The 55698-nt window shown below is 57.3% G+C and carries 54 protein-coding genes, 1 pseudogene and 1 riboswitch (2 of these 56 running past the window's edge); of the genes and pseudogenes, 33 read left to right on the top strand and 22 right to left on the bottom strand.

Translation table 11 applies throughout. The features are described 5' to 3' along the window. From nthB to I9187_RS05760, 4 genes are all read left to right on the top strand, one after another. Window positions 1-639, top strand: partial view of a nitrile hydratase subunit beta gene (gene nthB, locus I9187_RS05745; protein ID WP_171174796.1) — the 3' portion only. 39 nt of this gene lie to the left of the window's left edge; the window shows 639 of its 678 coding nt (coding positions 40-678); its start codon lies off the left edge, out of view; the stop codon is at window positions 637-639. Beyond that, window positions 636-965, top strand: coding sequence for a nitrile hydratase accessory protein (locus I9187_RS05750; protein WP_171174794.1), 330 nt, complete (start codon window positions 636-638; stop codon window positions 963-965). The genes nthB and I9187_RS05750 overlap by 4 nt, the downstream gene beginning before the upstream one ends. Window positions 966-1188: 223 nt before the next feature. After that, on the top strand, window positions 1189-2484 hold the full coding sequence (locus I9187_RS05755; RefSeq protein WP_171174792.1) for an adenylosuccinate synthase: 1296 nt from the start codon (window positions 1189-1191) through the stop codon (window positions 2482-2484). Further along, entirely contained in the window at window positions 2484-2720 is a 237-nt protein-coding gene (locus I9187_RS05760; RefSeq protein ID WP_171174790.1) for a DUF2842 domain-containing protein, read from the top strand. Before I9187_RS05755 ends, I9187_RS05760 begins: the two co-directional genes overlap by 1 nt. Here the strand turns inward: I9187_RS05760 and I9187_RS05765 are convergent. After that, on the bottom strand, window positions 2711-3283 hold the full coding sequence (locus tag I9187_RS05765; RefSeq protein WP_171174788.1) for a GNAT family N-acetyltransferase: 573 nt from the start codon (window positions 3281-3283) through the stop codon (window positions 2711-2713). The two genes, I9187_RS05760 and I9187_RS05765, sit on opposite strands and share 10 nt — an antisense overlap. Window positions 3284-3472: 189 nt before the next feature. Then, on the bottom strand, window positions 3473-5179 hold the full coding sequence (locus I9187_RS05770; RefSeq protein WP_171174786.1) for a hypothetical protein: 1707 nt from the start codon (window positions 5177-5179) through the stop codon (window positions 3473-3475). 123 nt (window positions 5180-5302) lie between these two features. Here I9187_RS05770 and I9187_RS05775 point away from each other — a divergent pair, with 123 nt between their 5' ends. After that, complete coding sequence (locus tag I9187_RS05775) at window positions 5303-6010, top strand: thiamine diphosphokinase (RefSeq protein ID WP_171174784.1); 708 nt, start codon at window positions 5303-5305, stop codon at window positions 6008-6010. On the opposite strand, the gene I9187_RS05780 is transcribed toward I9187_RS05775, so the two are convergent. From I9187_RS05780 to I9187_RS05795, 4 genes are read right to left on the bottom strand one after another with little or no spacing between them, the layout of a single operon-like run. After that, window positions 5955-6869 carry a DMT family transporter gene (locus I9187_RS05780; RefSeq protein WP_171174782.1) on the bottom strand — a complete coding sequence of 305 codons (915 nt, stop codon included), beginning with the start codon at window positions 6867-6869 and terminating at the stop codon, window positions 5955-5957. The two genes, I9187_RS05775 and I9187_RS05780, sit on opposite strands and share 56 nt — an antisense overlap. 45 nt (window positions 6870-6914) lie before the next feature. Next, complete coding sequence (locus tag I9187_RS05785; protein ID WP_171174780.1) at window positions 6915-7331, bottom strand: GFA family protein; 417 nt, start codon at window positions 7329-7331, stop codon at window positions 6915-6917. Between the two features lie 24 nt (window positions 7332-7355). Further along, window positions 7356-8729 (bottom strand): L-serine ammonia-lyase, encoded by a 1374-nt coding sequence (locus tag I9187_RS05790; RefSeq protein WP_171174778.1) that lies wholly within the window; start codon window positions 8727-8729, stop codon window positions 7356-7358. Window position 8730: 1 nt separating this feature from the next. Further along, window positions 8731-9432 (bottom strand): glutathione S-transferase family protein, encoded by a 702-nt coding sequence (locus tag I9187_RS05795; RefSeq protein ID WP_171174776.1) that lies wholly within the window; start codon window positions 9430-9432, stop codon window positions 8731-8733. Between the two features lie 167 nt (window positions 9433-9599). On the opposite strand from I9187_RS05795, the gene rpiA reads away from it, so the two are divergent. The 6 genes from rpiA to I9187_RS05825 all read left to right on the top strand — a co-directional run bounded on the left by rpiA (window position 9600) and on the right by I9187_RS05825 (window position 15784). After that, window positions 9600-10388, top strand: coding sequence for a ribose-5-phosphate isomerase RpiA (gene rpiA / locus I9187_RS05800; protein ID WP_171174774.1), 789 nt, complete (start codon window positions 9600-9602; stop codon window positions 10386-10388). Between the two features lie 125 nt (window positions 10389-10513). After that, window positions 10514-11872, top strand: coding sequence for a glutathione-disulfide reductase (gene gor / locus I9187_RS05805; RefSeq protein ID WP_171174772.1), 1359 nt, complete (start codon window positions 10514-10516; stop codon window positions 11870-11872). A 72-nt stretch (window positions 11873-11944) separates the two neighbouring features. Then, window positions 11945-13087 (top strand): FtsH protease activity modulator HflK, encoded by a 1143-nt coding sequence (hflK, locus tag I9187_RS05810; protein WP_171174770.1) that lies wholly within the window; start codon window positions 11945-11947, stop codon window positions 13085-13087. Next, window positions 13087-13965, top strand: coding sequence for a protease modulator HflC (hflC, locus tag I9187_RS05815; RefSeq protein ID WP_171174768.1), 879 nt, complete (start codon window positions 13087-13089; stop codon window positions 13963-13965). Before hflK ends, hflC begins: the two co-directional genes overlap by 1 nt. Next, the gene (locus tag I9187_RS05820) at window positions 13965-14159 is read left to right on the top strand and encodes a DUF2065 domain-containing protein (RefSeq protein ID WP_171174766.1); all 195 of its coding nucleotides are present in this window, start codon (window positions 13965-13967) and stop codon (window positions 14157-14159) included. The genes hflC and I9187_RS05820 overlap by 1 nt, the downstream gene beginning before the upstream one ends. 110 nt (window positions 14160-14269) lie before the next feature. Continuing rightward, window positions 14270-15784 (top strand): Do family serine endopeptidase, encoded by a 1515-nt coding sequence (locus tag I9187_RS05825; RefSeq protein WP_209940108.1) that lies wholly within the window; start codon window positions 14270-14272, stop codon window positions 15782-15784. Between the two features lie 225 nt (window positions 15785-16009). On the opposite strand, the gene I9187_RS05830 is transcribed toward I9187_RS05825, so the two are convergent. The 5 genes from I9187_RS05830 to I9187_RS05850 form a co-directional block, all read right to left on the bottom strand. Continuing rightward, on the bottom strand, window positions 16010-16678 hold the full coding sequence (locus tag I9187_RS05830) for a Crp/Fnr family transcriptional regulator (RefSeq protein ID WP_171176201.1): 669 nt from the start codon (window positions 16676-16678) through the stop codon (window positions 16010-16012). A gap of 115 nt (window positions 16679-16793) precedes the next feature. Beyond that, window positions 16794-17399 (bottom strand): inner membrane-spanning protein YciB, encoded by a 606-nt coding sequence (locus tag I9187_RS05835; RefSeq protein WP_171174762.1) that lies wholly within the window; start codon window positions 17397-17399, stop codon window positions 16794-16796. 16 nt (window positions 17400-17415) lie between these two features. Beyond that, window positions 17416-18318: a DMT family transporter gene (locus tag I9187_RS05840; protein ID WP_209940109.1), complete on the bottom strand. Its 903-nt coding sequence runs from the start codon at window positions 18316-18318 to the stop codon at window positions 17416-17418. An 87-nt stretch (window positions 18319-18405) separates the two neighbouring features. Continuing rightward, window positions 18406-19548, bottom strand: a complete 1143-nt coding sequence (gene ftsY, locus I9187_RS05845; protein WP_171174758.1) for a signal recognition particle-docking protein FtsY — start codon at window positions 19546-19548, stop codon at window positions 18406-18408. A 58-nt stretch (window positions 19549-19606) separates the two neighbouring features. Next, window positions 19607-20245, bottom strand: coding sequence for a lysoplasmalogenase (locus I9187_RS05850; RefSeq protein ID WP_171174756.1), 639 nt, complete (start codon window positions 20243-20245; stop codon window positions 19607-19609). A 155-nt stretch (window positions 20246-20400) separates the two neighbouring features. On the opposite strand from I9187_RS05850, the gene I9187_RS05855 reads away from it, so the two are divergent. Continuing rightward, entirely contained in the window at window positions 20401-20781 is a 381-nt protein-coding gene (locus I9187_RS05855) for a hypothetical protein (RefSeq protein WP_171176199.1), read from the top strand. Here I9187_RS05855 and I9187_RS05860 read toward each other — a convergent pair whose 3' ends face one another. Next, a complete protein-coding gene (locus I9187_RS05860) occupies window positions 20782-21423 on the bottom strand; it encodes a glutathione S-transferase family protein (RefSeq protein ID WP_171234023.1) in 642 nt (213 codons plus the stop codon). Between the two features lie 3 nt (window positions 21424-21426). Beyond that, window positions 21427-22911, bottom strand: a complete 1485-nt coding sequence (gene xseA / locus I9187_RS05865; protein WP_171174752.1) for an exodeoxyribonuclease VII large subunit — start codon at window positions 22909-22911, stop codon at window positions 21427-21429. 75 nt (window positions 22912-22986) lie between these two features. Here xseA and purD point away from each other — a divergent pair, with 75 nt between their 5' ends. Next, window positions 22987-24255 carry a phosphoribosylamine--glycine ligase gene (gene purD, locus I9187_RS05870; RefSeq protein WP_171174750.1) on the top strand — a complete coding sequence of 423 codons (1269 nt, stop codon included), beginning with the start codon at window positions 22987-22989 and terminating at the stop codon, window positions 24253-24255. A gap of 73 nt (window positions 24256-24328) precedes the next feature. Here purD and I9187_RS05875 read toward each other — a convergent pair whose 3' ends face one another. Next, window positions 24329-25090 carry a VCBS repeat-containing protein gene (locus I9187_RS05875; RefSeq protein WP_245223144.1) on the bottom strand — a complete coding sequence of 254 codons (762 nt, stop codon included), beginning with the start codon at window positions 25088-25090 and terminating at the stop codon, window positions 24329-24331. Then, entirely contained in the window at window positions 25090-25413 is a 324-nt protein-coding gene (locus tag I9187_RS05880; protein ID WP_171174748.1) for a 2Fe-2S iron-sulfur cluster-binding protein, read from the bottom strand. Before I9187_RS05880 ends, I9187_RS05875 begins: the two co-directional genes overlap by 1 nt. Before the next feature lie 127 nt (window positions 25414-25540). Here I9187_RS05880 and I9187_RS05885 point away from each other — a divergent pair, with 127 nt between their 5' ends. The 3 genes from I9187_RS05885 (at window position 25541) to I9187_RS05895 (ending at window position 27770) form a co-directional block, all read left to right on the top strand. Further along, entirely contained in the window at window positions 25541-25915 is a 375-nt protein-coding gene (locus I9187_RS05885; RefSeq protein WP_171174746.1) for an OB-fold nucleic acid binding domain-containing protein, read from the top strand. Between the two features lie 84 nt (window positions 25916-25999). Then, the gene (locus tag I9187_RS05890) at window positions 26000-27028 is read left to right on the top strand and encodes a VOC family protein (protein WP_171174744.1); all 1029 of its coding nucleotides are present in this window, start codon (window positions 26000-26002) and stop codon (window positions 27026-27028) included. Window positions 27029-27416: 388 nt separating this feature from the next. Next, the gene (locus I9187_RS05895; RefSeq protein WP_171174742.1) at window positions 27417-27770 is read left to right on the top strand and encodes a hypothetical protein; all 354 of its coding nucleotides are present in this window, start codon (window positions 27417-27419) and stop codon (window positions 27768-27770) included. Window positions 27771-27869: 99 nt separating this feature from the next. Here the strand turns inward: I9187_RS05895 and I9187_RS05900 are convergent, their stop codons facing one another. Beyond that, a complete protein-coding gene (locus tag I9187_RS05900) occupies window positions 27870-29327 on the bottom strand; it encodes a pyridoxal-dependent decarboxylase (protein ID WP_171174740.1) in 1458 nt (485 codons plus the stop codon). A gap of 223 nt (window positions 29328-29550) precedes the next feature. After that, the gene (locus I9187_RS05905; protein ID WP_171174738.1) at window positions 29551-30240 is read right to left on the bottom strand and encodes a glutathione S-transferase N-terminal domain-containing protein; all 690 of its coding nucleotides are present in this window, start codon (window positions 30238-30240) and stop codon (window positions 29551-29553) included. A 195-nt stretch (window positions 30241-30435) separates the two neighbouring features. Further along, window positions 30436-30513, top strand: a riboswitch (SAM riboswitch). Window positions 30514-30574: 61 nt separating this feature from the next. Between I9187_RS05905 and metZ the strand changes: the two genes are divergently transcribed. From metZ to I9187_RS05930, 5 genes are all read left to right on the top strand, one after another. Beyond that, window positions 30575-31765, top strand: a complete 1191-nt coding sequence (gene metZ, locus I9187_RS05910; protein ID WP_171174736.1) for an O-succinylhomoserine sulfhydrylase — start codon at window positions 30575-30577, stop codon at window positions 31763-31765. Between the two features lie 240 nt (window positions 31766-32005). Continuing rightward, a complete protein-coding gene (gene folE2 / locus I9187_RS05915; RefSeq protein WP_171174734.1) occupies window positions 32006-33109 on the top strand; it encodes a GTP cyclohydrolase FolE2 in 1104 nt (367 codons plus the stop codon). A 285-nt stretch (window positions 33110-33394) separates the two neighbouring features. Continuing rightward, window positions 33395-34171: a hypothetical protein gene (locus I9187_RS05920; RefSeq protein ID WP_171174732.1), complete on the top strand. Its 777-nt coding sequence runs from the start codon at window positions 33395-33397 to the stop codon at window positions 34169-34171. Between the two features lie 51 nt (window positions 34172-34222). After that, window positions 34223-35671: a TrkH family potassium uptake protein gene (locus I9187_RS05925; protein ID WP_171234033.1), complete on the top strand. Its 1449-nt coding sequence runs from the start codon at window positions 34223-34225 to the stop codon at window positions 35669-35671. After that, the gene (locus I9187_RS05930) at window positions 35671-37245 is read left to right on the top strand and encodes a 5-guanidino-2-oxopentanoate decarboxylase (RefSeq protein ID WP_171174727.1); all 1575 of its coding nucleotides are present in this window, start codon (window positions 35671-35673) and stop codon (window positions 37243-37245) included. Before I9187_RS05925 ends, I9187_RS05930 begins: the two co-directional genes overlap by 1 nt. A 51-nt stretch (window positions 37246-37296) precedes the next feature. On the opposite strand, the gene I9187_RS05935 is transcribed toward I9187_RS05930, so the two are convergent. After that, window positions 37297-39036: a serine protease gene (locus tag I9187_RS05935; protein ID WP_171174725.1), complete on the bottom strand. Its 1740-nt coding sequence runs from the start codon at window positions 39034-39036 to the stop codon at window positions 37297-37299. Between the two features lie 206 nt (window positions 39037-39242). Between I9187_RS05935 and I9187_RS05940 the strand changes: the two genes are divergently transcribed. Beyond that, on the top strand, window positions 39243-40172 hold the full coding sequence (locus I9187_RS05940) for a glycine--tRNA ligase subunit alpha (RefSeq protein ID WP_171727529.1): 930 nt from the start codon (window positions 39243-39245) through the stop codon (window positions 40170-40172). 8 nt (window positions 40173-40180) lie between these two features. Here the strand turns inward: I9187_RS05940 and I9187_RS05945 are convergent, their stop codons facing one another. Continuing rightward, window positions 40181-40813, bottom strand: a complete 633-nt coding sequence (locus tag I9187_RS05945; RefSeq protein ID WP_171174720.1) for a MarC family protein — start codon at window positions 40811-40813, stop codon at window positions 40181-40183. A gap of 91 nt (window positions 40814-40904) precedes the next feature. Here I9187_RS05945 and I9187_RS05950 point away from each other — a divergent pair, with 91 nt between their 5' ends. From I9187_RS05950 to glmM, 9 genes and pseudogenes are all read left to right on the top strand, one after another. Next, window positions 40905-41429, top strand: a complete 525-nt coding sequence (locus tag I9187_RS05950; protein WP_171174719.1) for a DUF6446 family protein — start codon at window positions 40905-40907, stop codon at window positions 41427-41429. Window positions 41430-41455: 26 nt separating this feature from the next. After that, window positions 41456-41596 (top strand): annotated as a pseudogene (locus I9187_RS21885) (sodium/glutamate symporter); the annotation flags it as partial. Window positions 41597-41605: 9 nt separating this feature from the next. Next, the gene (gene glyS / locus I9187_RS05955) at window positions 41606-43825 is read left to right on the top strand and encodes a glycine--tRNA ligase subunit beta (RefSeq protein WP_171174717.1); all 2220 of its coding nucleotides are present in this window, start codon (window positions 41606-41608) and stop codon (window positions 43823-43825) included. Between the two features lie 138 nt (window positions 43826-43963). Beyond that, a complete protein-coding gene (locus tag I9187_RS05960) occupies window positions 43964-46456 on the top strand; it encodes a putative PEP-binding protein (protein WP_171174715.1) in 2493 nt (830 codons plus the stop codon). Between the two features lie 187 nt (window positions 46457-46643). Then, the gene (locus I9187_RS05965) at window positions 46644-47285 is read left to right on the top strand and encodes a cell wall hydrolase (RefSeq protein ID WP_171174713.1); all 642 of its coding nucleotides are present in this window, start codon (window positions 46644-46646) and stop codon (window positions 47283-47285) included. Window positions 47286-47358: 73 nt separating this feature from the next. Beyond that, window positions 47359-48732 (top strand): multicopper oxidase family protein, encoded by a 1374-nt coding sequence (locus I9187_RS05970; RefSeq protein WP_171711978.1) that lies wholly within the window; start codon window positions 47359-47361, stop codon window positions 48730-48732. A gap of 101 nt (window positions 48733-48833) precedes the next feature. Next, window positions 48834-49754, top strand: coding sequence for a dihydroneopterin aldolase (locus I9187_RS05975; RefSeq protein ID WP_171174709.1), 921 nt, complete (start codon window positions 48834-48836; stop codon window positions 49752-49754). Then, a complete protein-coding gene (folP, locus tag I9187_RS05980) occupies window positions 49751-50749 on the top strand; it encodes a dihydropteroate synthase (RefSeq protein WP_171174707.1) in 999 nt (332 codons plus the stop codon). The genes I9187_RS05975 and folP overlap by 4 nt, the downstream gene beginning before the upstream one ends. A gap of 33 nt (window positions 50750-50782) precedes the next feature. Continuing rightward, complete coding sequence (gene glmM, locus I9187_RS05985; protein ID WP_171174706.1) at window positions 50783-52126, top strand: phosphoglucosamine mutase; 1344 nt, start codon at window positions 50783-50785, stop codon at window positions 52124-52126. Here glmM and I9187_RS05990 read toward each other — a convergent pair. Both I9187_RS05990 and ilvC read right to left on the bottom strand, forming a co-directional pair. After that, window positions 52123-53025: a DMT family transporter gene (locus I9187_RS05990; protein ID WP_171174703.1), complete on the bottom strand. Its 903-nt coding sequence runs from the start codon at window positions 53023-53025 to the stop codon at window positions 52123-52125. The two genes, glmM and I9187_RS05990, sit on opposite strands and share 4 nt — an antisense overlap. Window positions 53026-53158: 133 nt before the next feature. Beyond that, window positions 53159-54181 carry a ketol-acid reductoisomerase gene (ilvC, locus tag I9187_RS05995; RefSeq protein WP_171174700.1) on the bottom strand — a complete coding sequence of 341 codons (1023 nt, stop codon included), beginning with the start codon at window positions 54179-54181 and terminating at the stop codon, window positions 53159-53161. Window positions 54182-54312: 131 nt separating this feature from the next. On the opposite strand from ilvC, the gene I9187_RS06000 reads away from it, so the two are divergent. Together I9187_RS06000 and I9187_RS06005 are read left to right on the top strand one after the other, a co-directional pair. Continuing rightward, on the top strand, window positions 54313-54768 hold the full coding sequence (locus I9187_RS06000) for an Lrp/AsnC family transcriptional regulator (RefSeq protein ID WP_171619308.1): 456 nt from the start codon (window positions 54313-54315) through the stop codon (window positions 54766-54768). Beyond that, window positions 54765-55223 carry an Lrp/AsnC family transcriptional regulator gene (locus I9187_RS06005; protein WP_171174696.1) on the top strand — a complete coding sequence of 153 codons (459 nt, stop codon included), beginning with the start codon at window positions 54765-54767 and terminating at the stop codon, window positions 55221-55223. The genes I9187_RS06000 and I9187_RS06005 overlap by 4 nt, the downstream gene beginning before the upstream one ends. Before the next feature lie 6 nt (window positions 55224-55229). Here the strand turns inward: I9187_RS06005 and I9187_RS06010 are convergent, their stop codons facing one another. Then, a protein-coding gene (locus I9187_RS06010) for a GntR family transcriptional regulator (protein WP_171619306.1) crosses the window boundary here: on the bottom strand, window positions 55230-55698 show its 3' portion. Its footprint extends 233 nt past the window's final position; only the last 469 of its 702 coding nucleotides appear in the window; the start codon falls outside the window, past its right edge; it ends in the stop codon at window positions 55230-55232.

The raw sequence follows: 55698 nt of genomic DNA on the forward strand, positions 1-55698 counted from the left end.
GGGCCGATAAATCCCAAAGCAGAGGATGCACCTGTCTTTGCCGAGGACTGGCACGCGCGAGCCTTGGCGGTGACGCTTGCCTCTGGGTTTCTGGGGCAATGGAACATCGATGTGTCCCGCCATGCGCGCGAACGCCTCTCACCCAAGGATTACACGCGGTTTTCGTATTATGAGAAGTGGATATCGGGCCTGGCCGACCTATTGATCGAGAGCGGAGTATTGACCCTTGAAGATCTGCGGGGTGGCGGGAACGACGAACCGCACCCGCTGGCAGAAAAGATGCTGAAAGCAGAGGCAGTGTCCGCAGCATTGGCCAAAGGTGGTCCCGCAGACAGACCCTCCAATGTCTCTGTGCGCTATTCAATTGGACAAGAGGTTGTCACGACCCGGCCCGCAGCAAATCGCTTTGTGGACGGTGGCCACACACGGTTGCCGATCTATGCGTCCGGCGCCAAGGGGCGCATCCTTCGCCTGCACGGCACACATGTTCTGCCCGATTCCAATGCGCATGGATTAGGCGAAGCGCCTGAACCGATCTATGCGGTGGCGTTCCCGGCATCCGAGCTTTGGGCCAGTCCGGAGCATCCCGACGACGAAGTGGTGCTGGATCTCTGGCAAAGCTATTTGGAGCCCACATGAACAACTGTGTCACCCATACGGCCCCAGAGCCCGTTTTTGACCAACCCTGGCACGCGCAAGTCTTTGCCGTCACAGTCGCGCTGAACGAGGCGGGCCGTTTCGCGTGGTCCGACTGGGCGGCCCGTTTCGCGGACACATTAAAGCGAAATGGAATTGCCCGGGACCTGGATGGTGGCGACGATTATTTCCAGGCGTGGTTGGAAACCCTTGAGGATTTGCTTGCCGATCAGGGCGCCGCGCCACCACAGGATGTAAAAGCGCTGCACCGGGCTTGGGAGGACGCGTACTTGACAACGCCGCATGGGCAACCTGTGCATCTACGCTGACAAAAATTGGGGGCTCTGCCCCCGCCGCCCGTTCCGGGCGACTCCCCCGAGGTATTTTGAGCAGATGAAGTAGGGGATCCGTTCTTCATCTGGCCGAAAATACCTCCGCCGGAGGCATCGCGCACCCGCGCGATTATCATCTGCGGCGAAATATCGGTTTCCCTGCCGTCTGAGCCCCGCTATACGAGCCGGGTTTGATTACTCAGCACGAAAAGGACCGGATATGGCCAACGTGGTTGTTGTCGGCGCTCAATGGGGCGACGAAGGAAAAGGCAAGATTGTCGACTGGCTCAGCGAACGGGCGGACGTGATCGCGCGTTTTCAGGGCGGGCATAATGCCGGCCATACGCTGGTGATCGATGGCGAAGTCTACAAGCTGCACGCGCTGCCCTCGGGCGTTGTGCGCGGCGGCAAGCTGAGCGTGATCGGCAATGGTGTCGTGTTGGACCCCTGGCATCTGGTCAAGGAAATCGCGACCATCCGCGCACAGGGTGTGGAGATTACTCCTGAGACACTGATGATTGCTGAGAACACTCCGTTGATTCTGCCGATCCACGGAGAGTTGGACCGTGCGCGTGAAGAAGCGGCCAGCAAGGGCACAAAGATTGGGACCACTGGGCGCGGAATTGGGCCCGCCTACGAAGACAAGGTCGGGCGTCGTTCCGTACGCGTCGCCGATCTGGCGGACGAAGCAACCCTTGAAGCCCGCGTGGATCGTGCCTTGCAGCATCATGACCCGTTGCGCAAAGGTCTGGGGATCGAGCCGGTTGATCGTGATGCACTGATCACTCAGTTGAAAGAGATCGCGCAGGAGATTTTGCCTTTTGCGGCTCCGGTTTGGAAAGTGCTGAATGAAAAGCGTAAAGCTGGCAAGCGCATCTTATTCGAAGGGGCGCAAGGTGCCCTACTTGACATCGATTTCGGCACTTATCCTTTCGTGACCTCGTCCAACGTGATCGCGGGTCAGGCCGCAACGGGCGTTGGGATTGGGCCGGGTTCGATTGATTTCGTGTTGGGTATTGTAAAAGCGTACACCACACGGGTCGGCGAAGGACCGTTCCCGACCGAGCTGGAAGATGCGGATGGTCAGCGCCTTGGTGAGCGCGGCCATGAGTTCGGAACGACGACAGGCCGCAAACGCCGCTGTGGCTGGTTTGACGCTTGCTTGGTAAAACAAACTTGCGCGACCAGCGGAGTAAACGGCATCTCGTTGACCAAGTTGGATGTTCTGGACGGGTTTGAAACACTGAAAATCTGTACCGGGTATGATCTGGACGGCGAACGTTTGGATTACCTCCCAACTGCGGCTGACCAGCAGGCGCGCTGCACCCCGATTTACGAAGAAATGCCGGGCTGGAGCGAGTCGACGGAAGGCGCGCGCAGTTGGGCTGATCTGCCCGCCAATGCGATCAAGTACGTACGACGGGTCGAAGAGCTGATAGAATGCCCCGTAGCGCTTTTGTCCACCAGCCCGGAGCGGGACGACACCATTCTGGTGACCGACCCGTTTGCAGACTGATGGCCGAAGAAAACAAACCAGGCCTGAGTTATAAGGCGCGCCGCCGGTGGTCGTTGGTAATCCTTGTAATTGGTCTGCCACTCTACATTGTGGCTGTGGTGACAGTTGTGAACTGGCTGGATCGCCCCCCGATTTGGGTGGAGCTTTTGGTCTACGTCGTCCTGGGCGTTCTTTGGGCTTTGCCGTTCAAGTTCATCTTTCGCGGTGTCGGGAAAGAAGACCCCGATCAGTCCTGAGCCACTTGAGATGTCGGCGCTTGGTTTGGCCAGCTGAGCACTGCGCGTGCAAACGCGCGGTACTCACTTGTAAATTCCTTGGCCATGCTGAACGGTGTAGGCCAAGGGGTCGTCAGCGTCGCCTCGACCTGACCTGGTACAAGAGTTAGCTCTGCGTCGTGTTTCGCGGCCAGGCGTCTCATTTTTTGGTTGGTCGCAAGGCAAAGCATGTGAACTTCCCTGATCCCTCGGTTCTGAGCGATTGTAATCAGACGTGACAACAAGGCATCGCCAATCCCCTGATCTTGCCAGGCTTTCTCGACGGTAAATGCGGCCTCGGCGACGTGGTGCCTATGATCAGGTATCAAACGCAATTCGCCCACGCCTCGAAGGCACGAATCTGGGAAGGCTCCGAATATGAATGCTGCATCTGCAAGAATGTCGGAGAGATAGTTTTGCAGCCCCTGCGACGGAACATGTGTGCCAAAGCGCGAATATAGTGCCTCATCATCCAAGCTGTTGAAATGGCTTTCTATCAAGGCCTGGTCGTATTTTCGAAGTCGTCGAATCATGATGTCTTGCATAACAATACCTCTGTCTGAAACGGGTGTCATGACGAGATTTCTGCCGTGAGATTACACCAGAATTCTGCGACGCAGCATAAATTTTTAAGCATTTCCACTAACAGGAGTTTTTTCCGCCGCGCTTTGCCAAGACTGCAACAAAAAAGGGCCGGGAATTACCCGACCCTTTGTCTTTTGATGTTGTTGCAGTTAGCCGACTGCGCGCTCGTCATCTGGGCGGAAACCGATCAGATTGGAGGCCGCGAACCGGCCACCACCAGCCTTTTCGATTTTCCCATCGCGCAGCAGTTGGCCAAACGACCGCAGGCTTTCTTCGCGATTGAACTCGTCCTGCTTCAAAGAGCGGACTTTGTTCATCAGTTGCGGGCGCGAGAACTGTTCCTGGCCTTCGATGAAGGAAAGATAAGCTGCTGCTGCTTCCAACAGATCGGGCAGTGATTGTGCGCCTTGATCCTGTGCAAACTGCGCAAAGCCGCTTTCTTCCGATCCGGTATCTTCTAGATCCGAAGTGACGCGACGAGGCATGACAGGACCAGTTGGTTCGCTTTGATCGTCCACGCGCTGTTCGGCAACCAGTTTCAGCGGGGCCGGAGCGTCTGCTTCAGGGCGCGCGCTTGTAACCTTCACTTGGGGGCGGCGGGGGCTGACAACGGATTCCAGATCGCCGCGATACTCGGCGTCCTTCGAATGTGTAGCGGCTTCGTCGTCAAGCTCTGCTTCTGTCGCGGCAACCGCTGTGCGCAGGTGCGAATAAGTTTCACGCGCGTCGCTGCTTGAAGGATCTTCCATGTGCTCGCCGGTTTTGGCCATTAAGCGAAGGACATCCTGTTCGGGATCAACATCATCAGTCAGTTTTTGGCTCGAGCGTTCAGAAAACTCAGATTCGATCTCGGAAATCTCGCTCAGCAGGTTCTCTTCATCTTCTGCGGTCAGCAACCCATGCGTCTGAGTGTCCTGATCATCCTGGGCAGTTTCGACCGTCACATCCTCGACGTTAAGGATGTTTGGAACGTCCTCTTCTTCGAGTTCTTCCTCGATATCTTCTTCCAGCTCCGCAAAGAGGGGTTCGGCAGGAAGTTTCGCCGCTTCGGGAGCGTCTTCAAGGTCATCGGCTTGCACGTGCTCGGGGGTCATGGGCACATGCATTTCTTCGGTTTCCGCAGTTTGCTCTTCTGATTCAACAGTTGGGACTTCTGCTGCTTCAGCTTCTTCCGTCTCGTCAGACGTTGTTGGCGCTTCGGCTGAAAGGTCATCTGTCTCTTCTGCGTCAGCCTCATCGATAAAAGGCTGCTGCGGCTCCTCAGGCATTGGCGCCGCAGGTTCGGCAAAATCTTCTGCTTTCAATGCACCAGCTTCAAAAGCTGCGGCTACTGCGTCCACAGGGGGGGTGGAACTTGCCAGCAGAGATGTGTCTTCGTCTTCGGAATATGCTGAAGGAGGAACATCCGAATGAGAGACAACTGCGCGAATGCGCTGCAGCTTGGCCGAGATGCTGTCAGCCGCTGGAGCAGGGGGTTCTCCGACTGGTTCCGCATCGGCAAGTCCGGCTGGGGCCGGGTTGGGTGGCTCGTGAGTGGGGGTGTGTGCCATGGTCATTGCGCCGGCTTGCGGGGCTAGCTCCTGACGGGGGGTCTCAGGTGTCTGTGTGGCGCGCAAAAGAAGTCCGGATTCGTTCTGGCTGGCTTCCACCCGTTGGGACGCATCGCGTCTGGCAATGCGTGTCAGCATCTCGGCATCAGGTTGAGGGGGTTCAGAGCCGAAATAGCGGTCATCTGCTGCAAGATCGCGAAAATACTCGGCGATGGCTTTCATCGTCTCAAAGGAATCGTCAAATCCTTCCAAAGTGCAGGAGAAGGTTCCATAAGAAACGGTCAATACCTTGTTATTCTGTACCATCAGACGCACGTCCTTTACAAACTACGAGAGCCAGCTTACCCGGAATCGGGAGCACACACTGGCTCGGAACTTTCTGCATGAACCTATCATTTTGTGGTCTTAATGTGTCCAAATCCGGGAAAAATGGCCAATCTTAATAAAAACGAGATCATTGTACGCTCGATTGATCCAATTGGTCTGTTCGGAGGGGGATTTGTCGGTGCCGAGGACCTGAATCTGGTGCTGAATCGCGTCAAATCGGTTGTGGCCGCTGATGGTGGTGCAAAGGTTTTGACAGAATCAGGTCATATCCCGGATGCCGTTATCGGCGATTTCGATTCGCTGAGCGCGTCGACACAGGCAAAAATACCGACCGAGCGTCTATTCCCGATCCGCGAGCAGGATAGTACGGACTTCGATAAAGCGTTGCGCAGCACGCAATGTCCGCTGATTTTGGGTGCGGGGTTTCTGGGGGGGCGGCTGGATCATCAATTGGCCGTATTGAATACCCTGGTTAGGCGACAAGATCAGGCGTGTATTCTGTTGGGCGAACATGAAGTGGTTTTTCACGCACCGCCACACATCCGTCTGCCAGTTGATCCCGGCGACGTGGTTTCGCTGTTTCCTTTGCGCCCGGTTACAGGGCGCAGCACCGGGTTGGAATGGCCAATCGACGGGTTGAAATTCGATCCAGCAGGTCAAGTGGGCACATCGAACCGCGCGCTGGCAGAGGTCGAGTTGCATATGGACGGGCCGGGACTATTGATCATGATCCCGCGTTCTGCGTTGGATCCACTTATGCAGGTGTTTCTGTCGGAGCAGACCGGGCAGTGGCCCGCTCGCGAAGAATGACATAGAGCCCGGCAGCGATTGTTATCGTAATGCCAAGCGCGGCAAGCCCGTCAGGCAGGTCGCTGAAGATGACCCAGCCGATTAGGGTTGCAACAGGGATTTCCAGGTACTGCATCGGTGCCAGCGTGGCTGAGGGCGCATAACGCAACGACCAGGTCATCAGCAGGTGTGCAACGGTTCCCAAGACCCCGATCGCAATCAACAGCCAGTACATGTCCGGGGCAGGCAGGGTCACAGAAATCTCCCACACATCCAGATGCGTTCCGATCACCAGAACCGGGGCCAGTACCAGAGTCGCAAGAACACCTGATACCGCCTGTAACGACACAGGGTCTGTCTCTTTGGCGATTTGCCGTGTGACCAGCATAAAAAGAGCAAACACAACAGCGACGATAAGGGGCAGCAGTGCAGGTGCGCCAACCTCGGCAAAGCTGGGTTGGATGACTAGAAGCGTGCCGATGAAACCTACGATGCAGGCGATCAGACGGCGTGCGCCAACCTCTTCACCCAGAACAAACTTGCCCAGCAACAACATGATAAACGGCATAACAAAGGCGATTGCGATGGCATCCGCCAGAGGCAGGAACTGCAACGCGCTGAACATTGCGGTGATGCCAATGATGTGCAGAAACGTGCGGATTATCGTCAGTCGCAGGATGCGGCCACGCATCCGCCAAGGTCTGCCGGTCAGTGCAACCAGAGGGATCAGGATCAGGGCCTGAACTGCAAAGCGGACCGTTACCAGCAACCCCAGTGGGGTGGTCTCGCCCAACAGTTTGGCCATCGAGTCGCCCAATGGGGCAAGCAGGCAAAAGCCAAGCATTAAGACAATGCCAAAAACGGGACGATCCTGAGTCATGTCCGCGACGCTAGCCGTTTCACGGTACAGTGGAAAGGCTGGATGTTAGTCTTTCGGCAAAGGCTGAACCTTGGTGTAATCTGGCCCTACGCAGGTGGGTAAACCGTCATCAAGGTGCAGCCAGCTCAGCTTTTCTTCATGGGAAACATGCAGCGTGGGCTGCAGGTCATCAGGCACCTCTAATGTCGCCACGTACAGATGCAGCACATCCGACATCTTGGCCGAACGGAACGAGATCGGTGTACCGCAATGCGGGCAAAAGCTGCGCTCAACTCCGGGTGAGGAGTTAAAGCGCTTGGGTTCTTCCCCGGTCCAGCGCCATTGGCCGTCGCGGACGGCGAAGTAGGTGGTCATCGGGGCGGCGCATTGGCGACGGCAACTGTCGCAGTGACATGTCACGCAAGACAATGGCGAAGAGTCGACTTCGTATTTGATTGCGCCGCACAGGCAATGTCCACGCATTACGACCCCCACATTATTTTGCGATCAGCAGTTTGGCACGTTCACCGCCAATCCACCAAGCGAGGTTTCCTTATACTTCTCGTGCATGTCATGACCCGTCTGGCGCATGGTCTCGATTACCGAATCCAATGGCACGAAATGTTCGCCATCCCCACGCAGGGATAATGACGCGGCGGACACTGCCTTGATGGCTCCCAATCCGTTGCGTTCGATACAAGGCACCTGAACTAGACCCGCAACGGGATCGCATGTCATGCCCAGGTGATGTTCCAGAGCAATCTCGGCGGCGTTCTCTACCTGTTCAGGTGTTCCGCCCATCACGGCACAGAGCCCAGCAGCGGCCATGGCAGACGCGCTGCCGACCTCGGCCTGACATCCTGCTTCAGCGCCTGAGATCGAGGCATTGAATTTGACCAGCCCGCCTATCGCAGCAGCGGTCAGCAGGAAATCTTCGATATGGCTTTCCGAAGCGCCAGGCACGTGATCCAGATAATAGCGCAGCACCGCAGGTAGAACGCCGGCCGCGCCGTTGGTAGGGGCCGTTACAACCTGCCCACCGGCAGCGTTCTCTTCGTTGACCGCCATCGCGTAGACGCTCATCCAGTCGTTGATTGTGTGTGGGGCGGTCAGGTTCATACCACGTTCAGCCATTAGAGCATCATAAATGCCCTTGGCGCGACGACGTACTTTCAACCCACCCGGAAGGATACCGTCTGTGGCTAATCCCCGTTCGATGCAGGCGTTCATGACCTCCCAAAGACGGGCGGAGCCTCTGGCAAAGCTGTCGGCGCAACCCCGCGCGATTTCATTTTCACGCTTCATGTCAGCAATACTCTTGCCGCTGGATTTTGCCATCTCCAGCATCTCGGCCGCGGATTTGAAAGGGAACGGCACCGGAGCGCCTTCGTCGGTTGCTTTGCCCTCGGCCAGTTCTTCTTCGGTCAGGACAAATCCGCCGCCGATGGAATAGAACACCTGTCGCAGGATCACGTCACCCTGTGCGTCCGTTGCCATCAGAATCATGCCATTGGCGTGCCCGGGCAGGGTGTTGTCATAGTCGAAAACCAGATCGGCTTTGGGGTCAAACTGTAGGGTTGGCAACCCTTCAGGGGTGACCGTATGCGTGCTGGCAATATCTGCCAAAGCAGCCTCGGCTTTGTTGTTGTCATAGGTGTCCGGTACAAAACCGGCCAAACCCAGGATTGTCGCCCGGTCGGTCGCGTGGCCGACACCGGTAAAGGCCAACGAGCCGTGCAGCGACCCTTTAAGACCGGAAAATTCAAACGGCGAGGCACGCATCATATCAAGGAAGCGCGCAGCAGCCACCATGGGTCCCATGGTGTGGGAGGAGGACGGGCCGATGCCCACTTTGAACATATCGAAGACAGAGAGAAACATATCAGATAGCTGAGCCTTCTGGAGGGGTTGGGTGAACAGGGGAGGTGAACGGGTTGGCCCCAAGACCTTCGGCCAAAATGGCCGAGCGGGTCGCCGGGCGTGTTTCAAGCTTCATTAACAGCGTTTGCAGGCAAGGCGTGTCTGTCAGTTGATACCAGCTTCGGTCTGTCATAGCAGGGTAAAGCGCCATCCAGCGCATCATGCACGCGACATAGTAGGTCAGAACGGAAGGGTGATCTGCACAGAACCAACCCGGCGCGCTTTTGGCCATTGCGTCCAGCAATTGAAGGTGACGTCTCAGGCGAGGATGTGTAGCGGCCCGCAATTTGTCGGCCTGCCGTGGGTCGATGTATTTCTCGGCATAAAACACGATACGCAGATCGGCGTGAAGCGTGTTGGACGCAAAGAACAACCACTTCAGAAAGCCTGCGCGTTCCGGGTCATCTTTTGCAGGGGCCAGCTGGCCATGTTGTTCGGATAGCCAAAGCAGGATGGCCGCTGTTTCAAAGATTGGCCCTTGCAGCGTTTCCAACACTGGGATTTGACCGTTGGGATTGAGTGCCCGAAAGGCTGTACTGTCCTGCGCATTCTGGCGCCGATCCACCAGGACCGTGTCAAAAGGCGCACCTATCTCTTCTAGCACCAGGCGGATTACCAGCGAGGCGTTATCAGGGGTATAGTGCAGGCGGTAGGGCTTCGACATGGCGGCAACTTATAGCTCAAAGATGGTCTTGTAAGACATGATTGCGACGTTTCCGATAGGAAACGCGTAGTACTTTGGTATCTTTGAGTTCGCTGGGTCACAAATTGGGGTCGCAGTCACCCGAGGCTTTCCCTATAACTTCGGCAGGCCAACTTTGGAAAGCTGCCATGACCGGAGATCTATCGCCCATCGACACTGCAAAATACGTGGCCGCGTGCCGTGCGGCCGAGATGGTCGAAGACGGAATGCGTGTGGGCCTGGGAACGGGATCTACAGCCGCTTGGTTGGTACGCCGCTTGGGTGAGCGCGTACGAGGCGAAGGCTTGCAGATCAAGGGCGTGCCCACGTCGACCCGAACGGCCCAGCTTGCACGTGAGGTTGGAATCGAGGTCATTTCCCTGGATCAGGCCGGATGGTTGGACTTGACCATTGACGGCGCAGATGAGTTTGACGCGGACCTGAACTTGATCAAAGGCGGCGGTGGTGCACATCTTCAGGAAAAGATTGTCGCCACGGCCAGCGATCAGATGGTCGTCATCGCAGACGCCGGAAAAGAAGTTGAAACACTGGGCGCTTTCCCGCTGCCGGTCGAGGTGGTTCCCTTTGGCTGGCAAACCACGCGGACGCTGATCGAAGAAGCGCTGGACACAATGGATGTTCTGGGGACCACCTCTGCGCTGCGCATGAACGGTCAGGCCCCTTTTGTAACCGATGAAGGAAACCACATTCTGGATCTGCACCTGCAACGCATCGGCAATCCGCGCCAGATGGCGCTGATCCTGAATCAGGTGCCGGGTGTGGTGGAAAATGGTCTGTTCGTCGATATCTGCGACAAGGTCGTTCTGGGCCACGGAGATGGCAGGGTCGAACTGCGGGACATCAATGCAGGTACCATCCAACTGGACCAGTTGTTGAGCGGATCCCGCGATAACCTGTTTTCCGATGTTTCGGACTAAGTTTGATGCTCTTATCTCCGACAAGCGCCCGTGAATGTTTGAATTTTCTGTGCCCAGGGGTTGGCGCCAGGGTTTTTGCGCCCAGATATCCAGAGGATTTTGCAAGTTGAACGAAGGAAACCGGCATGAGCTTTGACTATGATCTTTTTGTCATCGGCGGAGGCTCGGGGGGGGTCCGTGCTGCGCGTGTGGCGGCGGGTGAAACCGGTGCCAAAGTCGCGCTCGCCGAAGAAGACCGCTATGGCGGCACCTGCGTGATCCGGGGCTGTGTGCCCAAGAAGCTGATGGTCTTTGCCAGCGAATACTCGGGCATGGTGGGTGATGCACAAGCTTATGGCTGGGACATTCAACCCGGTGCATTCAACTGGAATACCTTCCACGGCAAGTTGGTGACGGAACTGGATCGGCTGGAAGGTATCTATCGTAACATCCTGAAAAACAACGGAGTGGAAAGCTTTGATCAGCGCGCTCGTCTTGTGGATGCGCACACAGTCGAATTGACTGATGGTACCCAAAAAACCGCTAAGCATATTCTGATCGCCACGGGTGGCCGTCCGGTCGTGCCTGATTTCCCGGGATCAGACCTGGCGATCACCTCGAACGAGATTTTCCACCTGGACAAGTTGCCTGAAAGCATCCTGATCGTCGGCGGTGGCTATATCGCCAGCGAGTTTGCCGGGATCATGAATGGGCTGGGCGTCAAGACCACCCAGTTCTATCGCGGCGCGCAAATCCTGCGCGGCTTTGATGAAGAAGCGCGCGGGTTGATCTGTGAAGAGATGCGCCAGAACGGAATAGACGTGCGACTGGGCACCAACGTGCTGGAAATGACCAAAGACGGGGACCAGATCCGCGTCAAGGCGACCGATGGCACCGAGGATCGTTTTGACGTCGTTATGTACGCCACGGGCCGTGCGCCAAATGCCGATAACCTTGGGCTGGAAGACCTGGGCGTTGAACGCGGTCGCAAGGGTGAGATTGTCGTAAATGAATACAGCCAGACCGCAGTGCCTTCGATTTACGCTATTGGTGACGTCACGGATCGGGTGAACCTGACACCGGTTGCGATCCGCGAGGGAATGGCTTTTGTAGAGACAGTCTTCAAAGGTAACCCGACACCTGTGGATCACGAACTGATCCCGACAGCGATCTTTACGCAGCCGGAATTCGGAACTGTTGGTCTGAGCGAAGAAGAGGCCGCGGCGCAAGAACCGATCGAAGTCTATGCCACGTCGTTTAAGCCGATGCAGAAATCGTTCGCGGGCGGAACGCAGCGGGTTCTGATGAAGATTCTGGTCAGTCAGGCCACACGCAAGGTTCTTGGCTGCCATATTGTCGCCCCCGGTGCTGGTGAGATGATCCAGCTTGCCGGAATCGCCGTAAAGATGGGGGCGACCAAAGAAGATTTTGACCGTACTGTCGCCGTGCATCCGGTGATGGCCGAAGAACTGGTGACAATGCGGCAACCTGTGCGCACGGCTTGATTTGCAACCGCGCGCACACAAGTTACAAAGGACGCCGTGATCACACGGTCAAACACAAGGGAACATGTACATATGGCGGGCAACAGCGGTGGCCCCTGGGGGGGCGGAGGCTCTTCCGGTGGCGGAGGAAATCGGGGAAATAACGGGGACGGGCGTCGCCCGCCCGAAGGCGATGGCCCGCAGATTCCCGAGATCGATGAGCTGATGAAGAAGGGCCAAGAGCAACTGCGCGTTCTGATGGGCGGTCGCGGCGGTTCGGGCAAAGGTGGCAGTGGCGGTCAAGGCGGCGGTGGTCCGGCCTTTACCAAGGGCACGATTGCAATTGGCGTTCTGGTCGCTGCAGGTCTTTGGGGTCTGGCGAGTTTCTACACCGTTAAACCGGAAGAACAGTCGGTTGAGTTGTTCTTGGGTGAATTCTCGGCCGTCGGTAATCCCGGTCTGAATTTTGCGCCCTGGCCGTTTGTTACCGCTGAGGTCATTCCGGTGACACGCGAACAGAACGAAGACATGGGCGGTGCCCGTGGCAGTGATGACGGCCTGATGTTGACCGGTGACGAAAACGTCGTCGATATCGATTATCAAGTGGTCTGGAACATCAATGATCCTGCCAAATTCCTGTTCAATCTGCGCGATCCACGCCAAACCATTCGCGCCGTGTCGGAATCTGCGATGCGTGAGATTATCGCGCAGAGCGAACTGGCACCGATTCTGAACCGGGATCGTGGTATTATCGCCGACCGCCTGCAGGAACTGATTCAGGCAACGATGGACAGCTACGACTCGGGCGTGAACATCGTTCGTGTGAACTTTGACAAGGCTGACCCGCCGCAAGACGTGATTGCTGCCTTCCGTGATGTTCAGGCCGCTGCTCAGGAACGTGACCGCTTGCAGAATGTTGCGGACGCCTACGCGAACCGTGTACTCGCCGAAGCCCGTGGTGAGGCTGCTCAGGTTCTGGAAGAGGCCGAAGCATACCGCGCCCAGCAGATCAACAGCGCACAGGGTGAGGCCAGCCGTTTCAGCGCGGTTCTGGAAGAATACTCTAAAGCGCCAGATGTGACCCGCAAGCGCCTGTATCTGGAACGGATGGAGCAGGTTCTGGGTGACGTGGACAAAATCATTCTGGATGAGAACTCTACTGGTCAGGGGCAGGGGGTTGTACCCTATCTGCCGCTCAATGAGCTTCGCCGCAATTCCGGACAGGAGAGCAACTGATGCGTAAAACGACATTTATCCTGCCGGTCGTCTTTCTCGCGATTGTTGGCGTTTTATCTTCGATTTTCATCGTGGATGAACGCGAGCGGGCACTGGTTCTGCAATTTGGCCGGGTTGTCACGGTCAAGGAAGAGCCTGGTCTGGCGTTCAAAATCCCGTTGATCCAGGAAGTGGTGCGTTACGACGACCGCATCCTTTCTATCGATGTGCAGCCGCTTGAAGTAACACCTCTGGATGATCGGCGTTTGGTGGTTGACGCTTTTGCCCGCTACCGGATTTCAGATCTGGAGCAGTTCCGTCAAGCCGTTGGTGTTGGTGGCATTCCGGTTGCCGAAGATCGTCTGGACCGCATTTTGCGTGCTGAAACCCGCGAAGTTCTGGGTTCGGTATCCTCGCGCGACATCCTTAGCTCGGACCGTGCGGCGCTTATGCTGCGCATCCGTAACAGCGCCATCGCCGAGGCGCGAGCGCTGGGCGTCAATGTGATCGACGTGCGCCTGAAAGCGACTGATCTGCCGCAAGCCAACCTTGAGGCAACCTTCGACCGGATGAAGGCGGAACGGGAACGTGAAGCAACCGACGAACGCGCCCGCGGTAACGAAGCGGCGCAGCGTGTTCGCGCCCAAGCCGACCGGACCGTGGTTGAACTGGTCTCGGACGCCAATCGTGAAGCCGAAATCATTCGCGGTGAGGCCGATGCCGAACGCAACGCGATCTTCGCCGAAGCCTTTGGTAAAGACCCGGAATTCTTCGAGTTCTACCGCTCGCTGTCCGCCTATGAGCGTGCGCTGGGTGGCAGCAACAGCTCGATGGTGCTGAGCCCGGATTCCGAGTTCTTCAACTACTTGAAATCGCCCACAGGGCAGGCGACCCAGTAATGGGTATGATCCTTCTGGCTTTCGGGCTGGTGCTGATTGTCGAGGGGCTGGCCTATGCGCTGGCCCCTTCGCTTATCGAGCGTATGCTCGAAGCGTTCCGGTCAATACCTGAACAGGCGCGCCGTTTGATGGGGCTGCTATGCGTCATCAGCGGGTTGATCCTGCTTTGGGGCGCGCATCAACTGGGTTTTTGAGGCCAGAGCTTCACTTGGCGGTGATTTCCCCGCGATCCCGAGTTGCTAGCCCGACCAAACTGACTACATTGGTTGACAAGACAGACCGTGTACCGGCGGTTCTGGCAAGAATGTCAACAAGGAGAGCTCAAGTGCAGGCGAAAGCGCGCAGTGTATCCGTCCGGTGGGACGAAGTGAGTGTTTGGATGCGGCTGATGTGGCTGGCCTTTGCCGGTTCGCTGCTTTTGCTGGCGCAAACTGTTGCCGCACAGGCAAGGGGCGAAAGCCTGGCACCGTTGGCCGAAAAGATCAGCCCTGCGGTGGTGAATATCACCACGAGCACACTGATCGAAAACCAAACAGGGCCGCAGGGCATCGTGCCCGAAGGTTCCCCGTTCGAGGATTTCTTTCGCGAGTTTCAGGATAGAAACGGCGACGACGACAACGACGCTCCGCGCCGCAGCAACGCCTTGGGTTCGGGTTTCGTGATCTCGGAAGACGGGTTTATTGTCACCAACAACCATGTCATTGCCGAGGCCGATGAAATCCTTGTGGAATTCTTCCCGGGTGACGGTCAGCCCAGGAAAGAGCTGGTAGCCAAAGTCATCGGAACTGATGAGAAAACCGATATCGCTTTGCTCAAGGTCGAGGCGTCCGGTCCGTTGAAATATGTAACCTTCGGGGACAGCGATGTTGCGCGCGTGGGCGATTGGGTGATCGCCATGGGCAACCCGCTGGGGCAGGGCTTTTCCGTCTCGGCTGGTATCGTATCGGCCCGTAACCGGGAACTCAGCGGGTCTTATGACGACTACATTCAAACTGATGCCGCAATCAACCGAGGCAACTCGGGCGGTCCGCTTTTCAACATGGATGGTGAAGTGATAGGCGTGAACACTGCGATCCTGTCACCAAACGGTGGCTCAATCGGAATCGGTTTTTCGATGGCCTCGAACGTTGTTGTCAAAGTTGTTGATCAGTTGCGTGAGTTTGGCGAAACGCGCCGTGGGTGGTTGGGTGTGCGTATTCAGGACGTAACACCGGACATGGCCGAAGCCATGGGGCTTGAGAAGCCCGGCGGTGCCTTGATCAGCGATGTACCGGAAGGCCCGGCGAAAGAGGCGGGGCTGAAGGCCGGCGACGTGATCACCAGTTTTGATGGTGTCGAGGTCGAGGATACACGCGGTCTGGTTCGTCAGGTAGGCGAAACCGAAGTCGGAAAGGCCGTGCGCGTGATCGTGCACCGTGATGGCGGTACCCAGACTGTGCTGGTTACGTTGGGTCGTCGTGAAGACGCAGAACGTGCCGAAACCGGCGAACCGGAAGCTGAGGAGGCCCCGGTTGATGAGAATGCGGATATTCTGGGTCTTACCATCTCACCATTGACGGATACGTTGCGCGAAGATCTGGGCCTGGATGCGGATGCCGAAGGTCTGGTGATTTCTGACGTCGATCAGGCGTCCGAGGCTTATGCCAAGGGGTTGCGGGCTGGTGATCTGATCACCGAGGCAGGGCAGCAAAATGTGGAAACCATCGGAGATCTGGAGCAGCGGATGGAAGAATCGCGCGAAGCTGGCAGAAAGTCTTTGCTGCTATTGGTGCGCAGGGGCGGGGATCCACGGTTTGTGGCGCTGAGCCTGGAGGAATAAGAGCAAGGGGCCGGGATAAAATCCCGGCCTTTTTCGTTGTTCGCCCGGTATTGTGGGCAGGAACACCAGCAACAAAAAAATGAGCCATACGCAATAGTTGCGTATGGCTCAGATACAGGGAGAGGTCAGTGGACAGATATCGGGGATGATTCTCTGACCTCCTACGGTAACAACTTCACCCTAGGTCATGTTGGAACGTGGGTCTGTGAACAAGATCACACCGACTCAGATCAGGTCGGATTCGGCTAACTCACGTAATGCTGCAAAGTCCTGAATCAGCAATCCGCCGCGGGACGCTTCCACGACATTGTCACGTTTCCATCCAGAGATTGTTTTGGACACCGCTTCTCGCGTCGCCCCGACAAACTCGGCCAGTTCGCTTTGCGACAGCGTAATGCGTTCGGACGGGTTGTCCTGCAAACCAGACAGTTGCAGCAGCCTTCGCGCCAGTCGAATGGGCATGGGCAAAAAGACCTGCTCGTTCAACTGAGACCCCATGTACCGCATCCGCAATCCGGCCAGCCGGATTAAATCCTCTGCGAGATCAGGATGTCGCCGGATCTGTTTCAAGACGTCATTGCGGCGCACACGCAGAACGCGCGAGGCTTCGGCCGCAGCAATGGTTGCTGTGCGCGGGCCATTGTCGAACAGGGCTATTTCGCCAAAAACTTCGCCGGGGCGCATAAGAGTCAGGGTCAGCTTGCGCCCGCTCATGGCCAGAAAAGACACTTCAAGCGTGCCGTCTAATATTGCGTAGAGCGCGTCGCCCTCGTCGCCTTGTTCAAAAAGTGTGTCGCCTTGGGCCAGGGAAATTTCGGTCGCTTGAGCCGAAAGCATTTCTCTGAGCCCGTCGGAAGCTTCGGAAAGGAAGCCGCTGTTGGGGAAGGCCGTCATGTATGCACCGATCTTGGGCGAGGTGAGTGAGTGGGTAGTCACTCAATTTCACATAGCTCGGCTCATTATCCAAGAATTTTGTTTGTTTTGGCGGACCTGGCTGATGTGACGGGAGCTATTTCTGTTCCGGGTCCTCCATATAGTGCTGCAACATGCTGAATTGCAGCATCAGAAAAGCCATTAGGGCAATGGGAAAGCCAAAGGTCTCGATCTTGACCCACATGTCGGTAGACATCGTGCGCCAGACAAGTTCGTTTGCGGCGGCCAAAACAGCAAAACAGCCACACAGTCGGCGGGTCAGAATCATCCAGCCTTCCTGCTTCATTGGAAGCAGTTCTTCCAAAACATAGGCGAGATAAGATTTCTTTTGCAACAGGCCGACGCCCAGGATCAGGGCAAACAGGCCGTAGACCAGCGTGGTCTTCATCTTGAAGAACCGCTCGTCATTGAACCAAGCGGTGAGGCCACCGAAGAAAAGCACCATGAATGCGGTGAATATTTGCATCCGGCTGAGTTTGCCGGTCAGGTACCACAGGATTGCCATGGCGCCCAGCATCAGGGGGACAAAGATGATCGTTGCAACGATAAAGCCGGAATACTCGACGCCACCAATCAGAAAACTATCATCGCGCAGGCGCAGGTAGATGAAGAAGAAGGCCAATGGGGGGCCAAGCTCGAGCACCTGTTTGAGAAACGGGTTGATGTCTTTTTTGCCTGTCATCTGTATATCCTGCTGTTTACCCGCCCATTTCAACTATTACGGCACCAAGTGCAATCAATGCCATCAGGGCAATACGCCGGGGGCCGACGGTCTCCTTTAACACAAGCCAGCCGATCAATGCCGCAAAGACGGTTGAGGTCTCGCGGAGAACCGCGGCCTCGCCCACTTTATCCAACCGGGTGGCCAACATGATTGCTCCGAAAGACAACGGAGCGATCAGGCCTCCGGCCAGCCCGCGCAACATCAGGGGGCCGATAGCTGGGCGGTCAATCATGGCGCGCCATCTGAGAAAGGCATAGATGGGCATGGCTGCGCCATCAATCATGAAAAACCAGGCCAGAAAGGTGAACGGGTCGGCGGTGGCGCGAATGCCGTAGGCGTCATACGTGGTGTAAAGCGCCACAAAGAGGCCGGTGATGATCGCCAAGACCAGCGCGATACCCAGCGTGTCGCGGTTGGTTTCCAGAAATCGTAAGTTGTATGCGGCCAACCCGAATATGCCGGCAAGCAGGGTTGCCACGCCCAGCCACTGCACTGTCGTGAACGTCTCGCCGAACAACAGATATGCGCCGATGACGGTGAACAATGGCCCGGTTCCGCGCACGACCGGATAGACAACCGTGTAGGAGCCTTTGGTATACGCCATGGCCTGAAGCGTCTTGTAGGCGATATGAATCAGCCAGACGAGCGCGAAGATCGGCCACACATGCGGTTCGGGCCAGGGCACCACAAAGAAGGCAAAGGGCGCGGCCATTAGGCAGTAACTGGCATCAATGGCCCCACGAGACAGCCACGGATCATGACGCCCCTTTTGCAGAGCCCCAAACACGGCATGAAGGAAAGCCGCCATCAGGGCTAGTCCAAGCGCAAGCTGGTGGCCTGCTTCGGTCCCTTCCAATGAGATCAGCCAGTTACTCAAAGATGCCAACCTTTTGCTGGGCGGTGAGGCTGGGGGTTTTCCACCCCCAGACCCCCGAAGGTATTTTTAGCCAGATGAAGGGGCGGATCAGCCTTTGTCGAGACCGGTCAGGGCGGCGGCGAATTCTTCGGGGTCGAAGGGGGCGAGATCGTCGATCTGTTCGCCCACACCAATGGCGTGGATGGGCAGGCCGAATTTGTCCGCCAAAGCGACGAGTACGCCGCCTTTGGCGGTGCCATCCAATTTGGTCATGACCAATCCCGAAACGTCAGCCAGCTTGCGGAAAGTCTCCACCTGGCTCAGGGCGTTCTGTCCTGTTGTGGCGTCGAGGACCAGCAGGGTGTTGTGCGGCGCTGTGTCATCGACCTTGCGGATGACGCGGACAATCTTGGCCAGCTCTTCCATCAGGTCAGCACGGTTTTGCAAACGGCCTGCTGTGTCGATCATCAGCAGATCGGCACCTTCGGCCTGTGCGCGGGTCAGGGCATCGAACGCCAGACTGGCGGGGTCCGAGCCTTCTGGCGCGGTCAGCACAGGAACCCCGGCCCGATCGCCCCAGACTTGCAGTTGTTCAACGGCCGCGGCGCGGAAGGTGTCACCGGCGGCGATGACAACTTTCTTGCCCGCTTCTTTGAACTGGCTGGCCAGTTTGCCGATGGTCGTGGTCTTGCCCGAGCCGTTGACGCCGACCACCAGCACCACTTGCGGGCGTTTGGGATAGATCGGCAGGGGCTTGGCTACCGGCTCCATCACGCGGGCCACCTCTTGTGCCAGCAATTGCTTGATTTCACGTGTTGAAAGTTTGCGGCCAAAGCGGCCCTCGGCCATGTTCGAGGTGACGCGCAAGGCCGTGTCGACACCCATGTCAGAGGCGATCAGCAGCTCTTCGAGTTGCTCCAGCATGTCGTCATCGAGTGTGCGGCGTATTTCCGTTGTGGTGCCACCGCGATTGAACAGGCGGTTCAGGATGCCTTTGGATTCCGGTATCTCGGGTGGAGGCGCGACCGGCGTGGGATCGGCAGGGATTGGGGCGGGCGGCTCAACAGGTTGTGGCACCGGCGCGGGTTCCGGAACCTCGGGGACCGGTTGCGGTTCGGGCTTTGGTTCGGGGATCACCGGGTCAGGCGCGGTCGTTTCCTCGCCGCCATCTTCGACGATGGCTTCCAGCCCCTCTTCCAGGCGAGAGGAGGATTTGAACAGCTTATCCTTTAGCTTTGAGAAAAACGCCATGTAGTGTCTCCGCAGGTGTTCCCTTCACCTAATGCGGATTTGCGGCAGTTGCAAAGGGTCACGCGAATGCAAGGACAAAACCAAGCTGTGCGCCCCAATAAAGGGGCCAGACCAAATAGGGCGTTGCCTTGAGGGCCGGATGGCTTGGTGGCAGCAGGAACTTTTCAGTCGCAAGGACCAGATCGGACGCGATGAAGGCGATGGCGGCGGGAAAAGCCCACCGCAAAGCGCCCGTGTCCGGCAGTGCCAGAACAGTGATACCCATCCCAAGGATGATGGGGATATAGGCCAGAACAGGCCCTTTCAGATCACCGGCGTGGGGTGCAAGTGTCGTGGCCATGATGATGCCCAGAATGACGAGAGACCATACCGTTGCGGGCGCGTTCCAGATTAGGCCAGCGTTACTGGTCGGGTAGGTCATGAACAGCGTGATGTAAGCCAGATGTCCGCCGGCAAAGGCGGCAATGCCCGACATAAACGTGGCATCCGTTTCGCGCGATAACAGTGCGTCGCCCGTTGCGCATAAGATGAGCGCCAAAACCAGCAACCAGGGTCCGCCATTCAAAAAGGCGATCATGGTCAAGGCTGCCACGGAAGCGGTTTTCAATACCGTGCGCAAGGCTGAGGCCGGGCGCGCTGTCAGCGGCAAATAGCCAAGGGCACAGCCGAGAGCGATCCAAAAGAGTACGTTGGTCATGGGTCCCCCGACAGTTTCCAAACGACTTCATCCGAGGTGAATATTGAAATCAAGCGCTTACGTTGAGTTAAGGGAACTGTGATGAACCCAGAGGCAAAGGGTGAATGGCACAGCTTAAGCGCTTCTGGCAGAATGTACTTATGCTTAGATACTGGATGATTCTCGCAGGCTTTGCTGCGCAATCCGTTGCGGCCCAGACCCCGTTGTCTGGACCGGAATTCGATAGCTACACGCAGGGCAAAACTCTGTTCTACGGGTTCGAGGGTCAGGTATACGGGGTTGAACGGTATCTGCCGAACCGGCGTGTGATCTGGTCTTTTCTGGATGGCAATTGCAAAGAAGGCGTCTGGTATCAAAGGGACGAGCAGATCTGCTTTGTCTACGAAGACAGACTCGACCCTCAATGCTGGGTTTTTACGCAATCTGGCGGCGGTCTGGTTGCGCAGTTTGAAGGCAACCCGGAGGCGACGGAGTTATATGAGGCCGAAGAACTTGGCGAGGAAATGGTGTGCTATGGGCCTGAGGTTGGTGTGTGATCAGGGCACGCGCAGGTCTTCACAACTGATCATCACATGGTTCTGATAGGCACACCTTTCCGCCAGTGTCTCATAATACCGGCGCAGGTTTGGGAGCGCTGCGCGGGATATGTCGATATCGTAATAGCGATACAGAACGTGCCCCAGCTGAATGTCGGCCAAGGTCAGGTCGGTGCCGCACAGGAAGGCGTGTTGGGACAGTTGAGCGTCTGCAAGTGTCAGCTTGTTTTCCAAAGTGGTCACAGCTTGTTCGATTGCCTGCTGGTCCTGTTCCGCCTTTGGGATTCGGGTAACCTGCCAAAACACGGGCACGGTGAATGCCATCGCGACGTTAATCTTGGCCCATTCCGCCCATTTATCGACTTCGGTCTGGTGCACCGGATCGCGGGGCCAAAACCTTTGAGTCCCGTATGAATTGGCTAGGTAGCGGAGAATTGCACCGGTTTCCCAGAGGGGCGGATGGTCGCCATCGCGTATGACAGGGATGGTTCTGTTTGGGTTCAATTGATGGAATTCATCAGTGTCCAACCCTCCGAACCTGTGTCCCAGATCGTGGCGGCGGCAATCCAACCCCAACTCACCGACACACCACATCAGGGCCTGAACATTCGATGACGTTTTACGGCCCCAGATGGTCAGCATGGCTTAGAACAGTGATCCCTGATCCGGGGCGTCCGGTTTGGGTTTCTTGGGCGTCGGTTTTGCCGTGGCGCCGGTGCTGAGAATGCCATCTGCGAACTCGATCTCAAGCGCCGCATGTTTGGCCGCCTGGGCTTTGGTGGTAATCACGTCGCCGTCCGCACGGACGACCGCATATCCCCGTTCCAAAGTGGCTTTGTAACTGAGCGTTTCGCGCAGGCGGTCGGTGGCCTCAAGTCGTTGCTGAAGGCGTTCCAGCCGCGTGGTCTGAGCGGTGTTCATTCGATCGTTAAGCCGGGCAAGGCTCTGCCGCTGCTGGTCGATCTCGCGCTGAATCGGGCGCAGAGACAGGCGTGACGACAGGTTGCGCAGTGACTCCTGACGCGTTGTTACCAAACCGCGTAGGGTCGAGGGGCGTAGGTGGGCCGACAGTTCGACGACTTGCAGACGGCGGTTTTGAACGCCACGGGTCAAGGCGGGTGTCAGGCGATCTGCAATCAAATCAAGGCGTTGGCGTGGGGTGTTCAACAGGGTTTCCGGACGCGGCAAGGCGCGGGACAGATCGTGCAGCCTTTGCGTTCGGCGTTGAACTGCATTCGTTGCCGCACGGGACAACCGCGCACCTTGCTCTCCGGTCCATGCAAGCAACTCCATGCGGACGGGCACGGCAAGCTCTGCTGCGGCAGTGGGCGTGGGCGCGCGACGATCCGAGACAAAGTCGATCAGCGTTGTATCGGTTTCGTGCCCGACGGCTGAGATCAGCGGAATGTCCGAGGCAGCTGCGGCGCGGGCGACGACCTCTTCGTTAAAGCCCCAGAGGTCCTCGATAGACCCGCCGCCGCGGGCGACGATGATCAGGTCGGGCCGGGGCAAAGCTCCGCCAGGCGTCAATTGGTTGAACCCTTCAATAGCTCGGGCGACTTCTGGTGCGCAATTCGCCCCTTGGACGGCCACGGGCCAGATTAGCACCTTACGCGGGAACCGGTCCCTGAGGCGATGAAGAATGTCACGGATCACAGCACCCGAAGGCGATGTCACCACACCGATGATATTCGGCAGATAGGGCAACGGCTTCTTTCGCTCGGGCGCAAACAAACCCTCGGCTTCAAGCTGTTTCTTGCGTTTCTCCAGCAAGGCCATCAATGCGCCTTGTCCGGCGACGGATACCTCATCGACATTCAGATTGTATTTCGATTGCGCGCCAAATGCGGTCAGGCGCCCGGTGACGACAACCTCCAACCCTTCTTCCGGCACAACAGACAGGCCGGAAATCTGCCCTTTCCAAGTTGTACAGGCCAGAACGTTCCGGTCATCTTTGATGTCATAGTACAAATGCCCGGAACGCGCTTTGAATACGCGCCCGACCTCACCCCGCACTCGGATTCGCCCGAAAGAGCCTTCGAGCGTCCGTTTCACCTCTCCCGAGATCTCGGAAACGGTGTATTCGGGGGTATTTTGGCCCGGAATCGGGTCATCAAGCAGATCGGACATTTCAGCGCCTTGTTTCAAATGCCGGGCCAGCTTAGAACGCCGCGCAGGCAAGGCCAAGCAGATCGGAGAGCATTCATGAACATCCTCATTCTCGGCAGCGGCGGGCGCGAACACAGTCTCGCCTGGGCGGTGTTGCAAAACCCAAAATGCGACCGTCTGATCGTTGCTCCCGGCAATGCCGGAATCGCTCAGATCGCGGACTGTGCAGCGCTGGATACTGAAAATGGCGGGGCTGTTGTCAGCTTCGCCGAAGAAAACGCGATTGACTTTGTGATTGTCGGACCCGAGGCACCTTTGGCTGCCGGGGTGGCTGATCGCTTGCGCGAGGCCGGAGTTCTGGTTTTTGGTCCCTCCGCCGAGGCGGCGAAGCTGGAAGCGTCGAAAAGCTTTACGAAGGAAATCTGCGACGCGGCCAACGCGCCCACCGCAGCTTATGCCCGGTTCACCGAAGCCGAACCTGCCAAGGCCTATATCCGCGAACAAGGCGCGCCGATTGTGGTGAAGGCTGACGGTCTGGCCGCAGGCAAGGGCGTGATTGTTGCGATGGATGAACAAACCGCACTGGACGCTATTGACGACATGTTCGGCGGCGCTTTTGGCGGTGCTGGTGCGGAAGTTGTCATCGAAGAGTTCATGGAAGGCGAAGAAGCCTCGCTTTTTGTTCTTTGCGATGGCGAGAACATTCTCTCTGTCGGGACGGCTCAGGACCACAAGCGTGTTGGCGAAGGCGATACCGGGCTGAACACGGGTGGCATGGGCGCGTATTCTCCGGCACCGGTGCTGAGTGCTGAGGTCGAAGCGCGCGCAATGGAAGAGATTGTGCGCCCGACCATGGCAGAAATGAAGCGTCGCGGCACGCCGTTTCAGGGAGTCCTTTACGCTGGGTTGATGATCAAGGACGGACAACCACGCCTGGTGGAATACAATGTGCGTTTTGGCGATCCCGAGTGTCAGGTGCTGATGATGCGCCTTGGTGCGCAAGCGATGGATTTGATGCATGCCGCAGCCGAAGGGCGGCTGGGCGATATGCGGGTGAACTGGGCCGATGATCACGCGATGACGGTTGTGATGGCGGCCAAAGGCTATCCGGGGTCTTATGAAAAGGGTTCGGTCATCATGGGGCTGGATGCTTTGCCCGAAGACAGCAGCAACATGGTGTTCCATGCCGGTACCAAGGCTGTTGAGGGTCAGGTGCAGGCCGCCGGTGGGCGAGTGTTGAACGTGACTGCGCGCGGTGACACGCTGCAAGAGGCGCGGGAACGGGCGTACAAGATGGTTGATGGTGTGAATTGGCCCGAAGGGTTTTACCGACGCGATATAGGGTGGCGTGCATTGGATAAGTGATCGGGCAGGGGGCTTTGCCCCCTCGGCCTGCGGCCTCACCCCCAAGGTATTTTTAGCCAGATGAAGAGGCGGATCAGCAGTTCAAGGCCTGTGCGAGGCTGTTGGGGCCTTTGAAAGGGCCGAGATCGATTTTGGTCCAGTCATTGTCATAGGAAACGCTCATGATCCGTGACCAGTCGGCGCTGGCCACGATCAGTTCTGGGCGTTCGCCGCAGGTGCGCAGGCCGCCCGAGATGAAATCCTCACCGATCTTGTGGTTGGTCAGACCGGGTATCGAAGCGATCTGGGTCAGGGCGTTGTCTTTGTAGCGCCAGATGCGCAGTGTTTTGGCAAGGTGCGGACGGTCGATATAGGCGATTTCGATATTGCCGTCTCCGTCCAAATCGGCTGCTCCGATTGGGGCGAGCCAGCGGAAGCGGGTGCCGATATGAGGTGTGGAGGCGATTTTTGCGCCGCTTGCGTTGTAAATGGCCAGCTGCGCGCCTTGTTGATCCTGAGATTCAACGACAATCGCTTCGAAAGTTCCGTCTGCATCAATATCGATAAGTCGTGGTGTGAGATCTTCGAAGACGCGATCTTGCGGCAGGCGAACGATTACGGTTTTTGGGTTTGAGCCGGTGTTTTGAACACGAAGTTCCAATGCACCATATTCAACAGTGTCGCCCAAGACCCCGTGCGCGTAGCGTGTGGTCGGTTCTGTGAATTTGGCCGCTTTGATTTGATCGGCAGCTGTCGCGGTGCCTAAGGTCGATCCCCAAAGGCACAGAGATGTCAGTGCGCCGCGTGTCCGACGCCACCAAAGGCGACGGGAGGGACGCGGCGCTTTGGAATGCATCAGATCTGTTTTTCCGGCATTTGCACGATCAGACCGTCCAGCGCGTCGGTGACCTTGATCTGGCAGGTCAGGCGCGAGCGGGCCGGGTCGGGCTCGTAGGCAAAGTCCAGCATGTCTTCTTCCATGTCATCTTTGCCCGGTATTTTTTCGACCCAGTCGGGGTGGACATAGACGTGGCAGGTCGAGCAGGCGCAGGCGCCGCCGCAATCGGCCTCGATGCCGGGAATGTTGTTGTCACGGGCCCCTTCCATGACGGTCAGTCCGTTGGCGACCTCGACAGTGTGTTCGGTACCGCCGTGCTCGACATAGGTGATCTTTGCCATTGCGTGCGTCTTCCTTTTGCGATGTTCGAATTCTTCCTTAGTCAAGGCATTTAGGTCTTTCCAGCCTCATTTGCGACTCCTGAGGCCGTGTCTGGACTTTCTTGGCGTTTGTTCTATTTTTGTTCTCATGCTTGTTGCCCCTGTTCATTCTGTGGTTTCCAGTCGGAACTGGCCACGCCCGCCATCTTGTTTGCCGTCAAATCAGTTGACAGCACCGCCCGAGGGCGCGCGCGTGGCCGTGGCCGGGCTGGTGATCCTGCGGCAGAGGCCGGGGACGGCCAAGGGGGTGATCTTTCTGACGCTTGAGGATGAGACCGGGATCGTGAATGTGGTGGTGTGGCGCAAAATCTACGAACAATTTCGCCGCGCGGTGATTTCAGGTCGCTTGCTTAAGGTGACGGGCCGGATGCAGCGGGCGCATTCGGTGACTCATGTAATCGCGGAAGAGATCGAAGATATCTCGGGCATGTTGGATATGCTGGTGCAGGGGGAAGGGCATTAAAGCAATCTGTGTATAGTACGGCCTCTGGACAGGGCGCTTTGCCGGTCATAGCTCGGATAGGATCGAAGCAGGAAAGAGGGCGCGATGGCAAACGGACATTTTCTGTGGACGGACCTGTCCACCTACGACATGCGCGCTGCCAGAGTGGACTATGCCGGAATATTCAATTGGGCATTTGGTGAAGAAGACACTTATGACTTTGCCACTATCGGCGGGCAGGAGGTGGCGGCCGTTTTCCCGATGCCGGATCGTTTGGCGAAAATGAACATGCCGTCTTTTTGGATGTCGTATGTGCACGTCGATGATCTGGACGCAAAGGTCGAACAAGCCCGGACACATCAGGGCGCCATCATCGAAGTGGAGCCTCAAACCTTTGGCGACGCGGCGCGTATCGCGCTGGTTCGGGATCCATCCGGTGCCGGGTTCACGATGTATGAGGGTCCAGACATACAGGCCGGAGCACCGGGTGCTGGTAAGGTCATAAGCCGTTTTCACCACGTTCCTGATATCAAACTGATCGCGCCGTTTTATGCGGACCTGTTTGGGTGGCGCTTTGAGAAGAGCTCGGCAAGCCCATGGCCGCGCTATGATATACGTCATCCTGACGGAAGCGTGGTTGCTGAGGCCGAAGAGGTGCCCGAGGCCATCCGCGGAAAATTTCGCTATTGGATGCCCTGTTTTGGCGTCAAGTCGGAGGACGATTCCATTCGGCAGATCAAAGTCCGGGATGGGCGTCACCATAATGACTTGCCAGAAGGTCGTGCATTGGTTTCAGATCGGCAAGGGGCTCATTTCATGATCCAGAATGTAGGTCAGGATACTGTTGCGGTCAGTGAAAGCCCACGTGCGGCGGCCCGAAGCACAACTGATGGTTTGGCTTGGAAGTCCCTGCTTGCGTTGGTTTGTGTCTGGCTTGCTGTGATTATGGATTTGCAGGTGTTTTGGGGCGTGCTGTTTCTGATCTGGACTTGGCTGGCGCTGAAATCAGGGCGTGCTGATTTTGTCGAGCCAATTGACCGTTCGAATCGACCGTTTATGTTTTGGCTGATCACGGGAACATGGATGTTTCTGAGTACCTGGGTGATACTCGCCTCGGTTTTCGGCGGCGGATGATCATGTTCACGCGGCGTGTACGCTAAAGGTAAATTTGATCTGGTTTCAGCAGGTTGGCACCTAAGCACAAAACTGCGCTTGGGTTTGCCCAAACGTGGTGTCTAATTCCAAAGCGCATAAGAGGCGTCTTTCCGCCAATCTGGTGCGTGTTGGTCGACTCTGTGTCACAGGGCAGGTAATTGCGTGTGTTGTTACGCCTCAGCCTGTGTCCGAGATCAGGTTTGATCGTGCACCACTCAACGTCTTGTCTGAGCCACTCGAGATGCCCAACGTAAAACAACATGGATCGTTCGAAAAAGCCGTCGTTCTGAATGACAACCTGATTTCTGACCGTATTGCCGAACTCTCAGAGCTTGTGCGGTCCAAGGGGTGCATTCACGCCGCCAGAATGATCGAAGAAGCTCAGAACGTCTATGCGTTCGAGAAAAAGCACCTTGAAGCCGCTGAGGCATACCGATCAAAATTTAGGGACCTGCAATCGCTGTCGTTGGAAGAACCGGAAAAACAGCAGCACAAGATTCCGAATTTTCGATCAAGGCGTTCTGGAGTACCGAACGATTTCTTGTCCGATTTTGCAAAACGACCCGTCGACCAGGTCCAGGAAAAAGCAGTAGGGCGGCCAGCCCTGGTCCTGACATCCCGGATGCGCGTGGACGGAAGAAATGTCACAGCGCTGCGCAGTGGGAATCGTGGCAGCAAACCATTGGGATTCCTTGTAGAACCTGAGTTCAAGTTTCGCTGACTGACCGTAGTGCGGGCAAAGCTATCACGGCAGGTGATCGCGCTCTGAACCCAAGAGGCACAAATATGCCCTAGGGTCGCCCCAAGGCACGCAGTGACCTTAGGGGTTGTTTTCGCACAGAACCTCCTCACCAACTCGAACTACGTCAAGCAAAAAGCCATCAATATCGTCGCGTCTCGTTCGATGGTTGTTGAAGGCACAGCGAAGCCCGTGCCTGCCTTGGACAGTTGTGTCAGACGCCACGGCAAGGCCGCGTTCCTGAAGCCGGAGCATAATCTCTGTGTTGAGAGCCTTCGCTGCACTCTCATCCGCCGCCACATATCTGAAGCACACGATGTTGAGGTCTACCGGAGCAACAAGTTCCAGCGTTGGATGAGCTTCTATCTGGTGTGCCATATAGCGTGCATGGGCGATGTCTTGTGAAATGAGGCGGCCAAACTTTGCGGTACCATGTTCCCGCAGCGCCATCCAAATCTTTAGAGCTCGGAAACCACGGCTAAGCTCTAGCCCGTAATCGGCAAGGAATTTTCCTGCGATCATCCCGCGTTCCTGCAATTGAAGATAGGCACCATGCATTTCGAAGGTCGCGAAATGAGCCTCGGCATCTTTGATCAAAACGGCTCCAGCCTCGAAAGGTGCGTGCAGCCATTTGTGAGGGTCGATTGCAACCGAGCCGGCCCGCTCCATCCCTTTCACAAGATGCGCGTGGTCGGGTGCAAGACGTAATACGCCGCCGATGCATCCATCCACGTGAAACCAAAGCCGCTCTCGATCACAAAGATCCGCAAGTGCGGTCAGGTCATCTATGGCTCCGGTGTTCGTGGTGCCCGCCGTCCCGATCACGCAAGCTGGCTGCAACCCCTTCGCACGGTCTTCAGAGATTGCGGCCTCGAGCGCGTCGAGTTGAATCCTCTGGCGGTCGTCGCTTTGTATCTCGACCAGCGCTTTTGAGCCAAGGCCGAGGGTTTCCAACGCCTTTTGGTGGCAGCTATGGACCTGATCGGATGCGTAAAACCGCAGCGGCTTTTCCAAAGCAGAAACACCTTCTTCGCGCACATCAAAACCGGCGGCCAGGTTACGGATGACCGTGTGCGCGATCAGGTTTGCCATTGACCCGCCGCTGGTCAGGGTTCCACTGGCGCTTTCAGGAAAGCCAGCGATTTCCTTTAACCAATCGACAACCTGCTGTTCTACCTGTGCCGCGCCTGTGTTCCCGCCCCCTAGGTTGCTTCCTTCTACGGCGGCAAGGAAATCACCCAATGCCCCGGTGAAGTTGCTTGCTCCCATGTACCACCCCCAAAAGCGGGGGTGAATATTACCCATCGGATAAGCACGTACGAATTCCCTATAGTCGCCATAGACCTGTTCCAATGTGCATGGGTCTTCCGGCAAAGCCTGTTTCAGATGCGCGCGGACATCATCGGGCATAGGTTGCCAAACCGGGCGTTCTCGCACCTGCTCTAGGTGGTCAATTGCTTCATCTATTATGACGTGCGCTAGGGCCCGTGCGGCGTTCCAGTCATCTGGATCAAGTGTTTCTTCTTTGATGTTTCGCATTTGCCGCCACCTCCCTCGTCCGAGGAAGAGTGCGTTAGAACCACTTTCAGGGCAACAACTCCGTGGTCTTGGCATTCAGCAAAAACGGTTTGCGTCCGCTCGCCCGCCGCTTGGTGCTTGATTAGGAATATGTGCTTGGTGCAGAGCGTGATTTGCAGAAGTGGCAAATCCTCAAATCTCGGTGTAGGCCTCGTAAGGGCTCAACACTCGCCATAGATCCTTTTCACCGCTTGAACAGAACACCTTGCGATTGCTTGTCCCTGTGATCGCCGCGCAGGTCTGCATACAACGCGCGACCGGCCTGAACGCCGGGACGGGCACCTACGGTTTCAAGCCAGCGGGCGAAATGGGGTGTGTCGTCGATCTTGTGCTGTTGCCCTTCCCACAGACTGGCCCAACCCCAGATCGACATATCCGCGATGGAATAGAAATCGCCTGCAACATATTCATTGTCCGCCAGCCGACGATCCAGCACACCGTACAGCCTGGCGACCTCGGCGCGATAACGGTCCTTTGCATAGGGCAGGTCCTGTGGTGGGTCCAGTTGAGGGGCGTATTTTAGAAAGTGATGCGCCTGACCGGCCATTGGTCCGACGCCGCCCATCTGCCACATGAGCCATTCTTCGACCGCGATCTGGTCCCGCTCGGTCTTGCCATAGAAGCGCTTGGTCTTGCGGGCCAGGTACATCAGGATCGCACCGCTTTCGAACACGGAAACGGGCGCACCGTCAGGGCCATCGGGATCGACGACAGCAGGCATCCGGTTGTTGGGGGCGATTTTCAGAAACTCCGGGTCGAACTGATCGCCTTTGCCGATATTGATCAGGTGAGTCTTGTAGGGCAGCTCCATCTCTTCCAGGGCGATGGACACTTTCCAGCCGTTTGGCGTGGGCCAGAAATACAGATCGATCATGGTCTCTCCTCAGGTTGAAAAGATCATGAGGGTTTCTGCGCAATCGGCAAGTGGGCTTGCGGCAGGCGAAGCGCAAAAAGCTGTGACTTCGGGCGATACCATCGCAGGGAAGGCCCGTCGGACCTTTGATTACAGATCTGTGACGACGGGCTTGTCGGGGTTGACGACTCTGCATGTGCGGCGTAAGGCCAACATCACAGACCACGTGGCGATTTGTTACCGGATTGCGGGCCACGCTAAACAACACCGCTAAAAGGTCAGGATGAAAGACCCCTTTCGCTTGGCCGCGTCTGGGGTTTTTTGTTTGCCTCTGCCAGAGGCTGAAAGGAATGAGATGAGCGAGAACTGGAACAAACGCACCCAAGCCGTCCATGGCGGCATCCGTCGTAGTCAGTACAACGAGGTGAGCGAGGCGATTTTCCTGACGCAGGGCTTCGTTTACGAAAACGCAGAACAGGCCGAGGCCCGTTTTCTGGAATGTGGCCCCGACGAGTTCATCTATGCGCGCTATGGCAACCCAACCGTGTCGATGTTCGAACAACGCATCGCGGCGCTGGAAGGGGCCGAGGACGCCTTTGCGACGGCGTCGGGCATGGCGGCTGTCAACGGTGCGTTGACCTCGATGCTGAAGGCTGGTGACCATATCGTGTCCGCCAAGGCGCTGTTTGGATCCTGTCTGTATATCGTCGAAAACATCCTGACCCGCTTTGGCGTCGACGTGACTTTTGTTGACGGTACTGACCTGGAGCAGTGGAAAGCGGCGATCCGCCCGGACACCAAGGCTGTCTTTTTTGAATCCATGTCGAACCCGACGCTGGAAGTGATCGACATCGCGTCGGTTGCGGAACTGGCTCATGCCGTTGGCGCCCTTGTCGTGGTGGATAACGTTTTTTCGACACCGGTCTTTTCGCGTGCGATCGAACAGGGTGCCGATGTCGTCGTTTATTCAGCAACCAAGCACATTGACGGTCAGGGCCGCGCGCTGGGCGGTGTGATCATCAGTACACGGGATTTCATCCGCGGCACGGTCGAGCCATACCTGAAGCATACCGGCGGTGCGCTGAGCCCGTTTAATGCTTGGGTTATGCTTAAGGGCCTGGAAACCATGGCGCTGCGCGTAAATGCACAGGCCGACAGCGCGCAAAAGATTGCTGAAGCGCTTGAAGGGCACCCGGCGCTGGAGCGTACCCTCTATCCCGGTCTGAAAACTCATGCGCAGAACGCGCTGGTGCAATCGCAGCTTGGCGGCAAGGGCGGCACAGTTCTGTCGCTGGACATCAAAGGCGGCAAAGACGCTGCCTTTGCGTTTCTGAATGCGATGACGATCCCGGTGATTTCCAACAATCTGGGCGACGCCAAATCCATCGCAACGCACCCGGCGACGACGACACACCAACGCCTGAGCGGCGCGCAGAAAGTTGAGTTGGGCATTTCGTCAGGACTCATTCGTTTTTCCGTTGGTTTGGAAGACGCAGATGACCTGCTGGCTGATATTCAGCAGGCTTTGGAAGTCTCGCAGAAATAACCAGTTCCAGCGCGCACCTTTATCGTCGGGGCATTACCTGACGTCCGAGTGCCGCTTGAAAACCTTTTCGGACGGGGTGCTGTCCTGCCGATAGAACCAATAAAGGGCGCAAACCGTTGCAAATTGACGGTTTCGCGCCACTTTTTTCGATCCGGACTGCTAATGGCAACGTATCGGGATAGACTGGAAAACGAACCTCAGTCGTATATAGTCCGACGATCACTCGAGGAACTGCAGCCGATGAACGTTCACCCGCGCGACATTGATGAAACACCAGACCGTGAAAAAGCCGCCGAAGCCCTGAGTGTGCTGCGGCAGTGGGCGAAAATGGCGTCTGTGTCTGAAATCAGTCAGTTGGACCCGGCCATCGCGCGTCTGGTGCCGGGGGTGGCCGCTGTAAATTATCCTTCGCTCTCACGCGAGTACCCAGAGGATTTTGCAGTAGATGCAGCTTACAGGTCGTCATTGCCGGACTTGCAGAATGGCCCGTCTAGCCTGATCCGTGGGGCGAAACAGCAAATCCAGCATGTGGGCATCTCGAATTTCCGCCTTCCGATCCGGTTTCACCGGAAACAGGGCGATGACCTGACGCTTGAGACGTCGATCACAGGTACTGTCAGTCTGGAGGCCGAGAAAAAGGGCATCAACATGTCCCGGATCATGCGGTCGTTTTACAAACATGCAGAACGTACGTTCAGCTTCGAGGTGATGGAAGCGGCGCTCGACGACTACATGACCGATCTGGACAGCTTTGATGCCCGCATTCAGATGCGGTTTTCTTACCCGGATAAAGTAAAGAGCCTGCGCTCGGGTTTGGAAGGCTATCAGTATTACGACATAGCCTTGGAACTGGTCGAACAGAACGGCGTGCGTCAAAAGATCATGCATCTGGACTATGTCTATTCCTCAACTTGTCCGTGCTCTCTGGAACTGAGCGAACATGCGCGGTCGATGCGCGGACAGCTTGCAACCCCGCATTCTCAGCGCTCTGTCGCGCGAATTTCAGTGGTTGTGGATTGCGACGCGGATTGTTTGTGGTTCGAAGACCTCATCGCGCTGTGCCGCAGAGCGGTTCCTACCGAGACACAGGTCATGGTCAAACGCGAAGACGAGCAGGCGTTTGCCGAGCTGAACGCCGCCAACCCGATCTTTGTCGAAGATGCTGCGCGCCTGTTCTGCGCCGAATTGTTAGCTGATCACCACGTGGGCGATTTCCGTATCGTGGCTAGCCACCAAGAGAGCCTGCACAGCCATGACGCTGTGTCGATTCTGACCGAAGGCCAAACCTTTGAGGCGCCCAGTCTGGACCCGAGATTGTTCACAACCCTGTTTCATGTTGGGTGAATTCCCCGCTGTAAGCGGTTAGAATTTAATCAGGGATTACGTCGATCAGCGTTCTTTCGCCGCAATGCAGCAAAAATGCTGCAAATGCGCATTTTTTGCCTGTATGTTCGAAGGGAATGCAGCAGACGCATGCCTGCCTTCGGGAAGGTGTGCGTCCCCGAAAGGACACCGAGACGTGACACGCCTTGGACTGCAAGACCCCAACCGCCGCGCGGCGTGTCTGCGTAGGCAGGGTGCCTTACACCAAAAACTCGGGCTGCATCGGTTTTACAGGAGAAACATGTAATGAATCCGATTACCCATTCACTGGAGCTTCAGGCTGCGGCATTGCGAGTGGCAGGCTATGCAATGGCCAACCAGATGAAGATCATGCAGATCATGGCTCGGTCTGCGTTCGAGTTGCCAATGGCACCCGTGCAAACCATACACGCGGCTGCATCTGCCCCGGCACCGGTCACTGAGAAACCAGCCAAAAAGGCGGCGGTCAAAGCAAAACCAGCCGGAGCACGTGCGCTCAAAGCAGCGTCCAAGAAGACGACGGGCGCAAAAAAACCTGTGAAGAAGAGTGTTGTGGTGGCACCTAAGCCCAAAACGGTTGAGTTTTCCGCGAAACCACGTGCTGCTGCCACAATTAAGGTTGAACCTGCCGCCAAAGCCAAGCCTGCACCTGCGCCAAAACCGGCACCTCAGCCGAAAGCAGCAGCAAAGCCGGTTGCCGCCGCCACAAAGCCCGTTAAACCCGCTGCCCAAAAGGCGGCACCTGCAACGTCTTCTGTCGCCAAAACCGCTCCGGCAAAAGAAACCTCAGTCCAATCTGCAGCACCTGCGAGCAAGACACCTGCAGTTGAGCCCAAAAAGACGACCCCGCTTGAAAAAGCCGTTTCGACACAGGCGAAACCTGCATCGCGTACGCGCAAAGCCGCCGCGCCGAAACCCGCGCCTTCTGCGGCTCAAACGAAACCGGCACCGGCGGCTGAGCAACCTAAACCGCAGACGCGCAGAACTCGGGCTCCGTCCAAACCTCCGGCGATGCCTGGGACAGAGACGAAATCCGACACTTAACTCGGATCATCTGCTTGACACCGTCGGGTTGGCGCGCCAACGCTGCGCGTCATGATGGATCTTCGCCCGGTCGGATATGTGATTGGCTTGCTGGTCGCCATTCTTGGGGCGACCATGCTGTTTCCTATGCTTGCCGACATGATCGAAGGGCGTGGCGAATGGCATGTGTTCTTGGAAAGCGCGATCATCACGACGCTGACCGGATCAGTTCTGGCGATGAGCTGTTCCAACGGCGTGGGCGAGGGGCTGACCATCCGGCAGACTTTTTTGCTGACGACCGGCGTCTGGGTTGCGCTGCCGGTATTTGGTGCGATCCCGTTCCTTTTTGGTGAAACCGAGCTGCGCTTTGTCGATGCCTATTTTGAGGCCATGTCGGGGCTTACGACAACAGGCTCAACGGTCATAAGCGGGCTTGATTCGCTGCCGCAGGGGCTTTTGCTGTGGCGTGGTATTCTGCAATGGCTAGGCGGCATCGGCATCATCGTGGTTGCGATGGTGTTCCTGCCGGAATTGCGGGTTGGTGGTATGCAAATCTTCCGTTCGGAAGGGTTTGAAACCATGGGAAAAATCCTTCCACGTGCGCAAGAGATCGCTGGCCAGATTTCCCTGATCTATGTGTTTCTGACCGTGGTGTGTGGGTTGGTTTATGCCGCGCTTGGGATGAGTTTTTTCGACGCCACGGTCCACTCGATGACAACGATTGCGACGGGTGGGTTTGCTAACTATGACGCCTCATTCGCGACATTTGCGGGTCCGGTGGAATATGCGGCAGCGGTGTTCATGATTTTGGCAGCGCTGCCCTTCGTACGGTATGTACAGCTTGCCAATGGTCACACCTCTTCCTTGTGGGAAGACAGCCAGATCCGCGCCTTCTTGGCGACTGTTCTGGTGCTAGTCATTATCATGACCGTCTTTCTGACATCGGTCTTTCCGCATCATTGGGAACAGGCGTTTCGCGAATCTCTGTTCAACATCACCTCGATCATCTCGGGCACCGGATATGCCAGCGTCGATTACATGGGGTGGGGCAGTTTTCCCGTCATGTTATTTTTCTTGATTGGGCTCATCGGGGGCTGCGCCGGCTCCACGGCATGTTCAATCAAGATCTTCCGTTACCAACTGCTAATTGCATCAATCAAAACTCAGATCAAAAGGATCAGGTCCCCGCACGGGGTGTTTGTACCGCTTTATGACGGACGGCCCGTGGGGCGCGATGTCTTGACCTCGGTGATGAGTTTTTTCATGTTTTTCGTTCTGTCGATGGGAGTGTTGTCCTGGGCCTTGGCCCTGACCGGGCTTGATTTCATCACTTCAGTATCCGGAGCAGCAACCGCTTTGGCCAATGTCGGCCCCGGTCTGGGCAGTCAGATCGGACCGTCAGGCAATTTCGGGGGCCTCAACGATACGGCCAAATGGCTGCTGACAATCGGAATGTTGGTCGGGCGTCTCGAACTCTTGGCCGTTTACGCGATCTTCACCGTTCAATTCTGGAGAAACTGATGCAAAGACCCCTTGGCGCGCAAATCTCGCATATGCTCAAGGATCGTGGCGTGGACGTGATTTTCGGTATTCCTGGCGTCCACAATCAGGAAATGTATCGCGGCATCGAAGAAGCTGGTATCATTCATGTTCTGGCCCGGCACGAGCAAGGCGCCGGGTTCATGGCTGATGGCTACGCGCGAGCAACCGGTAAGCCGGGTGTCGCCTATGTCATCACCGGGCCTGGGCTGTGCAACATCATGACACCAATCGGTCAGGCCTACAGCGATTCCGTTCCGATGCTGGTGCTGTCATCGTGCCTTGATGAAACGCAGGCAGCGCGGGGTCAGTTGCATCAAATGAAAGATCAACGCGCAGCAGCTGGAACGGTTGCTGATTGGTCAGTACAGGCCGACTCCGCGACCGCTGCATATGGGTTGGTGGAACGCGCTTTTGAGGAATTCGAGCTGTCACGGCCGCGTCCCAAACATATTCAGGTGCCAATCGCGCAGTTGGAGGCGGATGCCGAACCTGCACCGTTCCCCAACCAGCCTGCGTTGCGCACCAAGGCTTTGCCGCCAGACGTTTCGTCCGTTGTCTCGATGCTGAATCAGTCGCGCAGGCCCTTGTTCATCTTGGGTGGAGGCTGCAAGTCCAACGATTGGCGGCAGATTTTGACGCAGCTGGGGGCTGCGTGCTTTACCACCTATGCTGGGCGCGGGTTGGTCGGGGCGAACTATCCGTTGGACTTCGGATCCATGCTGCCACGTCCCGGAAGCGCCGAGGTCATTGCCTCGGCTGATCTGGTAATTGTCGTTGGGGCGGAGCTTGGAGAAGTCGATTTATGGCGGCATGAGTTGGGGCATAAAGCACCGCTGATCCGTGTGGATCTGGATCCGGAGGTTTTGTCTGATCACCACCGCGCCGCCATCAAGCTTCAAGCAGACAGCCAGAGTTTTGCCCGTGCGTTGTGGCAGGCCACCGAGGACAAGAAGCCTGCGCGCGGCTGGTCGGCCGAGGAAGTAGCCGATGCCCGTGCAAGCTGGCGCGCCGAGGTGGACGCAGAACGGTCCGGAATCGTGCCGATCGCGGATGCTTTGCGCGAAGCTATGCCAGCCGACTCGATGATCTATTCAGATATGACCCAGTTCGCCTATGTCGCGAAAGAAGTCTGGGATATGGCTTATCCTCATCATTGGCATCATCCAACGGGGTTTGGCACCCTTGGTTATGGGTTGCCTGCCGGGATCGGTGGGGCCGTGGCCAGACGCGGAAAGCCAACGGCAGTTATCGCGGGGGACTATGGTTTCCATTACACGATGCAGGAACTGGGCGTTGCGGTTGAGCTGGGTTTATCTCTTCCGATCATCTTGTGGGACAATGGCAAGCTGAAAGAGATTGAAGACAGCATGGTGGGCAGTCAGATCGCACCCAATGCAGTCGTGGCCCGAAACCCGGATTTCTGCAAATTGGCTGAGGCTTTCGGAGCCTTGTCGGCGGCACCGTCGACATTGGCAGAAATGCAGAGCGCCACCCGCGCCGCCTTCGACGCACCGGTCCCGACGCTTATCCATGTGACGCCAGACATTCTGTGAAAAAGCGCCGCGCGGGTGCGCGGCGCTTGGAAACTTGCTGGTGGCTGCGGTTTATTCCCAGCAGTGCACCAGAACCGTCATGCCTGTTGCGCGACGGCTCAATTCATTGGGCGAAATCTGTGTGGTTTCTTCGCTGGACAGACCGGACACGCCAGCCTGAGTTAGGATTTCTGTCAGCCTCTCGTTCGTGGCCGCCAGACTGACCGAAGCCGGCAGGCTGCGCCCTTCGGATGGTGTGGGCAGCAGCATCCCGACAACATTGCCGCTGTCATTGAAGATCGGGCCGCCTGCATCACCGGGCTGCGCGTTCAAGGCCAGGCGTTTAACACCTGTCTCACCATTCAGGCCACGCACATCGGCGACTTGCCCATATGTCAGAGTCGGGGCACCCAAAGCCCCTTGATAGGAGAAGCCCGAAACCGCGACGTCGGATTGAAGGCGCGGCAGGGCAGCGCTGAAAGCGGCCACGCTCATCGGCGCCAGCGCCTTGGTTGGACGCAAAACCGCAACGCCAATGTCGTTATCGGCCTTGGCAAGCTGCACCTCCTGATCCCCGTCCAGAGTGATCCGCGTGCAATTCTCGACGGCTTCCGAAACTGTCAGAACGGTTCCCTTTTCATCCGCAAAGAAACCGGAACGGGAAAGGCGCGGTTTACGGATTTGCAGGCCGGACATCAGATCAATGCTTTGTGCGGCGTCTGCACCTGCAGCAGCGTCGAGCACCTTGTCTGTGGTGGTAAAACTGGAGGCCATAGCCGAAAGAACCCGCAGGCGGCGCGCCTCGTCCCCTTCGGGCCAGACCAAAGTGAAGCCTTTGATCTTGCCGTCTGTCAGGCGCGCTTGCGTAAAGGACACAACACCATTGCCGCGCCCTTCAAGGGTAAAGCGGTCTCCTCTCAACTCGCGCTGGCCGTTAAGCGGAACGATTTCCAGCGATTGCATGACCTCATACAAGGCGCGCAGCGTGCGCTTGTCGCCGTCCTGACTGATCAAGAGTATCTTTGCGTTCAGGTCAGATGCGCTGTTGAAGTGGGCAAAGGGGGCTTCATAGCGATCAAAGCGGACAGCATCCAAAGGCAGGTCCATCGTGATCCCAGCCGCGTCATCCTTGTATTGGGCCATCCCAACACTTGTCAGTGGCGCATTATAGTCGTCTATCAAGGCTTTGCGCTGTGCAGTTGTCAGCACACCGGTTGCCTCGTACCCATTGAAACGTTGCCAATCGCCCATTGAACGGCGCGTTCCCTGACCGAAGGCCCCGTCGATGGTCGAGTTGTAAAACCCTTCTGCCTGCAACGCAGTTTGCAGATCCTTGCGCTCTTGCGCGGTCAGCAAACGTTCGGATTGCAGGGCCTGAGCGCGGGTTTCATCCGCGTCCTGAGTGGGTGCGATTGTCAGGGTGTCTTCGGCCTGAGCAATAGGCGCGACGGGAGCCGCTATGGTGCCGCGATTCAGTACGTTTGCGCCGACGGGCCAAAATTGCTGCCCCAGTCCGCTGGAAAAGGCGATGAAGCTGTCACGGGGTATTTGACCCTCGGATCGATAGACCCTAAGCACCTGTTGGGCATCCGGCCGCGCATAGGGGCCGATCACGACCGCATACCATCCGCTGTTCAGTCTGAAGCCGTTCACATCCGGCAAAGCGCGGGCGTAAGCCTGCGCGCGTTCCTGAGCCTCTTGCAGCGTCGGCTGCGCTTCGATCTGAACCCATACGCCAGGGTCTTGCTGCGCGGAAGCGGCGCGCAGGCCGACCACAAGAAATAATAGAAATGCTGTAAATACGCGTGTCATTGTCTGCCTGTGTTCTGCAATGTTTGTGCTTTGGCGCAGAATACGCGATTTCAGGTGCCAATTGCCATGCCGCGAATACGGGGAATTTGCGGTGTGGCCGCGCAGATACAGCCAAGCACCAAAGCCCCGTTGACGCCCCTTGGCCCCTTGCATAGGAAGGGCCAAACCGACCGGAACCGGGCGCAAGGATGCCCAGAGGGAATGCTATGACCGAACCGAACAGCGCACCGCGTTCATTTCAGGAGATTATCCTGCGGCTTCAGACCTATTGGGCCTCCAAGGGCTGCGCAATTCTGCAGCCCTATGACATGGAAGTTGGGGCAGGGACGTTCCATCCCGCGACCACTCTGCGGGCGCTGGGGTCCAAGGCCTGGGCCGTGGCCTATGTTCAGCCGTCGCGCCGTCCGACCGACGGGCGTTACGGCGAAAACCCCAACCGGTTGCAGCATTATTACCAGTATCAGGTTCTGATCAAACCCAGCCCGCCCGATCTGCAGGAGCTTTACCTGGGCAGCCTCGAGGCCATCGGCATCGACATGGACCTGCATGACATTCGGTTTGTCGAGGATGACTGGGAAAGCCCCACCTTGGGTGCCTGGGGATTGGGTTGGGAAGTCTGGTGTGATGGAATGGAAGTCAGCCAGTTCACCTATTTTCAACAGGTGGGCGGGCATGATTGCGCGCCCGTCTCGGGCGAGCTGACCTATGGTCTGGAACGTCTGGCCATGTATGTGCTGGGTGTCGACCATGTGATGGACATGCCGTTCAATGACCCGCAGTCCCCCAGCCCGTTGACATACGGTGACATCTTCAAGCAAACCGAAGAGGAATACGCCCGCTGGAACTTTGACGTGGCCGACACCGAAGTTCTGCTGCGTCATTTCGAAGAGGCCGAGGCCGAATGCGCCGCCATTCTGGCGCAAGAGCATGACGATCCAAAAACCGGAAAGCGCATCATCATGGCGCACCCGGCCTATGATCAATGCATCAAGGCCAGCCATATCTTTAACCTGCTGGACGCGCGGGGCGTGATTTCGGTGACGGAACGACAGGCTTACATCGGCCGTGTGCGAGCGCTGGCGAAACAATGCGCGGATGCGTTCGTTCAGACCGAGGCGGCTGGGTTCCAAACCTGATGGGCCAATCAGGCCAGCCCCGGCAACAACGCTTTCAGGCCGTCAGCGATCATACTAATCGCGATGGCCGACAAGATCATGCCCATGAAGCGGCTCATGATCACGCGCGCGTTGCCAGAAAGGCGTTCAGCCAGCCATGCCGCATTCCAGAATGTGATCAGCAAAAGGGCGACGACGCCAAGGAATACACCGGCAAAAACAATTGCTTCAACAGGTTTCTTCACGTGATGTGCGTACAGGATCAAGGTCGTGATGGTTCCGGGGCCAACAAGAATGGGAAAGGCCAAAGGGTAAAAGGCGACGGTTTCAGCCGCGGGATATTCTTCTTTCTCGTCATCGGTTCCATGGTGCGAACTGCTTTCGTTGCCGTTCAACATGTTCAAACCGATCATCAAGACGACCAGACCACCCGCGACTCTCAAATGGTCAACCGTTATTCCGAACAAGCCCAGCGCCTGACTGCCGATAGCTGCAAACGCCCCGCCAAGGATCAGGCAATAGAGGGACGTCTTAACCGCAACCTTGCGCTGATCTGATGCCGACAGATTCTGCGTCACGCTCAGAAAGACGGGCAGGTTCGTCACTGGGTTCATAATGGCAAAAAGTGCGCCGAAAAATCCAACGGCAAGAGTGGATTCCATAAGGTTCGCCTCGGTTCGTTCTGTTCTGCGGAGAAACGTGGCCTATTTCTGAAACACTTGGAAGTACCTGCATAAGGGGAAGCATCGAAAGATGACTGGAAAAATTCTGGCAATCATCCTGCTCATGTCTGCGGCTGTTGCAGGCGCTGGCATGTATTACCTTCAGGTCTACGGGTATTACTATGAAGTTGAGCCCATTCCGGGTGAGGATGTGTTTCTGTCGATCGACGCGGCCCAGCCCCCGGTGGCTATTTCGTATACATCCTTTCAGGCCATCGACGCAGACAGCTCTCCTATCCGGTATCGCGCCTGTTTTGAAACCGATGCTGCGCTGGAAGAGTTGCGGGCCACCTACCTGACAGCGGATGAGGCAAAGCCGCTGACGGCTCCGGGCTGGTTTGACTGTTACGATGCAGTGGCCCTGGCTGATGACTTGAAATCAGGCAAGGCGCAGGCGTTCATTGGTCAGAAAAACGTGCATTACGGTGTGGATCGCATCGTGGCTGTTACCCAAGAAGGCAAAGGCTTTGTTTGGCACGTTTTGAACAATTGTGGCGAAAAGGCCTATGACGGCACCGTCGTCGGAGAAGAGTGTCCTGAGCGTCCTGACAGCTGAATAACCTTGCTGGGCTGGTCCTGAAACCCGCCGCTTTTGCAAATATGACCGGTGTGACACGGCGATATGACCCATCTCCTATTGCCTTTATCGTGCTCCCCCTTGTATCCGCCTTCTTTGTGGATATCGCTAATGCCATCGTCATTCAGACGATCGTCAATTTCTAAGGACCGACAATGCCTGACCTGCTGATCGAACTGTTTTCCGAGGAGATCCCCGCGCGCATGCAGACCCGCGCCGGTGAGGACCTGAAAAAGCGGATCACCGATGGTTTGGTTGAGGGTGGTTTGACCTATGCTGGGGCCGCTGCCTTGACCACGCCGCGTCGCCTGACGCTGGCGGTCGAAGGCCTGCTGGCGGAAAGCCCAACGATCCGCGAGGAACGCAAAGGCCCTAAAGTTGGCGCGCCGGACAAAGCTATCGAAGGGTTCCTGCGTGGCGCTGGCCTGACCCGCGATCAGTTGGAAGAGCGCGACACGCCCAAAGGTGCAGTTTACTTTGCGACCATCGAAAAGGCGGGTCGCCCGGCGGCTGACATTGTGGCTGAGGTGCTGGAAACCACCATCCGCAACTTCCCCTGGCCCAAATCCATGCGGTGGGGCAATGGCCCTTTGCGTTGGGTCCGTCCGTTACATTCGATCCTGTGCATCCTGAATGATGAGGCAGGCGCGCAGGTCGTGCCGCTTGAGGTTGAGGGCATCACATCTGGGGACACAACCGCAGGCCACCGCTTCATGGCGCCGAACCGGTTTTCGGTATCATCGTTTGACGATTACGCCGCCCAATTGAAACGCGCCTTTGTCCTGCTGTCGCCCGACGAACGGGCCGAGCATATCTGGAACGACGCCCAGAACATGGCTTTTGCCGCCGGACTGGAGGTGGTCGAAGACAGGGGCCTGCTGGCAGAGGTCGCCGGGCTGGTTGAATGGCCGGTGGTGCTGATGGGGCAGATCGACGACGAATTCCTCGACCTGCCGCCTGAGGTGCTGCAAACCTCGATGAAGGAACACCAGAAGTTCTTTTCCGTGAAGAACCCTAAAACGGGTCGGATCGAACGGTTCATCACGGTTGCAAACCGCGAAACCGCCGACAATGGCGCGACCATTCTGGCAGGGAACCAGAAGGTGCTGTCGGCCCGTTTGGCGGATGCGAAATTCTTCTGGGAGAACGACCTGCGTGTCGCCAAATCGGACATCGCCCAATGGACCCGTGCGCTTGAGAATGTAACCTTCCACAACAAGCTGGGCACACAGGCCGAACGGATCGACCGTATCGCCGCGCTAGCCCGCGAACTGGCCCCGGTGACCGGTGCGGATACCGATCAGGCCGAGAAAGCCGCGCGTCTGGCCAAGGCCGATCTGAGTTCTGAGATGGTCTATGAATTCCCTGAGCTTCAGGGGCTTATGGGACGCTATTACATCGAAGCCGCAGGCGAAGACGCCGCCGTGGCCGCCGTGGCGCAGGAACACTACTCGCCGCTGGGTCCATCGGACGACGTACCGACTGCACCGCCGTCGGTGACCGTGGCGCTGGCCGACAAGCTGGACACGTTGACTGGGTTCTGGGCGATAGATGAGAAGCCGACCGGCTCGAAAGACCCGTTTGCGCTGCGCCGTGCGGCGTTGGGGATTATTCGGTTGGTGCTGGATAACAATTTGCGACTTCACTTGGACAGATACTTTGACAGTCAATTGGTGCGGGCGGAAAGCGCCTCAAACAATGCATTGAGGTCTGAAAGCATCAATGATCTGTTGGACGAAATTGCAGAGCATGGCGTATTTGGCGCGGCTTTCCAGACGTTTAAAGAGAAACTGGGAGAGCTGCCCAATAGCGATTTCCTGAGCCTGGAAAAGAAAATACCTGACACGTCAGACGACCTCCTCTCCTTCTTCCACGATCGCCTCAAAGTCTTCCTCCGCGACGAGGGCATCCGTCACGACATCATCGACGCCTGTATCGCGATGGATGGCAATGACGACCTCAACCTGTTGGTCAAACGCGCCCGTGCTCTGAACGCGGTGATCGCGACCGAGGACGGCGAAAACCTCGTGCAGGGCTTTAAGCGCGCCAACAACATTCTGACGCAGGCCGAAGAGAAGGACGGGGTCGAATACTCCTATGGTGCGGATGTGAAATTTGCCGAGACAGACAGCGAAAAGGCGCTGTTCGCGGCGTTGGATCAGGCGCAGGCGCAGATCGAACCGGCGTTGAAGGCCGAGGATTTCCCGACCGCAATGGCCGCCATGGCTGCGCTGCGCGGACCGGTAGATGCATTTTTTGAGGATGTACAAGTCAACACCGACAATGACATTGTCCGGCGTAACCGTCTGAACCTACTTAGCCAGATCCGCCAGGTCTGTTCCAGCGTGGCTGATCTGACCCGGATTGAGGGCTAAATAACTGGGCGCGCTGCAAATGCGCGCCCACAACACCCTTGCGCGAAAGGCGCAACCGCTTATGCTGCACGCAAACCAAAAGGTGCTGCAGTGCAGAATAATCCGCATACTACGCTCATAACGTCCGACGCTCCTGTCATGGCGAACACTCATGGCGGGCGGGCCAAGTGTTTGCAACGGCTGGTCCGCCTCGACCTACCGGTGCCGCGCACGGTTGCCCTGTCTTTTGAGTCCGTACATCAAATCGCCGAAGGCGAAATTCCGGATCTGGCCGCGATCCTGGAACAGTTTGACCCGACGACGTTGCTATGCGTTCGGCCCAGTTCCGAAGACCCGGATTGGGGCGGGCCCGGTGCGGTTCTAAACATCGGAATGAACGATGCGTGCTATGTGGACCTTTCCGAAACCATGGGGGCCGAGGCTGCAGCGGCGCTGTATCTGAGATTTGTGCAAAGCTATGCAATCCACGTGGCGCGTCTGGACCCCGATCTGTTCGATGACATCGAATTGGACGGGAGTGAAGGTCTGAGCCAGTCGTTGCGGGCCTATGAAGACGAAACCGATGAAGCCTTTCCACAGGATCGCGGAGAGCAATTGATCGGTGTTCTGCGGTCGATGGCGCGCGCATGGGATGGAACCTCGGCGCGCTTGTTGCGGCAGGCCAAAGGGGCTCCGGCGGATGCCGGGCTTGGGCTGGTCATTCAAGAGATGATCCCCGGTGTAGGGCAAGGGGAATGTGGTTCCGGTGTCTTGCAACTGGTCGATTCCACAACCGGGATGCCGCAGATCACCGGACGCTACCTGAGCCAGAGTCAGGGTCGGGATGCTCTGGGCGAAGACGTTGCCGCGCTGTTCTTGGAGAAAGACCCGCGCGGACCATCGCTTGAGGAAGTGGCGCCAAAGGCTTTTGCAGAACTCAAGGAACAAGCCGCTTTGATGCGCGAAAAGCTGCGCGAAGAGATGCAGGTTGAGTTCGTCATTCAAAATGGTGACGTACACATTCTGGACGGCGTGAGGGTGCAGCGCAGCGCCCGTGCGGCCATGCGGATCGCAGTGCGACTGGCCGAGGATGGCATAATCCCGCAGCAAGAGGCGGTCATGCGTGTGGACCCTCATGCGCTGAACGAATTACTGCACCGTCAGGTGCACCCTGACGCCAAGCGCGACGTGCTGACGACGGCCATCGGGGCCAGTCCCGGTGCGTCGACCGGCAAGATCGTGTTCACCTCGGCTGAGGCGCAGGCCAGTGCCGCGCGTGGTGAAGCCTGTGTTCTGGTGCGCCGCGAGACCTCGCCCGAGGATGTACGCGGGATGCACGCGGCCGTGGCTGTGTTGACGGAAAAAGGCGGGATGACCAGCCACGCGGCAGTGATCGGGCGCGGCCTTGGTTTGCCCTGTATCGTCGGCGCGTCCGACATGCGGTTTCAAACAAAGAAAAAGATGCTGACCGCTCAGGATGGGCGTGTCTTCAAGACAGGCGATGTTCTGACCATCGATGGCAGCTCGGGCCAGGTTCTGGCAGGGCAGCCTGCGATGCTCGAGGCGGCGCTGGACGATTGTTTTCAGACGCTTATGGCCTGGGCCGATGCAGAGCGTGACATTGATATTCGCGCCAATGCTGACACACCCGCCGATGCGCAAACAGCCCGGAATTTCGAGGCACAGGGGATCGGCCTGTGCAGGACCGAGCATATGTTCTTTGATCCTGGTCGTCTGATCGTGATGCGCGAAATGATTTTTGCACAAACCTCGTCCGGTCGGGCGGCAGTGCTGGAACGCCTGCTGCCGATGCAACGCGAAGATTTCGTGCAACTTTTCCGGATCATGGAAGGTAAGCCTGTCTGCATTCGACTGTTCGACCCTCCGTTGCACGAGTTTTTGCCCACCACCCGCAGCGGGCAAAGGGAACTGGCCGAAGCGCTTGACTTACCAGTCTCGGATGTTGAGCGGCGGGTTGCGGCCATGAGCGAGTACAACCCGATGCTGGGCCTGCGTGGCGTCCGACTGGGTGTGACCGTTCCCGAAATCTATGACATGCAGGCGCGCGCAATATTTGAAGCCACGCTGGAGGCCCGCCAGAACGGTGCCGCGGTCGTGCCCGAGGTGATGATCCCACTGGTTTCGGCAAAGCGCGAGGTTGAGTTGGTCAAATCCCGCATCGACTCGGTCGCGGCGGCTGTTGCGTCGGAACAGGGGCAGGAGTTCGACTATCGGCTGGGCGTAATGGTCGAAACCCCACGCGCCTGTTTGCGCGCGGAGGAGATCGCCCCACAAACGGCATTTATGAGTTTTGGTACAAACGACCTGACGCAGATGACCTATGGCCTGTCGCGGGACGATGCCGGTCGATTCATGTCGGCCTATGTGCAACAGGGTGTCTTTGGTGAAGACCCGTTTCATGTTCTTGACCCCGATGGGGTGGGGGAATTGTTGAAATTGGGGGCGGAAAGAGGACGCGCTGCAAAACCTGACGTGACCCTGTCTGTGTGCGGCGAACATGGCGGAAACCCCGAATCAATCGCCATTTGCCGGGATTTGGGGTTTGACTATGTGTCGTGCTCTCCGTTTCGGGTTCCGGTGGCTCGGCTGGCTGCCGCTCAACTGGCGATTTCGTCCAGACTTGGGGGTTGACAGGACCAGGTATCCCAAGGATTAGTGGGGTACATGGTCACTCGTGGGCGAAGTAATTCTTCGCGACGGGCGATTTTCCACTTGCTTTTTTCAAAAGGCTGGACCTTTGCGTCTGGTTGCGTTAGATGCCTCGTCGCGCCCGCCGGGGGAGGGTATGGCGCGTGAAGTGCCTGTGCGAGGTTATCTGATGCTACGTTATATACTGGCTGCTGCCACATTGGCGGCAACCGTGCTGCCAAGTGCGTCCTTCGCCGAGAGGGAAGCAACCGAAACCGCAAAGCAAGAGCTTGTGGCCCGTAACGAATTGCCTGGCCAACGGTTTCGCGATTATTTCCAGCTGTTCCAGCCGCGTAAAGCCGCTGAGCCTGTTGAAGTGACCTATTCCAAGGATTGGCTTGATCAGCAACCTAAAGCAGCTGGTGACGACAACTGGAAGTGCCTTTCCGAGGCGTTGTATTTTGAAGCGCGTGGTGAAAGCGTCCGCGGTCAGTTCGCTGTGGCTGAAGTGATCCTGAACCGTGTCAAAAGCGGTCGTTTCCCGGATTCGTTGTGCGGTGTCATCCGCCAAGGCACAGGGAAAAAATACCAGTGCCAATTCACATACACGTGCGATGGCCGCAAAGAGGTCATCCACGAACAGAAAGCCTATGAGCGCGTGTCGAAAGTGGCCCGTGCGGCGATTGATGGCGTCGCAAAAGAACTGACCGAAGGGGCAACCCATTACCACACCACTGCAGTTCGTCCATCGTGGTCACGTGTCTACAAACAGACCGCGCGGATTGGTGTGCATATCTTCTATCGCCACAACTACCGGACAGCGAGCAACTGATTGACGCACCCGCGCTGGAAGCTTGGTGGCGCGATGCAAGTTGCAGTCTATATTACGGGCCAGGAGGCCCGTAATGCTATTTACTCGAAGGCACATACTTAAAACTGCGGCGGCAGCGTCTCTGTTGCCGTTTGCGGCCCGGGCCGGATATCCGATGCTCGAGGCGCGCGAGGCGCAGCAGCGCGTTGCGCCCGACGGGTTTCCTGACACCACAGTTTGGAGCTTCGATGGCACTGTTCCGGGAACCACCATAAGGGTCGGGCAGGGCGCGCGCGTTCAGCGCCAACTGTTGAACGCGCTACCTCAGCCGACTTCGGTCCATTGGCACGGAATCCGAATAGACAATTCGATGGATGGTGTGCCGGGCCTAACGCAGGATGTGGTCGAAACGGGCCGTTCATTTGATTACGACTTTGTCGTTCCTGATGCGGGTACGTATTGGTATCACGCGCACAACAGGTCAATGGAGCAGGTTGCACGGGGCCTTTACGGGCCGCTGATCGTCGAGGAGGCACAAACGCCAGATGTCGATCAGGACCTGATACTGATGCTGGATGATTGGCGGTTAGACCCGGAAACGGCTCAGATAACAGACGATTTCGGCAACGGCCATGACCTGAGCCACGCAGGTCGGCTTGGCAATATCGTCACCGTAAACGGGTCGTTTGATCCAGCGTTTTCTGTGCAAAGACATCAACGGCTTCGATTGCGCTTGATCAATGCCTCTAACGCCAGGATCTATGATCTGGATATTGATGGTCTGTCCGGGTGGATCGTTGCTTTGGACGGAATGCCGCTGGAAACTCCGTTGGAACTGTCAGGATCGTTTCCACTGGCGCCTGCACAGCGTGCGGATCTGATTGTCGACGTTGTCACCGAAGGTGATACAGCAAGTCTCGTTAGTGTAGAAAGGGACGGTGCCTTTGGTCTGGCGCGTTTCGACGTTACAGGCGATGCTGCAAAGGCGCAAAGGCAGAGCGTGTCAGCATTGCCGCCTAATCCTTTGCCGGAAATCAATAATATTGAAGACGCGCCTTTGCACAGAATGGTTTTGCAAGGCGGCGCGATGCGATGGTTGGAAAGCGCCAGACTTGGTGAAACTGAATTGTCGGGGCAAGAGTTGGCGCAGCTTGGCCGGTTCTGGGCGCTAAATGGCCGTGCTGAACGCCCTGAGGATCCGTTTCTGGATGCAGAAATCGGCAGTCTACACCGTGTTGAATTCGTAAATGAAACGGCATTTCCGCACGCGATGCATTTGCATGGTCATCACTTCAGGCTGATTCTGGGTGATGGGTCGCTTGGCCCCTGGAGGGATACTGTTTTGGTTGGACGAGGGCAGACTCGTCAGATCGCTTTGGTCGCGGACAATCCGGGGGGCTGGCTGTTGCATTGCCATATGCTAGGACACGCCGCATCCGGTATGATGAGCTGGTTTCGGGTAACCTGACGCCGCAATCGGCGGTTGGAATGGCGTTTGTATAAGTGCTATAGGCCCCCGCAACGCCTATAGTAGGCATACTTTGCAACGAGCCCAAAAAGGCCTGACCTATGAGTTCTGAAATCCGCCTGGCATTCGCACACCCGTCCGAGAGATCCGAGGCAACCTCACCCCGGGGGCCGCTGGATCGGATTTCGCTGCGCGACCACATCGTCGAAGTTGAGATCGGTGCTTTTCAGGCTGAGCGAGGAACCACCCAAAGGATTTGTTTTAATATCGTGGTCGAGGTGCGCCCGCTGGCCGCCGATATTGACGACGACGTGGACCGCATCCTGTCCTATGATCGCGTCACCGAAGCAATTGCATTTGAGTTGGCCGCAGAAAGATTGAACCTGCTTGAGACGCTGGCCGAGCGTGTGGCCGAACGCATCTTGCTCGAACACCAAGCCGTAAGGGTTTTTGTTCGCATCGAAAAGCTGGATCGTGGTCCGGGGGCGTTGGGGGTCGAAATCGTGCGCGGAAAGGACTCGGTTCATCACGACGTGGTCGAGGAAGAACGCCCGCATCCGCGCCTTGTGTACCTGTCGAACGAAGCCATTTCTTCGGACAACCTGACCGGTTGGATTGACCAGTTGGAAAACCGTCAGCGTCCATTGATCCTGTGCGTTGGGGCGTCGGATTTGGCTGCGCCCCAAACTGGCCACGCGATGACGCAGCGCCGTATTGATTTGCTGGCCATTGAGCAGAATGCTTGGGTTCTGGCGGCACGAGATCACCGTTGTGTTGTGGTTTCGACCCGGACGGAACTGGATTGGGCGATGAAGAACGGCCAGATTTGCGTCTGGGCCCCGTCCAAGATCGTTTTGGACGCTGTGGATGGCCCGTCTGCCGCACCATCGGATGCAGTGGCCCTTGCGGCTTGGTTCGCTGCGACCTTTGAAGCGAGCGAGATGATGGTGATCGGCGGCGCATTGCCGACAGAGCCCAAAACGCCTTTGCGCGCCGTTGCCGTGGATCAGGCCCAGCTGTGAGCATCTACTACAGGCCACTGGTTCAAAATGGCCCGGCCCGCCCTGCAGGTGCCGTTCCGCTGGCAGGGCAATCGCTCTGGTTTACCCATGTTGAAGCTCTGCGGCGCGGGGGGGACCGTGAGATTGTTGCGGTATCAGAGGTTCCTTCAGACCATCTGGACCGTTTGACCCAGGCGCGGGCAGACATTGCAGGTCTGGACATGCAGGTGCCGCATATCATGGGCATTCTGAATGCCACGCCAGACAGTTTTTCGGATGGCGGCGTCCACAGCTCGGCGGAAGCCGCCCGTATGGCCGCCGCTGGAATGGTTACGCAAGGGGCGACCATTCTGGATATCGGTGGGGAATCCACGCGCCCAGGTGCAGATTTTGTTCCGGCCGAACAAGAGATTGCCCGCACCCGCCCTGTGATCGAAGCGATACGGTCAGAAACGGACGCTCTGATCTCAATCGATACGCGCAAGGCCAGTGTGGCCAAAGCTGCCTGCGATGCCGGGGCCGGGCTGGTGAACGATGTCTCAGGCTTTACCTTTGACGCTGATCTGGCACCGTTTTGTGCGGCGCAGGGCGCACCTGTTTGTGTCATGCATATGCAGGGCGACCCGGCCACGATGCAGGACAATCCGCACTACGACAATGTATTGCTGGATGTGTATGACTTTCTGGAGAACCAGATTGCTGTGCTGGAGGGCCTTGGCCTCAGCCGCGATCTGATCATTGTTGATCCAGGGATTGGCTTCGGCAAGACCGAAGACCACAATCTGACCTTGCTGCGCAATCTCAGCCTGTTTCACGGTTTGGGCTGCCCGATCCTGCTGGGCGTGTCACGCAAAGGTTTCATTGGTTCGATCGGGCAGGAGCCGCGCAAGACAGCGCGTACACCGGGATCAATTGCGGTGGCTTTGGCAGGATTGTCTCAGGGCGTGCAAATCATTCGCGTGCACGACGTGGCCGAGACCTCTCAGGCCTTGCGCCTGTGGGCTGCTGTCCGGTAATCCGGTCTCACGACAAATCACGGAGTGACACGTATGCGCAAGCTGTTCGGAACTGACGGGGTGCGGGGCACCGCCAACACGCATCCGATGACGGCGGAAATGGCCTTGCGCATCGGGGCTGCGGTTGGGCGTTACTTTCGCCGCGACGCGACAGGTGTGCACCGGGTTGTCATCGGTAAAGATACACGTCTGTCCGGTTACATGCTGGAAAACGCGCTGACGGCGGGTCTGACCTCGACGGGTATGAACGTGCTGCTTCTGGGGCCCGTACCAACGCCTGCTGTTGGGCTCATGACGCGGTCCATGCGCGCTGATCTTGGGGTTATGATCTCGGCCAGTCACAACCCGGCTGAAGACAATGGCATCAAGTTTTTTGGACCCGACGGCTATAAGCTGTCCGATCAGGCAGAGATCGAGATCGAAAAACTGATCGACGAAGGCGTCCGGCCCGCGCAGGCGCAGAATATCGGCCGGGCGCGTCGTGTCGATGATGCGCGGTTTCGTTATGGCGAGCGTGTGAAATCGTCCTTGCCCCGTGACGTGAGTTTGGATGGTCTGAAAGTGGTCATCGATTGCGCAAACGGTGCGGCCCACCGCACTGCGCCCGAGGTCCTGTGGGAGCTCGGTGCTGATGTCATTCCAGTTGGTGTTGCGCCCAACGGCAAGAACATCAACCTCAATTGCGGATCGACAAAGCCGCAACTGGCCGCAGAAACGGTTGTGGCCCATGGGGCAGATGTCGGCATCTGTCTGGATGGCGATGCAGACCGGGTTGTTGTGGTTGATGAAACCGGTCAAGTGGCCGATGGCGATCAGCTAATGGCATTGCTGGCGACGGCATGGAAGAAATCGGACCAGCTGAAGGGCGATGCCCTGGTGGCGACGGTGATGTCCAATCTGGGCCTCGAACGCCACTTGACAGGGCAGGGGCTGCGTCTGGAGCGCACGGCCGTTGGCGACCGCTATGTGGTTGAGCGGATGCGGGAAGGCGGGTTCAACCTTGGCGGTGAACAATCCGGCCATATCGTGATGAGCGATTATGCCACCACCGGTGACGGACTTATGGCCGGTCTGCATTTTCTGGCGGAAATGGTTCTATCGGGGCGTAAGGCGTCGGATCTGTCGAAACAGTTCGAAACGGTGCCGCAGTTGCTGAAAAACGTGCGCTATGCAAGCGGTCAAACCCCGCTGGAGGTTCAGAGCGTCCAGGCTGCTATTGCCGATGCCGAAGCGCGTTTGAACGGGCAGGGCCGGTTGCTGATCCGCAAATCCGGGACCGAGCCTCTGATCCGGGTCATGGCCGAGTGCGAAGACGACAGGCTGCTGACACAAGTTGTCGATAGCATCGTGGCCGAGGTCGAAGCTGCTACGGGTTAACGTCCGAGCAAAACCTTGCGCAGGCTGAACCATTGGCTGATCGCCATGCCGGTCAGGATCAGACCCAAGGCAATGTAAAAGCGCAGGGGCAGGGCCTCGGACAGGATCCATGCGCCGAACACCATCGACCAGATCGGCACTTGATAGTTCACCAATGTTAGGAAGACCGATCCGGCGCTGCGGGTGATCGACACGCGCAAGAGGGTGGCAAAAGCGGTTGGGACCAATCCCAACACAATCAAAGCGATCGTCGGGCGTGGCCCTTGCCACGTTGGCAGACCTTCGGTGACCAGCATTATGGGCAGAAGAAGCATAGCTCCTACAACCAGCGTCAGGGCAGCCAAAACCAAAGGGTCGACAGGTGGACAGCGTCGGGTCAGCACAGATGAGCTTGCGTAACACAGGGCTGCCGTGATGCAGGCCAGCTGCGCGAGGGGCTCTGCCCCTTGGCCCAATTGTGCAAGGCCGGGGCCGATCAGCACCAATGCGCCTGAAAACCCAAGGCACACCCCCAGAAAACGGCGCAGATTCAGGGGTTCATCCGAGAAGAAGTGGGCCAGCGGCAGCACCATCAGCGGAACAGCTGCCATAGACAGCCCTGCAAAGGCGGATGGTACAAACTGCTGCCCCCAACTCAGCAGCATGAAAGGCACGGCCGTGGACAGGACACCGATAAGCACAATCGAAGTGCTAAGAGCGGGTGTCAGAACCGGCAGTTTGCGACCGGTCACCCACATCAAAAGCAGCAGGGTCACAGCGCCCAGAGTTGTCCGAGAGGTCGCGACCGTGATCGGGCCGTAGCCTTCAAGCGCCATGGCCACGACCATGAAGGTCGCGCCCCAGATCAGGCCCAGCGTGAAGACACCGCTCCAATCCTGTTTTGTTGGCTGTTGCACCATCGGTTTTCCTGTCGGGGCTGCGTGAAACTGAAAAAAGGTTAATCTGACCGGGTGTTTATGTGCTGCGCCGCTTTTTTGTGCAAACGAAAAAGGGCGACCACCGGGGCCGCCCTTGTGCTGACAGAGGTCAGGCTTAGTTCTTTTCTTTGTCGACCATTTTGCCGGCCGAAATCCACGGCATCATGCCGCGCAGCTTGGCACCGGTTTCTTCGATTTGATGCTCGTCATTCGCGCGGCGCGACGCTTTGATGGTCGGCTGGCCAACAGCGTTTTCCAGCATGAAGTCGCGAACGAATTTACCCTGCTGGATGTCGTTCAAAACCTCTTTCATACGCGCTTTGGTTTCGTCGTATTTCAGGATGCGCGGGCCGGTGACGTACTGACCGTATTCGGCTGTGTTCGAGATCGAGTAATCCATGTTGGCGATGCCGCCTTCGTAGATCAGGTCAACGATCAGCTTCACTTCGTGCAGACACTCGAAATAGGCCATTTCTGGCGCGTAACCGGCCTCGACCAGCGTTTCAAAGCCGCAGCGGATCAGTTCGACCAGACCGCCGCACAGAACGGCTTGTTCACCGAACAGGTCGGTTTCGCATTCTTCGCGGAAGTTGGTTTCGATGATGCCCGAGCGACCGCCACCAATGGCCGAGCAGTAGGACAGGCCGATTTCCAGCGCTTTGCCTGTCGCGTCATTGTCAACGGCGACCAGGCAGGGCACGCCGCCGCCTTTGGTGTATTCGCCACGTACGGTGTGGCCGGGGCCTTTGGGGGCCATCATGATGACGTCGACGCCTTCTTTCGGCTCGATCAGGCCGAAGTGGACGTTCAGGCCGTGAGCGAACGCGATCGCAGCACCCGGCTTGATGTTGTCGTGGACGTATTTCTTGTAGGTTTCAGCCTGCAACTCGTCGGGCATGGTGAACATGATGACGTCGCACCAGGCCGCCGCTTCGGCGATGCCCATGACTTCCAGACCTTCCGCTTCGGCTTTCTTGGCCGAAGGCGAACCTTCGCGCAGGGCGATGACCAGATTCTTGGCACCCGAGTCACGCAGGTTCAGCGCGTGGGCGTGACCCTGCGAGCCATAGCCCAGGATGGCCACTTTTTTGTCTTTGATCAGGTTGATATCGCAATCGCGATCGTAATAGACGCGCATTTCGCCGGTCCTTTCTGGTTAGATTGCGGCGGTTTTACATGCCTGATCGCGTATTGGCGATAGTGTTGAGCTTGAGTTTTTGTGAAAAAGGTGAAGAATAATTCTTCAGAACTACAAAATGTGAAAAAATCATGCTTGATGACATTGATCGTCGCATCTTGCGTCATTTTCAGGCTACCCCAAGCCTGACCACTGCGGAATTGGCCGATCTGTGCCGGATCAGCGCTGGGGTCTGTTGGCGGCGGATTGAAAAGATGCAGGCTGCCGGGATCATACAAGGACAAGAGGTCGTGATTGACTGGGCTGCCATGGGCTATGCGGTCGAAGTTTCGCTTCGCGTTACTCTGGATAAGACACAGGCGCGTGCCTTTGACGATTTCACCGAAGCGGCGCGAAATGTACCGGAGGTGGTCGAGATCCAGACCTTTCTGGGTCGGGTGGACGTGCGACTGTCGGTCATTGCGAAGGATATGAACCATTACCAACTATTGTATCGCAACCGTATCCTGACCTTGCCCCATATCGCCGATATCGAGACGCTGATGCACATCGCGCGGGTCAAAAGCGATGAGGTGTTACCTGTATGATCGAGTTGGATGAAATTGATCGACGCCTGCTGCGTGTCCTGCAACAGGACGCGACACAGAGTGCCGGTGCCTTGGGTCGCAGGTTTGGATTGTCGCAACCGGCCACCTGGCGCCGAATCCGGCGACTGGAGGAAGCAGGAGTTATCAAGGGGCGGCGCTTGCGTCTGAACGCCGAGGCGTTGGGTTTCGGGGTGACGGTGTTTCTGGGTATCAAACTTGGCCGCAAAGGGCAGATCAATCTTGAGGACTTTGAGCGCGCCGTGAGTGCCATCCCCGAGGTCCAGACAGTCGAGCACGTGTTGGGCCTATATGACTATCGCCTGCGCGTAGTTGCGCGGGACCTGTCTGACTTTGAGCGCGTATTACGACGTCGAATCATGACGTTGCCCGGTGCAGGGGATGTTGAAGCAAACGTTTTGCTCAGCGAAGAACGCTTGCCTGGGCCCCTTGGCTGAAACGCCTCAGTATTTGGTGCGGATACAGTAGCCGGGATGATGTGTCATCCGGGCAAAGGTCAGCGGCTTGTCCTCTTTCCAGGTGGTGCGCTCCATCTGAATCATCGATGTGCCGGTCGTCGTCCCCATGAACTCTGCCAGTTTTGCATCGGCAGAAATGGCGCAGAATGCAACTTCAGCTTCGGTGAACGGCGCGGCATTCAGTAACCATTCATGTGGGCCCTGTGCGCACAGGTCGGCATCTTCCACTTCTGGAACTGCATCGATATTGATCCAGCGTTCTTCCAATTGAAACGGTCGGTTGTCCGCGTAGTGCATACAGGTGACATGCAACACGCGCTTGTCACGAGAAATATCTATTTGTGAAGACAGCCAGCGAGGGCTTTCCACCACGTTCCGCTCGACCAGAGCATACCGATAGGTTGCGTTCTGGCTTTCGATCGTCTGTCGTGCGAGTGAGAATTCAAGCTTGGCG

Source organism: Ruegeria sp. HKCCE4148, from assembly GCF_017872495.1.
GTDB lineage: Bacteria > Pseudomonadota > Alphaproteobacteria > Rhodobacterales > Rhodobacteraceae > Ruegeria.

What these genes read in the sequence shown, in the direction of transcription:
- I9187_RS05750 (WP_171174794.1), top strand. Translation starts at nt 636, where the DNA reads ATGAACAACTGTGTCACCCATACGGCCCCAGAGCCCGTTTTTGACCAA.
- I9187_RS05755 (WP_171174792.1), top strand. Translation starts at nt 1,189, where the DNA reads ATGGCCAACGTGGTTGTTGTCGGCGCTCAATGGGGCGACGAAGGAAAA.
- I9187_RS05760 (WP_171174790.1), top strand. Translation starts at nt 2,484, where the DNA reads ATGGCCGAAGAAAACAAACCAGGCCTGAGTTATAAGGCGCGCCGCCGG.
- I9187_RS05765 (WP_171174788.1), bottom strand. Translation starts at nt 3,283, where the DNA reads ATGCAAGACATCATGATTCGACGACTTCGAAAATACGACCAGGCCTTG.
- I9187_RS05770 (WP_171174786.1), bottom strand. Translation starts at nt 5,179, where the DNA reads ATGGTACAGAATAACAAGGTATTGACCGTTTCTTATGGAACCTTCTCC.
- I9187_RS05775 (WP_171174784.1), top strand. Translation starts at nt 5,303, where the DNA reads ATGGCCAATCTTAATAAAAACGAGATCATTGTACGCTCGATTGATCCA.
- I9187_RS05780 (WP_171174782.1), bottom strand. Translation starts at nt 6,869, where the DNA reads ATGACTCAGGATCGTCCCGTTTTTGGCATTGTCTTAATGCTTGGCTTT.
- I9187_RS05785 (WP_171174780.1), bottom strand. Translation starts at nt 7,331, where the DNA reads ATGCGTGGACATTGCCTGTGCGGCGCAATCAAATACGAAGTCGACTCT.
- I9187_RS05790 (WP_171174778.1), bottom strand. Translation starts at nt 8,729, where the DNA reads ATGTTTCTCTCTGTCTTCGATATGTTCAAAGTGGGCATCGGCCCGTCC.
- I9187_RS05795 (WP_171174776.1), bottom strand. Translation starts at nt 9,432, where the DNA reads ATGTCGAAGCCCTACCGCCTGCACTATACCCCTGATAACGCCTCGCTG.
- rpiA (WP_171174774.1), top strand. Translation starts at nt 9,600, where the DNA reads ATGACCGGAGATCTATCGCCCATCGACACTGCAAAATACGTGGCCGCG.
- gor (WP_171174772.1), top strand. Translation starts at nt 10,514, where the DNA reads ATGAGCTTTGACTATGATCTTTTTGTCATCGGCGGAGGCTCGGGGGGG.
- hflK (WP_171174770.1), top strand. Translation starts at nt 11,945, where the DNA reads ATGGCGGGCAACAGCGGTGGCCCCTGGGGGGGCGGAGGCTCTTCCGGT.
- hflC (WP_171174768.1), top strand. Translation starts at nt 13,087, where the DNA reads ATGCGTAAAACGACATTTATCCTGCCGGTCGTCTTTCTCGCGATTGTT.
- I9187_RS05820 (WP_171174766.1), top strand. Translation starts at nt 13,965, where the DNA reads ATGGGTATGATCCTTCTGGCTTTCGGGCTGGTGCTGATTGTCGAGGGG.
- I9187_RS05825 (WP_209940108.1), top strand. Translation starts at nt 14,270, where the DNA reads ATGTCAACAAGGAGAGCTCAAGTGCAGGCGAAAGCGCGCAGTGTATCC.
- I9187_RS05830 (WP_171176201.1), bottom strand. Translation starts at nt 16,678, where the DNA reads ATGACGGCCTTCCCCAACAGCGGCTTCCTTTCCGAAGCTTCCGACGGG.
- I9187_RS05835 (WP_171174762.1), bottom strand. Translation starts at nt 17,399, where the DNA reads ATGACAGGCAAAAAAGACATCAACCCGTTTCTCAAACAGGTGCTCGAG.
- ftsY (WP_171174758.1), bottom strand. Translation starts at nt 19,548, where the DNA reads ATGGCGTTTTTCTCAAAGCTAAAGGATAAGCTGTTCAAATCCTCCTCT.
- I9187_RS05850 (WP_171174756.1), bottom strand. Translation starts at nt 20,245, where the DNA reads ATGACCAACGTACTCTTTTGGATCGCTCTCGGCTGTGCCCTTGGCTAT.
- I9187_RS05855 (WP_171176199.1), top strand. Translation starts at nt 20,401, where the DNA reads ATGATTCTCGCAGGCTTTGCTGCGCAATCCGTTGCGGCCCAGACCCCG.
- I9187_RS05860 (WP_171234023.1), bottom strand. Translation starts at nt 21,423, where the DNA reads ATGCTGACCATCTGGGGCCGTAAAACGTCATCGAATGTTCAGGCCCTG.
- xseA (WP_171174752.1), bottom strand. Translation starts at nt 22,911, where the DNA reads ATGTCCGATCTGCTTGATGACCCGATTCCGGGCCAAAATACCCCCGAA.
- purD (WP_171174750.1), top strand. Translation starts at nt 22,987, where the DNA reads ATGAACATCCTCATTCTCGGCAGCGGCGGGCGCGAACACAGTCTCGCC.
- I9187_RS05875 (WP_245223144.1), bottom strand. Translation starts at nt 25,090, where the DNA reads ATGCATTCCAAAGCGCCGCGTCCCTCCCGTCGCCTTTGGTGGCGTCGG.
- I9187_RS05880 (WP_171174748.1), bottom strand. Translation starts at nt 25,413, where the DNA reads ATGGCAAAGATCACCTATGTCGAGCACGGCGGTACCGAACACACTGTC.
- I9187_RS05885 (WP_171174746.1), top strand. Translation starts at nt 25,541, where the DNA reads ATGCTTGTTGCCCCTGTTCATTCTGTGGTTTCCAGTCGGAACTGGCCA.
- I9187_RS05890 (WP_171174744.1), top strand. Translation starts at nt 26,000, where the DNA reads ATGGCAAACGGACATTTTCTGTGGACGGACCTGTCCACCTACGACATG.
- I9187_RS05895 (WP_171174742.1), top strand. Translation starts at nt 27,417, where the DNA reads ATGATCGAAGAAGCTCAGAACGTCTATGCGTTCGAGAAAAAGCACCTT.
- I9187_RS05900 (WP_171174740.1), bottom strand. Translation starts at nt 29,327, where the DNA reads ATGCGAAACATCAAAGAAGAAACACTTGATCCAGATGACTGGAACGCC.
- I9187_RS05905 (WP_171174738.1), bottom strand. Translation starts at nt 30,240, where the DNA reads ATGATCGATCTGTATTTCTGGCCCACGCCAAACGGCTGGAAAGTGTCC.
- metZ (WP_171174736.1), top strand. Translation starts at nt 30,575, where the DNA reads ATGAGCGAGAACTGGAACAAACGCACCCAAGCCGTCCATGGCGGCATC.
- folE2 (WP_171174734.1), top strand. Translation starts at nt 32,006, where the DNA reads ATGAACGTTCACCCGCGCGACATTGATGAAACACCAGACCGTGAAAAA.
- I9187_RS05920 (WP_171174732.1), top strand. Translation starts at nt 33,395, where the DNA reads ATGAATCCGATTACCCATTCACTGGAGCTTCAGGCTGCGGCATTGCGA.
- I9187_RS05925 (WP_171234033.1), top strand. Translation starts at nt 34,223, where the DNA reads ATGATGGATCTTCGCCCGGTCGGATATGTGATTGGCTTGCTGGTCGCC.
- I9187_RS05930 (WP_171174727.1), top strand. Translation starts at nt 35,671, where the DNA reads ATGCAAAGACCCCTTGGCGCGCAAATCTCGCATATGCTCAAGGATCGT.
- I9187_RS05935 (WP_171174725.1), bottom strand. Translation starts at nt 39,036, where the DNA reads ATGACACGCGTATTTACAGCATTTCTATTATTTCTTGTGGTCGGCCTG.
- I9187_RS05940 (WP_171727529.1), top strand. Translation starts at nt 39,243, where the DNA reads ATGACCGAACCGAACAGCGCACCGCGTTCATTTCAGGAGATTATCCTG.
- I9187_RS05945 (WP_171174720.1), bottom strand. Translation starts at nt 40,813, where the DNA reads ATGGAATCCACTCTTGCCGTTGGATTTTTCGGCGCACTTTTTGCCATT.
- I9187_RS05950 (WP_171174719.1), top strand. Translation starts at nt 40,905, where the DNA reads ATGACTGGAAAAATTCTGGCAATCATCCTGCTCATGTCTGCGGCTGTT.
- glyS (WP_171174717.1), top strand. Translation starts at nt 41,606, where the DNA reads ATGCCTGACCTGCTGATCGAACTGTTTTCCGAGGAGATCCCCGCGCGC.
- I9187_RS05960 (WP_171174715.1), top strand. Translation starts at nt 43,964, where the DNA reads ATGGCGAACACTCATGGCGGGCGGGCCAAGTGTTTGCAACGGCTGGTC.
- I9187_RS05965 (WP_171174713.1), top strand. Translation starts at nt 46,644, where the DNA reads ATGCTACGTTATATACTGGCTGCTGCCACATTGGCGGCAACCGTGCTG.
- I9187_RS05970 (WP_171711978.1), top strand. Translation starts at nt 47,359, where the DNA reads ATGCTATTTACTCGAAGGCACATACTTAAAACTGCGGCGGCAGCGTCT.
- I9187_RS05975 (WP_171174709.1), top strand. Translation starts at nt 48,834, where the DNA reads ATGAGTTCTGAAATCCGCCTGGCATTCGCACACCCGTCCGAGAGATCC.
- glmM (WP_171174706.1), top strand. Translation starts at nt 50,783, where the DNA reads ATGCGCAAGCTGTTCGGAACTGACGGGGTGCGGGGCACCGCCAACACG.
- I9187_RS05990 (WP_171174703.1), bottom strand. Translation starts at nt 53,025, where the DNA reads ATGGTGCAACAGCCAACAAAACAGGATTGGAGCGGTGTCTTCACGCTG.
- ilvC (WP_171174700.1), bottom strand. Translation starts at nt 54,181, where the DNA reads ATGCGCGTCTATTACGATCGCGATTGCGATATCAACCTGATCAAAGAC.
- I9187_RS06000 (WP_171619308.1), top strand. Translation starts at nt 54,313, where the DNA reads ATGCTTGATGACATTGATCGTCGCATCTTGCGTCATTTTCAGGCTACC.
- I9187_RS06005 (WP_171174696.1), top strand. Translation starts at nt 54,765, where the DNA reads ATGATCGAGTTGGATGAAATTGATCGACGCCTGCTGCGTGTCCTGCAA.